The sequence below is a fragment of the Kitasatospora sp. NPDC051984 genome (assembly GCF_044593455.1).
Lineage (GTDB): Bacteria > Actinomycetota > Actinomycetes > Streptomycetales > Streptomycetaceae > Kitasatospora.
In genome coordinates this window covers 55,383-109,899 of sequence record NZ_JBIUCB010000020.1, presented here as the reverse complement: position 1 = coordinate 109,899, position 54,517 = coordinate 55,383, and the positions used below count along the sequence as shown (strand labels likewise).

At 72.2% G+C, this 54,517-nt stretch carries 59 protein-coding genes (1 of these 59 running past the window's edge); 24 read left to right on the top strand and 35 right to left on the bottom strand.

Going from position 1 to position 54,517, the window contains the following annotated elements; all coding sequences use genetic code 11:
* Positions 1-117 precede the first annotated feature (117 nt).
* Complete coding sequence (locus tag ACIHEI_RS29530; RefSeq protein ID WP_396608814.1) at positions 118-477, bottom strand: hypothetical protein; 360 nt, start codon at positions 475-477, stop codon at positions 118-120.
* 82 nt (positions 478-559) lie between these two features.
* Between ACIHEI_RS29530 and ACIHEI_RS29525 the strand changes: the two genes are divergently transcribed.
* Positions 560-1,681 carry a Scr1 family TA system antitoxin-like transcriptional regulator gene (locus tag ACIHEI_RS29525; protein ID WP_396608824.1) on the top strand — a complete coding sequence of 374 codons (1,122 nt, stop codon included), beginning with the start codon at positions 560-562 and terminating at the stop codon, positions 1,679-1,681.
* Positions 1,682-2,113: 432 nt separating this feature from the next.
* On the opposite strand, the gene ACIHEI_RS29520 is transcribed toward ACIHEI_RS29525, so the two are convergent.
* Positions 2,114-3,550, bottom strand: a complete 1,437-nt coding sequence (locus tag ACIHEI_RS29520; protein WP_396608813.1) for an MFS transporter — start codon at positions 3,548-3,550, stop codon at positions 2,114-2,116.
* A gap of 125 nt (positions 3,551-3,675) precedes the next feature.
* On the opposite strand from ACIHEI_RS29520, the gene ACIHEI_RS29515 reads away from it, so the two are divergent.
* From ACIHEI_RS29515 to ACIHEI_RS29505, 3 genes are all read left to right on the top strand, one after another.
* Complete coding sequence (locus tag ACIHEI_RS29515) at positions 3,676-4,137, top strand: MarR family winged helix-turn-helix transcriptional regulator (RefSeq protein WP_396608812.1); 462 nt, start codon at positions 3,676-3,678, stop codon at positions 4,135-4,137.
* A gap of 239 nt (positions 4,138-4,376) precedes the next feature.
* Positions 4,377-5,153 (top strand): LamB/YcsF family protein, encoded by a 777-nt coding sequence (locus ACIHEI_RS29510; protein ID WP_396608811.1) that lies wholly within the window; start codon positions 4,377-4,379, stop codon positions 5,151-5,153.
* Between the two features lie 244 nt (positions 5,154-5,397).
* On the top strand, positions 5,398-6,414 hold the full coding sequence (locus ACIHEI_RS29505; protein ID WP_396608810.1) for a DNA gyrase subunit B: 1,017 nt from the start codon (positions 5,398-5,400) through the stop codon (positions 6,412-6,414).
* A gap of 17 nt (positions 6,415-6,431) precedes the next feature.
* Here the strand turns inward: ACIHEI_RS29505 and ACIHEI_RS29500 are convergent, their stop codons facing one another.
* The 3 genes from ACIHEI_RS29500 to ACIHEI_RS29490 are packed head-to-tail and all read right to left on the bottom strand — an operon-like array spanning position 6,432 to position 8,258.
* Positions 6,432-7,133 carry a B3/4 domain-containing protein gene (locus ACIHEI_RS29500; protein WP_396608809.1) on the bottom strand — a complete coding sequence of 234 codons (702 nt, stop codon included), beginning with the start codon at positions 7,131-7,133 and terminating at the stop codon, positions 6,432-6,434.
* Between the two features lie 34 nt (positions 7,134-7,167).
* A complete protein-coding gene (locus ACIHEI_RS29495; RefSeq protein ID WP_396608808.1) occupies positions 7,168-7,596 on the bottom strand; it encodes a carboxymuconolactone decarboxylase family protein in 429 nt (142 codons plus the stop codon).
* On the bottom strand, positions 7,593-8,258 hold the full coding sequence (locus tag ACIHEI_RS29490; RefSeq protein ID WP_396608807.1) for a class II aldolase/adducin family protein: 666 nt from the start codon (positions 8,256-8,258) through the stop codon (positions 7,593-7,595). The genes ACIHEI_RS29495 and ACIHEI_RS29490 overlap by 4 nt, the downstream gene beginning before the upstream one ends.
* Positions 8,259-8,397: 139 nt before the next feature.
* Between ACIHEI_RS29490 and ACIHEI_RS29485 the strand changes: the two genes are divergently transcribed.
* From ACIHEI_RS29485 to ACIHEI_RS29455, 7 genes are all read left to right on the top strand, one after another.
* Positions 8,398-8,781, top strand: a complete 384-nt coding sequence (locus tag ACIHEI_RS29485; protein ID WP_396608806.1) for a MerR family transcriptional regulator — start codon at positions 8,398-8,400, stop codon at positions 8,779-8,781.
* 495 nt (positions 8,782-9,276) lie between these two features.
* The gene (locus ACIHEI_RS29480) at positions 9,277-9,738 is read left to right on the top strand and encodes an SRPBCC family protein (protein ID WP_396608805.1); all 462 of its coding nucleotides are present in this window, start codon (positions 9,277-9,279) and stop codon (positions 9,736-9,738) included.
* Positions 9,739-9,960: 222 nt separating this feature from the next.
* Positions 9,961-10,683 (top strand): gamma-glutamyl-gamma-aminobutyrate hydrolase family protein, encoded by a 723-nt coding sequence (locus ACIHEI_RS29475; protein ID WP_396608804.1) that lies wholly within the window; start codon positions 9,961-9,963, stop codon positions 10,681-10,683.
* Positions 10,676-11,359 (top strand): GNAT family N-acetyltransferase, encoded by a 684-nt coding sequence (locus ACIHEI_RS29470; protein ID WP_387648415.1) that lies wholly within the window; start codon positions 10,676-10,678, stop codon positions 11,357-11,359. The genes ACIHEI_RS29475 and ACIHEI_RS29470 overlap by 8 nt, the downstream gene beginning before the upstream one ends.
* Positions 11,356-13,113, top strand: coding sequence for an NAD(P)/FAD-dependent oxidoreductase (locus ACIHEI_RS29465; protein ID WP_396608803.1), 1,758 nt, complete (start codon positions 11,356-11,358; stop codon positions 13,111-13,113). The genes ACIHEI_RS29470 and ACIHEI_RS29465 overlap by 4 nt, the downstream gene beginning before the upstream one ends.
* Entirely contained in the window at positions 13,113-14,582 is a 1,470-nt protein-coding gene (locus ACIHEI_RS29460; protein WP_396608802.1) for a pyridoxal phosphate-dependent decarboxylase family protein, read from the top strand. Before ACIHEI_RS29465 ends, ACIHEI_RS29460 begins: the two co-directional genes overlap by 1 nt.
* Positions 14,569-15,549 carry a DMT family transporter gene (locus ACIHEI_RS29455; protein ID WP_396608801.1) on the top strand — a complete coding sequence of 327 codons (981 nt, stop codon included), beginning with the start codon at positions 14,569-14,571 and terminating at the stop codon, positions 15,547-15,549. The genes ACIHEI_RS29460 and ACIHEI_RS29455 overlap by 14 nt, the downstream gene beginning before the upstream one ends.
* Before the next feature lie 21 nt (positions 15,550-15,570).
* On the opposite strand, the gene ACIHEI_RS29450 is transcribed toward ACIHEI_RS29455, so the two are convergent.
* The 3 genes from ACIHEI_RS29450 to ACIHEI_RS29440 all read right to left on the bottom strand — a co-directional run bounded on the left by ACIHEI_RS29450 (position 15,571) and on the right by ACIHEI_RS29440 (position 18,776).
* Positions 15,571-16,707: an FUSC family protein gene (locus ACIHEI_RS29450; protein ID WP_396608800.1), complete on the bottom strand. Its 1,137-nt coding sequence runs from the start codon at positions 16,705-16,707 to the stop codon at positions 15,571-15,573.
* Between the two features lie 174 nt (positions 16,708-16,881).
* Positions 16,882-17,685, bottom strand: coding sequence for a hypothetical protein (locus tag ACIHEI_RS29445; protein WP_396608799.1), 804 nt, complete (start codon positions 17,683-17,685; stop codon positions 16,882-16,884).
* Between the two features lie 686 nt (positions 17,686-18,371).
* Complete coding sequence (locus ACIHEI_RS29440) at positions 18,372-18,776, bottom strand: RidA family protein (RefSeq protein ID WP_387648434.1); 405 nt, start codon at positions 18,774-18,776, stop codon at positions 18,372-18,374.
* A 243-nt stretch (positions 18,777-19,019) separates the two neighbouring features.
* Here ACIHEI_RS29440 and ACIHEI_RS29435 point away from each other — a divergent pair, with 243 nt between their 5' ends.
* Together ACIHEI_RS29435 and ACIHEI_RS29430 are read left to right on the top strand one after the other, a co-directional pair.
* Positions 19,020-19,601 carry a GNAT family N-acetyltransferase gene (locus ACIHEI_RS29435; protein WP_396608798.1) on the top strand — a complete coding sequence of 194 codons (582 nt, stop codon included), beginning with the start codon at positions 19,020-19,022 and terminating at the stop codon, positions 19,599-19,601.
* A 277-nt stretch (positions 19,602-19,878) separates the two neighbouring features.
* Positions 19,879-20,721 (top strand): undecaprenyl-diphosphate phosphatase, encoded by an 843-nt coding sequence (locus ACIHEI_RS29430; protein WP_392955116.1) that lies wholly within the window; start codon positions 19,879-19,881, stop codon positions 20,719-20,721.
* 66 nt (positions 20,722-20,787) lie between these two features.
* Here the strand turns inward: ACIHEI_RS29430 and ACIHEI_RS29425 are convergent, their stop codons facing one another.
* Entirely contained in the window at positions 20,788-21,285 is a 498-nt protein-coding gene (locus ACIHEI_RS29425) for an RICIN domain-containing protein (protein WP_392954982.1), read from the bottom strand.
* 224 nt (positions 21,286-21,509) lie between these two features.
* On the opposite strand from ACIHEI_RS29425, the gene ACIHEI_RS29420 reads away from it, so the two are divergent.
* Together ACIHEI_RS29420 and ACIHEI_RS29415 are read left to right on the top strand one after the other, a co-directional pair.
* Positions 21,510-21,962, top strand: a complete 453-nt coding sequence (locus ACIHEI_RS29420; RefSeq protein ID WP_387648447.1) for a VOC family protein — start codon at positions 21,510-21,512, stop codon at positions 21,960-21,962.
* Positions 21,963-22,234: 272 nt separating this feature from the next.
* The gene (locus ACIHEI_RS29415; protein WP_396608797.1) at positions 22,235-22,387 is read left to right on the top strand and encodes a hypothetical protein; all 153 of its coding nucleotides are present in this window, start codon (positions 22,235-22,237) and stop codon (positions 22,385-22,387) included.
* Between the two features lie 7 nt (positions 22,388-22,394).
* Here the strand turns inward: ACIHEI_RS29415 and ACIHEI_RS29410 are convergent, their stop codons facing one another.
* Positions 22,395-23,381, bottom strand: a complete 987-nt coding sequence (locus ACIHEI_RS29410) for an ArsR/SmtB family transcription factor (protein WP_396608796.1) — start codon at positions 23,379-23,381, stop codon at positions 22,395-22,397.
* Positions 23,382-23,463: 82 nt separating this feature from the next.
* Here ACIHEI_RS29410 and ACIHEI_RS29405 point away from each other — a divergent pair, with 82 nt between their 5' ends.
* Positions 23,464-24,654 carry an MFS transporter gene (locus ACIHEI_RS29405; RefSeq protein WP_396608795.1) on the top strand — a complete coding sequence of 397 codons (1,191 nt, stop codon included), beginning with the start codon at positions 23,464-23,466 and terminating at the stop codon, positions 24,652-24,654.
* On the opposite strand, the gene ACIHEI_RS29400 is transcribed toward ACIHEI_RS29405, so the two are convergent.
* The 4 genes from ACIHEI_RS29400 to ACIHEI_RS29385 form a co-directional block, all read right to left on the bottom strand.
* A complete protein-coding gene (locus ACIHEI_RS29400; RefSeq protein ID WP_396608794.1) occupies positions 24,641-25,399 on the bottom strand; it encodes a hypothetical protein in 759 nt (252 codons plus the stop codon). The genes ACIHEI_RS29405 and ACIHEI_RS29400 overlap by 14 nt on opposite strands.
* A 21-nt stretch (positions 25,400-25,420) precedes the next feature.
* Positions 25,421-26,155, bottom strand: a complete 735-nt coding sequence (locus ACIHEI_RS29395) for a DUF1775 domain-containing protein (RefSeq protein WP_396608793.1) — start codon at positions 26,153-26,155, stop codon at positions 25,421-25,423.
* A gap of 10 nt (positions 26,156-26,165) precedes the next feature.
* Positions 26,166-27,593 (bottom strand): HEAT repeat domain-containing protein, encoded by a 1,428-nt coding sequence (locus ACIHEI_RS29390; protein ID WP_392954991.1) that lies wholly within the window; start codon positions 27,591-27,593, stop codon positions 26,166-26,168.
* 262 nt (positions 27,594-27,855) lie between these two features.
* Positions 27,856-29,322 carry a hypothetical protein gene (locus ACIHEI_RS29385; RefSeq protein WP_387648671.1) on the bottom strand — a complete coding sequence of 489 codons (1,467 nt, stop codon included), beginning with the start codon at positions 29,320-29,322 and terminating at the stop codon, positions 27,856-27,858.
* A 420-nt stretch (positions 29,323-29,742) separates the two neighbouring features.
* On the opposite strand from ACIHEI_RS29385, the gene ACIHEI_RS29380 reads away from it, so the two are divergent.
* Positions 29,743-30,903, top strand: coding sequence for an aminoglycoside phosphotransferase family protein (locus ACIHEI_RS29380; protein WP_387648465.1), 1,161 nt, complete (start codon positions 29,743-29,745; stop codon positions 30,901-30,903).
* Here ACIHEI_RS29380 and ACIHEI_RS29375 read toward each other — a convergent pair.
* The 4 genes from ACIHEI_RS29375 to ACIHEI_RS29360 form a co-directional block, all read right to left on the bottom strand.
* Complete coding sequence (locus tag ACIHEI_RS29375; RefSeq protein ID WP_396608792.1) at positions 30,900-32,063, bottom strand: acyl-CoA dehydrogenase family protein; 1,164 nt, start codon at positions 32,061-32,063, stop codon at positions 30,900-30,902. The genes ACIHEI_RS29380 and ACIHEI_RS29375 overlap by 4 nt on opposite strands.
* Before the next feature lie 56 nt (positions 32,064-32,119).
* The gene (locus tag ACIHEI_RS29370; RefSeq protein WP_359783877.1) at positions 32,120-32,200 is read right to left on the bottom strand and encodes a putative leader peptide; all 81 of its coding nucleotides are present in this window, start codon (positions 32,198-32,200) and stop codon (positions 32,120-32,122) included.
* A 7-nt stretch (positions 32,201-32,207) separates the two neighbouring features.
* Complete coding sequence (locus ACIHEI_RS29365) at positions 32,208-32,702, bottom strand: hypothetical protein (protein ID WP_387648470.1); 495 nt, start codon at positions 32,700-32,702, stop codon at positions 32,208-32,210.
* An 878-nt stretch (positions 32,703-33,580) separates the two neighbouring features.
* Positions 33,581-33,820, bottom strand: coding sequence for a DUF397 domain-containing protein (locus ACIHEI_RS29360; protein WP_392954999.1), 240 nt, complete (start codon positions 33,818-33,820; stop codon positions 33,581-33,583).
* 372 nt (positions 33,821-34,192) lie between these two features.
* On the opposite strand from ACIHEI_RS29360, the gene ACIHEI_RS29355 reads away from it, so the two are divergent.
* Both ACIHEI_RS29355 and ACIHEI_RS29350 read left to right on the top strand, forming a co-directional pair.
* Positions 34,193-34,627, top strand: a complete 435-nt coding sequence (locus ACIHEI_RS29355; protein ID WP_387648674.1) for a PTS-dependent dihydroxyacetone kinase phosphotransferase subunit DhaM — start codon at positions 34,193-34,195, stop codon at positions 34,625-34,627.
* Between the two features lie 177 nt (positions 34,628-34,804).
* Positions 34,805-35,734, top strand: coding sequence for an NAD-dependent epimerase/dehydratase family protein (locus tag ACIHEI_RS29350; RefSeq protein ID WP_396608791.1), 930 nt, complete (start codon positions 34,805-34,807; stop codon positions 35,732-35,734).
* Positions 35,735-35,805: 71 nt separating this feature from the next.
* Here ACIHEI_RS29350 and ACIHEI_RS29345 read toward each other — a convergent pair whose 3' ends face one another.
* From ACIHEI_RS29345 to ACIHEI_RS29320, 6 genes are all read right to left on the bottom strand, one after another.
* A complete protein-coding gene (locus ACIHEI_RS29345; RefSeq protein ID WP_387867455.1) occupies positions 35,806-36,285 on the bottom strand; it encodes an NUDIX domain-containing protein in 480 nt (159 codons plus the stop codon).
* Between the two features lie 24 nt (positions 36,286-36,309).
* Positions 36,310-36,906 (bottom strand): NeuD/PglB/VioB family sugar acetyltransferase, encoded by a 597-nt coding sequence (locus ACIHEI_RS29340; protein ID WP_396608790.1) that lies wholly within the window; start codon positions 36,904-36,906, stop codon positions 36,310-36,312.
* Between the two features lie 104 nt (positions 36,907-37,010).
* Positions 37,011-37,679, bottom strand: coding sequence for a sugar transferase (locus tag ACIHEI_RS29335; RefSeq protein ID WP_392955005.1), 669 nt, complete (start codon positions 37,677-37,679; stop codon positions 37,011-37,013).
* Between the two features lie 134 nt (positions 37,680-37,813).
* On the bottom strand, positions 37,814-38,995 hold the full coding sequence (locus ACIHEI_RS29330; protein ID WP_396608789.1) for a glycosyltransferase: 1,182 nt from the start codon (positions 38,993-38,995) through the stop codon (positions 37,814-37,816).
* Positions 38,988-39,815, bottom strand: coding sequence for a polysaccharide deacetylase family protein (locus tag ACIHEI_RS29325; RefSeq protein WP_396608788.1), 828 nt, complete (start codon positions 39,813-39,815; stop codon positions 38,988-38,990). The genes ACIHEI_RS29330 and ACIHEI_RS29325 overlap by 8 nt, the downstream gene beginning before the upstream one ends.
* Positions 39,816-40,099: 284 nt before the next feature.
* Complete coding sequence (locus tag ACIHEI_RS29320) at positions 40,100-40,360, bottom strand: hypothetical protein (protein ID WP_387648490.1); 261 nt, start codon at positions 40,358-40,360, stop codon at positions 40,100-40,102.
* A 354-nt stretch (positions 40,361-40,714) separates the two neighbouring features.
* Here ACIHEI_RS29320 and ACIHEI_RS29315 point away from each other — a divergent pair, with 354 nt between their 5' ends.
* Positions 40,715-41,755, top strand: a complete 1,041-nt coding sequence (locus ACIHEI_RS29315) for a polysaccharide deacetylase family protein (protein WP_396608787.1) — start codon at positions 40,715-40,717, stop codon at positions 41,753-41,755.
* A 126-nt stretch (positions 41,756-41,881) separates the two neighbouring features.
* Here the strand turns inward: ACIHEI_RS29315 and ACIHEI_RS29310 are convergent, their stop codons facing one another.
* Positions 41,882-42,364: an SRPBCC family protein gene (locus ACIHEI_RS29310; RefSeq protein ID WP_387648494.1), complete on the bottom strand. Its 483-nt coding sequence runs from the start codon at positions 42,362-42,364 to the stop codon at positions 41,882-41,884.
* 154 nt (positions 42,365-42,518) lie between these two features.
* Between ACIHEI_RS29310 and ACIHEI_RS29305 the strand changes: the two genes are divergently transcribed.
* The 3 genes from ACIHEI_RS29305 to ACIHEI_RS29295 all read left to right on the top strand — a co-directional run bounded on the left by ACIHEI_RS29305 (position 42,519) and on the right by ACIHEI_RS29295 (position 45,467).
* On the top strand, positions 42,519-43,277 hold the full coding sequence (locus ACIHEI_RS29305) for a glutamate racemase (RefSeq protein ID WP_392955015.1): 759 nt from the start codon (positions 42,519-42,521) through the stop codon (positions 43,275-43,277).
* 265 nt (positions 43,278-43,542) lie between these two features.
* Positions 43,543-44,718 carry a glycosyltransferase gene (locus ACIHEI_RS29300; RefSeq protein WP_396608786.1) on the top strand — a complete coding sequence of 392 codons (1,176 nt, stop codon included), beginning with the start codon at positions 43,543-43,545 and terminating at the stop codon, positions 44,716-44,718.
* Entirely contained in the window at positions 44,718-45,467 is a 750-nt protein-coding gene (locus tag ACIHEI_RS29295; RefSeq protein WP_396608785.1) for an SAM-dependent methyltransferase, read from the top strand. Before ACIHEI_RS29300 ends, ACIHEI_RS29295 begins: the two co-directional genes overlap by 1 nt.
* Here the strand turns inward: ACIHEI_RS29295 and ACIHEI_RS29290 are convergent.
* The 6 genes from ACIHEI_RS29290 to ACIHEI_RS29265 form a co-directional block, all read right to left on the bottom strand.
* Complete coding sequence (locus ACIHEI_RS29290; protein WP_396608784.1) at positions 45,457-46,656, bottom strand: glycosyltransferase family 4 protein; 1,200 nt, start codon at positions 46,654-46,656, stop codon at positions 45,457-45,459. The genes ACIHEI_RS29295 and ACIHEI_RS29290 overlap by 11 nt on opposite strands.
* 2 nt (positions 46,657-46,658) lie before the next feature.
* On the bottom strand, positions 46,659-47,855 hold the full coding sequence (locus ACIHEI_RS29285) for a polysaccharide ABC transporter ATP-binding protein (protein ID WP_396608783.1): 1,197 nt from the start codon (positions 47,853-47,855) through the stop codon (positions 46,659-46,661).
* On the bottom strand, positions 47,845-48,744 hold the full coding sequence (locus tag ACIHEI_RS29280; RefSeq protein WP_387648510.1) for an ABC transporter permease: 900 nt from the start codon (positions 48,742-48,744) through the stop codon (positions 47,845-47,847). The genes ACIHEI_RS29285 and ACIHEI_RS29280 overlap by 11 nt, the downstream gene beginning before the upstream one ends.
* 261 nt (positions 48,745-49,005) lie before the next feature.
* The gene (locus ACIHEI_RS29275; RefSeq protein WP_396608782.1) at positions 49,006-49,824 is read right to left on the bottom strand and encodes a thiol:disulfide interchange protein DsbA/DsbL; all 819 of its coding nucleotides are present in this window, start codon (positions 49,822-49,824) and stop codon (positions 49,006-49,008) included.
* Positions 49,825-50,061: 237 nt separating this feature from the next.
* Positions 50,062-50,760: a hypothetical protein gene (locus ACIHEI_RS29270; protein WP_387648515.1), complete on the bottom strand. Its 699-nt coding sequence runs from the start codon at positions 50,758-50,760 to the stop codon at positions 50,062-50,064.
* A 146-nt stretch (positions 50,761-50,906) separates the two neighbouring features.
* A complete protein-coding gene (locus ACIHEI_RS29265) occupies positions 50,907-51,428 on the bottom strand; it encodes an SPFH domain-containing protein (RefSeq protein WP_396608781.1) in 522 nt (173 codons plus the stop codon).
* 89 nt (positions 51,429-51,517) lie between these two features.
* Between ACIHEI_RS29265 and ACIHEI_RS29260 the strand changes: the two genes are divergently transcribed.
* A complete protein-coding gene (locus tag ACIHEI_RS29260; RefSeq protein ID WP_396608780.1) occupies positions 51,518-51,859 on the top strand; it encodes a hypothetical protein in 342 nt (113 codons plus the stop codon).
* A 217-nt stretch (positions 51,860-52,076) separates the two neighbouring features.
* Here ACIHEI_RS29260 and ACIHEI_RS29255 read toward each other — a convergent pair whose 3' ends face one another.
* From ACIHEI_RS29255 to ACIHEI_RS29240, 4 genes are all read right to left on the bottom strand, one after another.
* Positions 52,077-52,970: a DUF1963 domain-containing protein gene (locus ACIHEI_RS29255; RefSeq protein WP_396608779.1), complete on the bottom strand. Its 894-nt coding sequence runs from the start codon at positions 52,968-52,970 to the stop codon at positions 52,077-52,079.
* A gap of 67 nt (positions 52,971-53,037) precedes the next feature.
* Entirely contained in the window at positions 53,038-54,111 is a 1,074-nt protein-coding gene (locus ACIHEI_RS29250) for a glycosyltransferase (RefSeq protein ID WP_396608778.1), read from the bottom strand.
* 10 nt (positions 54,112-54,121) lie between these two features.
* Positions 54,122-54,307, bottom strand: coding sequence for a hypothetical protein (locus ACIHEI_RS29245; RefSeq protein WP_396608777.1), 186 nt, complete (start codon positions 54,305-54,307; stop codon positions 54,122-54,124).
* A gap of 143 nt (positions 54,308-54,450) precedes the next feature.
* Positions 54,451-54,517, bottom strand: partial view of a DIP1984 family protein gene (locus ACIHEI_RS29240; RefSeq protein ID WP_396608776.1) — the final stretch only. It continues 407 nt past the right edge of the window; the window shows 67 of its 474 coding nt (coding positions 408-474); its start codon lies off the right edge, out of view; its stop codon occupies positions 54,451-54,453.

Sequence of the window (54,517 nt, the reverse complement as noted above, 5' to 3'; positions counted from 1 at the left end):
ACCGTTCCACAGCCGCCCACCCGGGAGCGAGCCGGGTGAGCGGCCCCATCGCTGCGCACCCGGGAGTGGTCGGCGACGGGCACCCGGGCGACTCATCGGGTGGGCTGGTCGCCCGCCTCAGCTCCGTGGCGCGGGCGCTGGGGCGGGCTGTACAGGGGGCCGGGTCACAGGAGGCTCCGGCTCCGGCTTCATCGGCGGACGGCGGCGAGCCGCCCCGCGCGGGACGAACCCGAGGTCCGCCAGCGACCTGTCCGGCCACATGTGCCGGAACACCCGCCGGTAGACGTAGTAGGGACAGCGGATCTCACCGGCCTCCACCCGCCCGACGTAGCGCGCGTCGCACGACACCTGCTCGCCGATCTCCCGACCGGCCCTGCGAATCTTCGTGGCGAACTCCCTCGGCGAGAGGTCGCCTCGCAGCTCCCGCATCGCCAGGTTGGGGACAGGCGCGAGCCTGTAGGTATGCATGATGGTCACCGCCTGTCTCCGTCCTGTCGTCGGTGTGTAACCAGCATCGACAGGAACAGGTACGGTGAACAGGGTGGGACCCGTGACAGTGATGCACTGTCAGGAGCAGAGGAAGAGAAGCGAGTTGGCCAGACGGGCATTCGAGCGCAGCACCAGCACGCCCCAGCCCAACATGACCCAAGCCGGCTTCGGATGGCTCCTGGAGCACTTCCGCGCCAAGGCCGGCCTGAGCATCGCGGAGTTGTCGCGGAAGGTGAACTGTGACGCGTCACTCGTATCCCGCTTCGAGAAGGGCGAGCGCGTACCGAGCATCGACATGGTTGAGCGACTCAGCCAGCTGCTCGGCGCCGACGGCCTGTTGATCGACGCGTACCACCGGGTGAGCTGGTACCAGGAGGGAGAGATCCATCCCAAGTGGTTCCGGGTGTACGCCGGACGGGAGCGCCTGGCGGTGGAAGTGCTGGACTACTCGATCGCCCTGGTCCCAGGTCCGGGCCAGCACCGCGACTACGCGGAGGCCCTGTTCCGGCGCGGGGAAGTCGATCCCGACCCCACCGTCATAGCGGAGAAGGTGGCGGCGCGACTGACCCGTCAAGAACGGTTCCTCGCCGATGACGGGCCACGCCTGGTGATGATCCTGGACGAGGCCGCGATCCGCAGGACAGTCGGCGGGCCACAGGTGATGCACCGGCAGCTCGCACATCTGCTGGACCTGATGCGCCGCCCGAACATTGTCGTTCAGATTGCTCCGCTCGAACTCGGAGAACGCACTCCGGCCGCTTCGTCGTTCACGCTCCTCACCATGTCGGACGGCGAGCGACACCTCTACTCGGAGAGCCTGAACAGCGGGCACTTCACCACCGATCCCAGGGAAATCAACCGCTTCTCACGGGCCTATGATCGGCTTCGCGGCAGCGCGCTCTCCGTTCCCGACTCGGCCGCCCTGATCCGTAGCGTCATGGAAGGACTGGTCAATCCCATGCAGCGAACTGGCACCCCATCGCTTCGACACCTCGCCTACTTCAAGAGCGCGTCATACAGCGACAGCAACGGCGGGAACTGCGTCCAACCCGCCATCAACCTGGCAGAGTCGCACGGTGTGGTTCTCGTCCGGGACAGCAAGGACCCGAACGGGCCCGTCCTCACTGTCTCCCCCACTGCCTGGGCTGCTTTCGCTGAAGCGGCGGGAAGCGGGAAGTTCGGAATCGCCTGACACCAACTTGTCGAACCCACACCGCAGTTGAGCCCCCGGCAAGCTCGCCGGGGGCTTCGCTTTCCCGATGCGGCGATTGCGAGCAACTCCCGGGGCGCGCCCGGCCGTTGGCATCGGGGGACTGGCGCCGGCAACCCGACTGCGCAGTCGATCAGCACGCCGGAAGATCCCAGAAACAGCAAAGGGCCCCGCCCTGGTCTTCCCGGCCGACACCTGGTCGTCCTTCATCGACGCCGTCAGGACCGGCTACTTCGGCAACGTGTGACCGCCCGCGCGCCACGAAGCCCCGCAGCTCAGGATTCCGGGCGGCGGGGTTTGGGGTTTCCAGAGGCGTCGAGAAGCTCCGCCCAATCGCAAGGCCGCGACGCAGGGCAGTGACCTGCACCCGATCACGGCCTTGCGGACGGAGCGTACGCCTGTCGCGCTTCGCGCCTACTTCGTGGCACCCTCCGCGACGGCCGGCTCCGCAGGTACGGCCCTCAGCGTCGCCGCCTTGCGTATGCCCGGGATGGCGAGGGTGACCAGCGCGGCCAGCACGGCCGCCCCGGCGCCGATCAGGAACGCGGTCCGGAAGCCACCCTCCGACGGCAGCGTGCGCCCGTGGAAGTTGGTCGTCATGTGCGCCAGCACCACACCGATGACGGCGGACGACGTGGACGTACCGATCGACCGCATCAGCGCGTTGAGGCCGTTCGCGGCGGCGGTCTCCGAGGCCGGCACGGCCCCCATGATCAGCGCGGGCATGGCCGCGTACGCGAACGCGATGCCGCCGCTGATCAGGCAGGAGAACACCAGGACGCCCCAGGCGTGGCCCATCAGTCCGAGCGCGGCGAGGTAACCCGCGGTGATGATCACGGCGCCGACCAGCAGCGAGACCTTGGGCCCCTTGGCCCGCGAGAGCTTCGCGGAGATCGGCGACAGCAGCATCATCACCAGGCCGGCGGGCGCCATCCACAGGCCGGCGGCGACCATCGACTGGCCGAGGCCGTAGCCGGTGCTGGTGGGCAGCTGGAGCAGCTGCGGGGAGACCAGGCTCATCGCGTACATCGCGAAGCCGATCACCACGGAGGCGAGGTTGGTCATCAGCACCTGGCGGCGGGCGCTGGTGCGCAGGTCGACCAGCGGCTGTTCGGTGCGCAGTTCCCACCAGCCCCAGACGGGGAGCACGACGGCCGCGACGGCGAACATGCCGAGGGTGGTGCCGGACGCCCAGCCCCAGTCGCTGCCCTTGGAGACGGCGAGCAGCAGGGCGACCAGGCCGATGGCGAGGCCGATCGCGCCGACCACGTCGAAGCGTCCGCCGGAGCGCACCGGGGATTCGGGGACGAGCGCCACGACGGCGCCGGCGATCAGCACGCCGAGCGCGGCGGAGATCCAGAACAGGGCGTGCCAGCTGGCGTGCTGGGCGATGACGGCGGACAGCGGCAGGCCGAACGCGCCGCCGATGCCGAGCGAGGAGCTCATCAGCGCCATGGACGAGCCGAGCTTCTGCGGCGGCAGTTCGTCGCGCATGATGCTGATGCCGAGCGGGATGACGCCGGCGCCGATGCCCTGCAGGGCGCGGCCGATCACCATCGGCGCGAGCGCGTTGCTGAAGCCGCAGATCAGCGAGCCGATGACGAGCAGGGTGAGGCTGATCAGCAGCACCTTGCGCTTGCCGTACATGTCGCCGAGTCGGCCGAGCACCGGGGTGGCGACGGCACCGGCCAGCAGGGTGGCGGTGATCGCCCAGGACGCGTTGGCGGCGGAGGTGTGGAGCAGGTCCGGCAGTTGGGGGATCAGCGGGACGACCAGGGTCTGCATCAGCGAGACCACGATGCCCGCGCCGGCGAGCACTCCGACGACGGGGCCGGTGCGTGCCTGACTCATGGGGTTCTTCTCATCTCTTCGGTTTCTCCGAATAGCTTCATATGCATGATGCACATCATGTGTACCATACACATAAGACCCTCGCGGGATATGCTGCCGAAAAGCGACGCACCGAACGGAGGAGCATGCCGCACACCAAGGAACTCGCCCTGATCGAGCGGGAAATGATGCTGCTCGCCCGCCACCAGGTGCTCGCCACCGCCCGCACCTCCGGCAGCCCCGAAAGCCTCGACCGCAGCGCGTACACCCTGCTCAGCCGGATCGAGACCGAGGGCCCGCTCACCATCGGCCAGCTCGCCGAGGCGTTCGGCCTGGACACCTCCACCGTCAACCGGCAGACCGCCGCCATGCTGCGGGCCGGCCTGGTCGACCGGATCCCCGACCCCGACGGCGGGATGGCCCGCAAGCTGCGCATCACCGAGGAGGGGCTGCGCCGCCTCCACCGCGACCGCGACTGGACCATCCGAGGGCTGGCCAAGGTGGTCGACGAGTGGACGACCGAGGACCTCGCCGAGTTCGCCGAGGTACTGGAGCGCTTCAACCGCGACATCGAGAAGATCCAGGGCCGCCCCTGGCCGCGCGACTGACGCTCCGGCCCTGTTCGTTCTGCCGGCCCGGCGTCAATTCGCGCCGCCGAACGCTCCCCCGACCGCGTTGCACCCGAGTGGGTGGCGAGCGCGGCACGGCCCGGGAACTGCCGGGTAAAACCTGTCACCCGACGCCCGGCAGCCACCACCGCCGAAACGGTCAGGCCCTACGATCACCCCCAGGAGCGGACACCCGGGGCCCCGGGTCGGACCGTGCGGGAAAGGGCGGACGAGGCGAAGTGGCCGAAACGGCGATCGATCTCAATGCGGACCTCGGCGAGGGCTTCGGCCGCTGGAGCCTCACCGACGACGAGGCCCTGCTGTCCGTGGTCACCAGCGCCAACGTCGCCTGCGGCTTCCACGCCGGTGACCCGTCCACCATGCGCCGGGTCTGCGCCCTGGCCGCCGAACGCGGGGTGCGGATCGGCGCCCAGGTCTCCTACCGCGACCTCGCCGGGTTCGGCCGCCGCGCGATGGACGTCCCGCCGGAGGAACTCGCCGACGAGATCGCGTACCAGATCGGCGCCCTCCAGGTGTTCGCCCGCGCCGCCGGCTCCCGGGTGTCGTACGTCAAGCCGCACGGCGCCCTCTACAACCGGGTCGTCCACGACAACGAACAGGCGGAGGCGGTGGTTTCGGGCGTCCTGCGGTCCGGCGCGATCTGCGACGGCCCGCTGCCGCTGCTCGGCCTGCCCGGCTCCCGCCTGCTGGCCGTCGCCGAGGGCGTGGGCCTCCCCGTCGTCACCGAGGCGTTCGCCGACCGCGCCTACACCTGGGCCGGCACCCTCGTCCCGCGCCGCGACCCCGACGCCGTCATCCACGACCCCGAGGCCGTCATCTCCCGCGCCGTCGGCATCGCCCGCGACGGCACCGTCACCGCCGTCGGCGGCGAGCCCATCGCCGTCCAGGCCCGCTCGCTCTGCGTCCACGGCGACACCCCCGGCGCCGCACAACTCGCCTGGCGGGTAAGGGGCGCGCTCGCCACGGCGGGCGTCCGGGTGGAGGCCTTCACCTGACGGCCCGGCGCCGCCGAAAAATTCCTCGAATTCGCCGCGCCGCGCCCGCCCGAAAACACCCCTCCCCCGCCCTCCGCGACACCCGCACGCCCCTCCCGCCCCCACCCGCGACCGTGGCGGCGGGGCCCCGCCGAACCCCCCTTCAGCGCTGCTTGCGAGCCTTCGCCACACCGCCCCTGGCCTGGTGTTTTCCCGGATTTCCCCTAGGGTTGGGGCACTGCCTGAGCACATCGGAGGGGACACCGTGACGCATGCGTACGACGCCAGTCAGATCGTGGTGCTGGAGGGCGTGGAGGCCGTCCGGAAACGGCCCGGAATGTACATCGGCTCGACCGGCGAACGGGGCCTGCACAACCTGGTGCACGAAGTGGTGGGGTTGGCCATCGACGAGGTACTGCGAGGGAACGCACACCGGGTGGAGGTCGTCCTGCTGGCCGACGGAAGCGTGCGGGTCACCCACGACGGCGGCTACGCGTCAAGCCTGGAACGGCAGTTGACGACGATGGCAACTGCTCCCCGGAACTGGACCGGTTGCCTCGCCGGCACGTTCGGAGTCAGCCTGTTCGTGGTCAACGCGCTCAGCGACCGGCTGATGGCGGAGGAACAGCGCGACGGGGTGACGATCCACCAGGAGTACGCCTGCGGCGAGCAGACCACCCCGCCCCACCCGACCGGCCCGACCGAGGGCGCCTCCACCACCATCACCCTCCGGCCCGACCCGACGATCTTCGAGACGGTGGTGTTCGACCGCTCCGTCCTGGCCGCGCGATTCCGCGAACTCGCCGCAGTGAACCGCACCTTGGACCTGGTCCTGACCGACGAACGCGGCGACGCACCGCACACCGAACGCTTCCACGCCCCGGACGGCGCCCGGGAGTTCCTCGCCCACCTCGGCGCCGACCCGGCCGAGGCAATCGTCGTCGAACGCGAGGACGACCGCATGGGCGGATCGATGGAGATCGCCCTCGCCCCGGCCGGCGACGGCGAACCACGGATCGCGCAGTTCGCCAACTCCCGTCGCACCCACGACGGCACCCACCTGGAGGGCTTCCGCGACGCCGTGACGGCCGTACTCGGCGCCGACGCCCGGCTGACGGCGATCATCTCGGTGAAGCTGGACACACCCGAGTTCGAAGGCGCCTGCCGCGACGTCCTCGGCAACACCCCGGTCCGAACCTGCGTCGCCGAAGCCGTCCAGCACGCCCTGGAGACCTGGCGGGACCAACACCCGGAGCGGGCAACCGCCTTGACCGCCCGCTGACGCCACCTGCCGGCGCCTCAGACCTCGACCCGGGCCACCCCCGGGTCGAGGTACCGCACCGTCACCGCCGCACTGTGCGCCGCCAGCAGCTCCTCCAACTCCTCTGCCGCCAGCACCAACTGCTCCCCGTCCGGCTGCAGCGTCTCCAGCATGAACACCGCGTCGACCGCGTGCTCCGTGACCCGGGTCCGGTGCGCGTCGCGGTGGTTCCAGTGGCGCGTGAGCACGCCCGCCGCATCCCGGTAGATCACCTCACCGGCCTTCGGCCGCTCCACCGTCTCCGGCTCCCCGAGCGGCGTGAACTCCTCGCTCCCGTCGGCGAATCCGATCACCACCTCGCCCTCCACCGCCGCCAGGTCGAACGCCCCCGCCGGCAGCCCGTGCCGGACGGACACCACGTTGTACGAGTCCACGGCGGGGTTGATCCGAGGCAGCACCCCCTGCTTGGCCATCCGCCGCCCCAGCGCATCCACACTCGGCCGAATCCGCCGCGGATTGGTCCCGAACGCCCGGTACGCGGCATGCCAGACGTCGATCCGCGCATCCCCCTCACCGGCCGGCTGCCAGTCGCCACCGGCGAGTTGACCCTCCAACCTCTCCAGCGCAGCGACGGTGCCGGGCCACGGCTCCGTCCCACGAATGCCGCGCGCGGTGATGAGCGCGATCCGAGCGCCGGGAAAGGCCTCGGCGACGGCGGGGTGCAGGTGCACAAGTGTCATGTGGTGGTGCTCCGTTCAGAGAGGTACCAGCAAATCAGACGAGGCCCGGCACGACCTGGCCGCCCTCGCCCTCGCCCTCCGCCTGCAAGAGTTCGACGACGATCTCGATACCGAGCGCGTAGGCCGGCGTGCCCGAGGTGATGAGCGCGGTCTCGGCGACTCCGACGAGGTCGGCGATTCCGGCGCCCGCGTGGAGTGCTCCCCGGGCGTGGATCCGGGCCGGTTCGGGTCGGCCGAGAGCCAGCAACTGCCCGAAGTGGACCAGTTGTTGCACACGACCGCCGAGTGGGCTCTCGGCCAGGACGATGTGGCGCAGGGTCGTGAACGCCTCCTCCGTCGTCAGCCGGCCGAAGGCCTGGGCCACCCGCAGACGGTCCTCCACTGCGCGCGGGACGGCTCCGAGCGTAGTGCGGTAACGAGCCCGCAGGGCTTCGGAACGCTCGGCGAAGGTGTGGTCGGTCATGACGAGACCCGTGCGATCGAGGCCCGGACAGCCTCCAGGGCGCCCTCGGGGAAGTCCACGGCCCCGCCGATCGCCGCCGCGGCGATCTCGGCCTGTGCGCTCTCCTCGATCGCCACCACAAGGTGGCCGGCCGCCACCGCGTCCGGGCCGAACACCAGCAGCCCGTGGTTGGCCAGCAGGACTGCGGCTGTCGTCGGCCGCCGTTCCAGGACCTCGGCAATACCCCGGACCGACACGTCCGACCCGCGCGGCCCCCAGGGCACCACCGGTACGTCCTCGGGCTGTCCGAAGCGCAGCATCGGTTCGGTGCGGCACGGCAGCGGCCGGTGGGCCACCGCGAAGGCCGTCGCGGCGGGCGAGTGGGTGTGGATGATCGCGCCCACCTGCGGACGAGCGCGGTAGACGACGCTGTGCATGGTGATGATCTCGGCGCTGACGGACCGCAGTTCTCCCTCCAGGACCTGCCCGTCGAGACCGACGGTCGCCAACTGGTGGGGCTCCAGGTCGCGGACGAAGCCGGGGGTCAGCAGAAAGCGGTCGGCGTCGAGCCTGACGCTCAGGTTGGCGTGCCCGGAGTACGACATCACCCCCGCCACAAAGAGCTGTCGAGCAGCCTCAATGAGCTGGTGGGCCCGGTCCTTCGCCTCTGCCGTGTCTGCCATCTCTCTCCCCATCTCCCAATTCCCTTTCGGCGGTGGCCGGTTCGCCACCGCTGCACGTGCCGCCCACTCTGCGACTTGAACTAAGGTTCAAGTCAAGCGCCGGACCGGCGCGACGGCGGAGAGAGAGGATCGGCGGAGCATGCGCATGACGATCGGTCAACTTGCCGAGATCACCGATGTCCCCGCGTCGGCCATCCGGTTCTGGGAACGCCACGGCCTGCTGCCCGCACCCGAACGCCAGAGCGGGCAGCGACGCTATCCGCCACAGGCCGCAGAGCGAATCATGCTGCTGCGCAAGTTCCAGCAAGCCGGCCTGAGCCTGGCCGAGGTCAGAGAGTTCCAGCAGGACCAGCCGCGGCGGCAGGCGATGATCCGCGCCAAGGTCGCCGAGATCGAGCAGCGCATGATCGATCTCGAGCACGCCCACCAACTCCTGACCCATGCCCTCCAGTGCGGCCAGTCGGACATCGTCAGCTGCCCGACCTTCCGGGACCAGATGGCGACCTGGAGCCACTCCGACTGACGCCCGATCGACGGCACCCCGCTCGGCGACGCCGGAACGAGTCAGACTCCGGGCGGCGGCGTCAGGCCGAAGCGCGAGATGACGTCGGGCAGCCAGTCGGGCCGCCCGAACCGGAGCCCGTACTTGGCGGCGAGCGCCGGAATCGCGTCCTCCGTCCGCGGCGGCCCGTCGGAGAACCCAAGGACTCACCGACCACGCGGCGGTCGAGGTCATGGTCACCCTGGCGGGAGCGGTCGGCACCAAGCCCTGACATCAGGGCTCACCAATGAACGCGCGCCCGCCGTCGGCCCGTTGGCTTGTCCCGGGGCGGTGCCTCCGGACCGCAACTGGCGTGTCGCGCACACGGTCGAGGATGATCGTGGGGCGGGTGCTCCCTGCGGAGACCGCCGCGACGCCTGTAGCAACCTGCAGGGCGTCGCACACTGCCGAGCCCGATCGTTCCCGGTCCACGAGCCGGACTCGGAAACATCGGACCCGGACCGGACGGGGGTGGACGTGCCCAGCACCGAACTGAGCCACAGCTACGACATCGCGGCGCCGCCCGCCGCCGTGCTTGCCCATCTGGCGGATCCCAAGAACTACATCGGGCTCTCCCCGCTGCTCGTGGACGTGCGGGACGTGCAGCACGAGGACGGGGTCACGCACTACGTGGCCGTTGAACGCTTCCGGTTCCTCGGACTGATCCAGCACGACAACGTCATCCGTGTCACTCTGCGCACCGACGACGCCGGGCTGCCGGACGAGGCGACGGTCAGCGGCGAGGTGGTCAGCCCGGGTGGTGTGCGGATGGACTACCGCTTCGCCGTCACCGCCCGAGGCGCCGACGGCTCCCTGGTGCTCGATCGACTGCGGCTGCACGCCCCGTTCGGCCTGCTCCGCTACGCGGCCGGGAAGGCCGGAGCAGTGCAGGCCGAACGCGGCCGGGTGCTGGCCCGGCGACTGGGCGGCGGCAGCTGACCCGGGCGGAGCCGCAGACGTCACCGAGCGCACTGCGCTGCTTCGTCGCGTCGGGCCGGACGGCGGGTTGAGCACCCTCCCGCCGGACGTCCCGGACGTCCCGGGCGGGATGCGCGGCCGGCACCGGGAGCCGTCCGGTTGATCTGGTGCGGCCGAGTCGGCGTCAGCTAGCATCCCCCGTGACCGTGTTCAGTCATTTATGCGAGCTCATGGGGGCGGGTCGTGCGACCCAGAATCGGCATCACCGCGCGCTTACGCAGGTCGGTACAGAGCCACGCTGTCCACCAGGCATACGTCGAACAGGTCGCGCGCGCAGGCGGTGTACCGATCATCATCCCGTTCGGCGACGAGAAGCTGTGCGAGCCGATCCTGTCCGCGCTGGACGGTCTGCTGCTCACCGGCGGCGAGGACATCGATCCCGCCCACGCTGCCGGAACGCCCCGGCAGGAGGGGTACGACTACCACCCCGAGCGCGACGCGTTCGAGCTCCGGCTGGTCGAGTTGGCCCTCGACGCCGGGATGCCGACGCTCGGGATCTGCCGCGGCTGCCAGGTCCTCCATGTCGCGGCCGGGAACCGGCTGATCCCGCACATCCCCGACGAGACCGACGGCAGCGTCTCCCACCGGCTCTCGGTCTCCGAATCCTCGCGGCACCGGGTCGAGCTCGTCGCCGGCGGCGAGGTGGCGCGGGCGTACGGGGAGCGCTCCCTGCTGGTCACCTCCTACCACCATCAAGGGCTGGCGATGCCCGAGCGGGCCGATCCCCGGTGGCGGGCGACCGCGCATTCCGACGACTCGCTCGTCGAGGCCATCGAGTTCACGGGCGACAGCTGGGTGGTGGGCGTGCTCTGGCATCCGGAGCTGCCCGCGGCACCGGACCCGGCCGGCGGTGCGGACCCGTTGATCTCCGCCTTCGTCTCCGCTGCGGGGCGCCGGAATGTTTGAGGTCCACCGGCTCGGCCCCGGGGATCTCGGGCTCATCCTCGATCTGCAGGAACGCATCCGCGCGGGCCTGGCCGACCAGACGATTTTCCAGCCCAGTACGGAGGAGTTCATCTCCTACTGCCTCGCGGACGGCGGCCATTGCTACGGCGTCTCCCACGACGGCGAAACGGTCGCGTACCGGATGGTCTACTTTCCGCGTGATCGCGAGTTCAACCTCGCCAAGGACACCGCGCTCCCGGCCACCGAGTACGACCGGGTCGCGCACTGGGACACCATCGCCGTCCTGCCCGACTGGCGCGGACACCGACTGGCCCGGCTGCTGAACACCCGGGCCCTGGCCGACCTGGTGGCCACCGACGTCCGCCATCTCTTCGCCACCAGCTCACCGCGCAACCCGCACGGGATCCGTTCGCTGATCGAGACGGGCTTCCGGCCGATCCGGCTGGTGGAGAAGTTCGGCGGAAAACTCAGGTTCCTGTTCTACCGGTCCACTCCGGCCGGCTGGCCCGAGGCTGCCGGTCCGGCGCAGGCCGTCGCGCTCGCGTCCACCACGGAGTTGGAACTCGCCTTCCAGGACGGGTGGATCGGCACCGGCATCACGATCGACGACTCCGGGCCCCGACTTGTCATGCAGAAGTGGTCTCTTCCCTCCAACGACGAAAGGTTCTTCTCGTGACCAAGGTCCTGATGGCCACAGTCACTTCAGGGCTCGAGGGTTCGGACTTCCTGAAGTCCGGAAACATCGTCCACGCACCGGAGTTGTCGCTCGCGTCGGACGAACGGGTGGTCGACTGCGCCATCCAGCACGGTGCCGATGCCCTGATCACACCTCGACGGCCCGATGACTCGGCGCTGCGCCTGTGGTCGGAGTCCGTTCCCGGCCCCAAGTTCCTCTCCTATGTGATCGGCGTACCGGGAGCGACCCGGCTGCCCGGCATCACCGAATTCCAGCAGAACGACACCGACTTGGACGCCCTGGCCACGGCTCTGCGACGCTGCGAGCAGCAGTTCGCCCTCGGCCGGCCTTCCGTCGGCGGCGATCCGCAGAACCGTGAGGTCGTCCTGATCGGCGCCGGGATCGTCAACCTGGTCACCGCGCTGGAGCTGACCGACAACGGCTACCACGTCACCGTGCTCGACAAGTCCCCGTCACCCGGAAGCAAGGACTGGCGGCAGTACGGCTGCACCCACGCGGGCGACGATGCCCGGATGTTCACCTTCACCGAGATGGACAGCTACAACAACCAGGACTTCCACGGCAGCGCCCCGTCCTGGTTCCGGGTACCGGTCACCGAGAACGGCTGGCTGGCCAAGAGCGGCTCCGCCCTGCCGAGTTCGGAACGGGCCTGGATCGAGGAGTTCCAGCGCGTTCCCGCCTGGCTCGCGCGGGCCTACAACGAGGACATCTTCGCCTTCACCGCGGAGGCCTTCCACGGCTGGACCCGGTTACGCGGCGACCACCCAGGCCTCTTCGAGGACGCGGTGTTCGCCGAGGACATCCTGCGGCTCTACTCCGACCCGCGCGGCCTCGAGGCCGCGCTGGCCCGCCACCGCCGGATCGGCGCCGTGCTCCGCGAGTTGACGCCTGCCGAGGTCGCCCGTGACTTCCCCGGTCTGGCCCGGCCCGTCCAGGACGGGGAGCTGGCCGGTGGCCTGCTGGTACCCGGCTTCACGGTGAACGTCCACAAGTTCGCCGGGAAGATCATCGCGCAGCTCGAAGCCCGGGGCGCCGTCTTCCACTGGGACACCCCGGTCCGCGGCGTACGGCGGGACGACGCCGGGAGGCTCACCGGATTCGCCTGCGACCGGCCCGTTCCCGAGACCGCACACGTCGTGGCCTCGCCGGGATTCGAGGGACGGGAACTGCTCGCCGGATCTCCGTGCGAGGGGCGGATCCACGGTGTGCTGGGCGGTTGGATCCGGATCAGCAACAAGGGCATCGACCTGACGCACTCGCTCAAGGTCGCCCGCAAGGGACACGTGACCGAGGACGCCAACGTCACGGTCGCCGTGGACAGCGACGGCCAGGAGATCCTGATCGTCGGCTCCGGCTACGGGTACGTCGGCACCACGACGGACGGCATCGACGAACGGCAGCTCGCGGCGATGCGGGAGGGCATCCGCGACACCATCGAGCGGCTGTTCCCCGACCGGGCCGAACTGCCGGAATCCTCCGACCCGGCCGAGAACTACGCTTTCAAGTTCTGCGTCCGCCCCTGGACCGCGACCTCGCTCGGCCTCTACCACGCCGAAACCACGGTGAACGAGCGCCTGTTCATCATCAACGGCGGCCACAACACCGGCGGTTTCGCCCAGGCGCCCGCGATCGGCCGCGCCGTCCTCGCCTCGCTCCGCGGCGAGCCGCACCCGATGCACGCGCTCTACCACCCGGAACGCTTCACTGCCTTCATCGAGGGAGGAAACCACTGATGGGCAACCTCGATCCCGCCGACTGGCAGGAGTTCCGGGACCTCGGCAAGCGGATGATCGACGACATGGCCGACTACCTCGAGGGCGTCCGTGACCGCCCGGTCTGGCAGCCCGTGCCCGACAAGGTCCGCACGGCCCTCGACACCGAACTGCCGCGCAGCGGTACGCCGATGGCCACCGTGTACGAGGAGTTCTGCGAGTCGATCCTGCCGTATCCGCGCGGCAACATCCATCCGCGCTTCTGGGGTTGGGCCAACGGCTCCGGCGTGCCCATCGCCGCCTACGCCGATCTGCTCGCCTCCGTCATCAACTGCACGCTCGGTTCGGGCGAGAACGCGGCGATGCTGGTCGAGCGGCAGGTGATCGAATGGCTCAAGCAGGCCTTCGACTGGCCCGCCGAAGCCTCCGGGGTGCTGACCAGCGGCTGTTCGATGGGTCAGATCATCGCCCTCGCCGCCGCGCGCCAGGCCGGCGGGAGTTGGGACATCCGTCGCCACGGCAACCTCGGCGGTCCGCAGCTCACCGTCTACGGCTCCGTCGAGACGCACCACTCGTTCGAGAAGGCGGCCGAACTCCTGGGAATCGGGCGGGAGTTCTTCCGCCAGATTCCGGTCGACCGGGACTTCAGGATCGACCCGGCCGCACTGCGCGACGCGATCCGGCGCGACCGCGAGGCGGGGTTCCATCCGCTGTGCGTGGTCGGAAACGTCGGCACCGTCAACACCGGTGCCATCGACCCCCTGGAAGAGTTGGTGGCCGTCACCCGCGAGGAGGGGCTCTGGCTCCATCTCGACGGTGCCTTCGGCGCGTTCGCCTATCTGCTGCCGACCCACCGACGGCTGCTGGCATGCCTGAACCAGGCGGACTCGCTCGTCTTCGATCTCCACAAGTGGCTCTATCTGCCGTTCGACGCCAGCTGCGTCCTGGTCAACCGGCCGGACGGCCTCGAAGCGGCCTTCAGCTCGAACGCGGACTACATCAGCCGGACCGACCGCGGCCCCGCGGCGTACGAAGTCGCGTTCTCCGACCGGAGCATCGAGCAGTCCAGGCGTTTCCGGGCGCTGAAGGTCTGGTTCGCGCTCAGGACACACGGCCTCGACGCCTTTGCCGACGCGATCTCGGGCAACATCGCGCAGATCTCCCACCTGACGCAACTGGCCGACGCCTCAAGCAGTTTGGAGGTCGTCTCCCGCAGCCTGCTGAACATCGCCTGCCTGCGCTACGTCTGGCCGGACGCCCAGGCGGACCAACTCGACCGGGTCAACCGGGAGATACTGTCACGGCTCCAGGTCGGTGGCTTGGCAATGCCGTCGCACACCGTCATCGACGGGAAGTTCGTCATCCGAGTCGCCAACAACAACCACAGGACGACAGTGGCCGACATCGAATTCCTGGTCGACCGGATCCAGGCGATCGGCGACCAGCTCACCGACCGTCCGCCGAAGGCCCCCGCAGGTGATTCCCGTTAAGGCACCCAACTACTCGATCGGCCTCCCGGCGGCACTGGCCGCGACCGCCCTGTGGGGATTCACCTTCCTCGGGCCCGCCGCCATCGCCCCGGTCAACATCTACTACCTGGTGGTGGGCAGGTACGCGGTCTTCGGCCTGATGTCGATGGCCGTCCTGGCGCTCAACCCCGGCAAGGCACGGAGGATGGGGGCGCGGAGCTTCCTGAAGGCCATGCACCTGGGCGTGGTCGGATACATCGGCTTCTACCTGCTGCTGTCCCTGTCCGCCACGATCGGCGGCGGAGTCCTCGCGTCCACCCTGACGGGCCTGATCCCCGCGATGGTCGCCCTGGCCTCCAACGTCTTCGAGAAGGCACTGAGTTGGCGACGGCTCCTGCTGCCGACCCTCATCGTCTCCGGCGGTCTGCTCCTGGTCGACCGCGGCTCCGCGGCCGACCGGGCCGGCGGCTCCGCGAACCACATCCTGATCGGGATCGCCCTCGGCTTCGCGGCCTGCCTGGCCTGGGCCTACTTCGTCATCGTCAACGGAATCATCCTCAAGCGCGCCAAGGTGCCCGTCGACAACGTGGTGTGGACCGCCAGCATCGGCCTCGGCGCGTTCTGCGGATCCACCCTCCTGATCCCGCTGGCCCGATCCGGCAGCGGCCCCTCGCCATTCGCCGACCCCGGCACCTTCTGGCCGTACCTGGGCTGGTGCGCCGCACTGGCACTGCTCGGCTCCTGGTGCGCCACCTGGTTCTGGAGTGCGGCAACGAAACGCCTGCCCACGACGATCATGGGCCCGATCATCGGAATGGAGGCCGTCTTCGGCGTGGTGTTCAACCTCCTGTGGCAGCACCGCCTGCCCGGCTTCTACGAACTCACCGGCGCCCTGCTGGTCGTGACCGGCGTCTTCCTCTGCGCCTACCTGTTCAACCGCGCGGCGGCCCCACCACCACCTGTGCTCAGGGCGGCCGAGTCGCCTTGATCCTTCACGCCCGGCCGCCCGTCAACCGGCCGACTGGGACGGAGCTCTGCGGGTGCGTTTGGCCAGCAGGCCCGCGAGCAGCATGACGAGCAGGCCGATTCCGACGCCGCAGAACGTCCACAGCACCCGATAGCCCTCGGCGGCGTAGTCGGAGGGCCGCGGGAGGTCCACCAGAACGAGGACGCCCGCGGCGATGGCCGCGCAGTAGAGCGCGTAGTTCCAGAACCGAATCGCCGCGCCGTGCACCAGCAGTACGAGTGCGACCACTTCGAGTCCGCGTAAGACGGCGAAGAATCGCAGGCCGTGCTCGCTGGTGGGGATCAACAGCAGCAGCGCAGCCGCGACCGCGCCGATCAACGCGCCGGTCAGCCGCTGCGCAGAGACCAGCGTGGCCTGCTCCAGATTCGGCTTCATCGCGACCATGGCGGCGATCGGCATCCAGTAGCCGTACGACAGGTCCGGCCCGAAGGCGAGCGCGACAGTGCCGGCGATGGCCAGGGCGCGGATCACCGCGAACATGATCAGCGGCCGGGTCAGTTTCCGGCGCGAGGTGTCGCCCGGGAGTTCCGTCACCGGCTGGGGCCTGTCCACGCGTCCCTGAATCAACCATCCGGCGAACGTGACGATGATCCACAACGCCGCGCCACCTGCCCAGGCAACCGTCTGGGCCCAGGTGTAGCTCGTGATGCGCGCGTGCTGATGGAAGCTGGAGGCGGCGCCGAGGGTGACGATGAACCAGAGGTTGAGGAGCATGGCGGTGACGAACCTTCGCGTCCCGTACGCGACCGCCAGGCCGGCCACGAGGGTGACCACGAAGGCCGCGAGCACCAGCCAGCCCCAGGCGTCCCCGCCGATGCCGAACCCGAGCGCGGTCACCCCCGCACCGATCAGGGCGAAGACGGCGATGTGCGACGCCCGGCCCCGGTAGCTGCCGCCCGGGTCGTCCAGCGCTGCGAACAACAGGCCGAAAACCGCGCTGAGCAAGTACTGCTCGTACCCGATCGCCCAGAAGACGACCAGCGGCACCAGCGCGACATCGAGGAACATCACCGCCCGCGGCCAGTTCAGGCCCGCCGGGTTGAGTGCGAACACTTTCGAGAGCCCACTCGTGATCCTCCGGCGGGCCGGCTGTCCGGCTCGACTGCTGGTACCGGTCATGGACACCCTCTCTCTCGCGGCATTTCACCGTTCACGTCACTTCAGGCGCATTGTTCGATCCTCTCGGCGTTGCCGTGCGGCGGCCCGCCGGGCCGTCCGTGACGAGGGCCTGTTCACCCGGCGCTGTTCCTCGTGCGCCCCCAGATGGTTCAACCCTGAGACGGGTACGGACACTCAGGCGGCTTCCTCGGTGCGCTCGGGCAACAGCAGCACCGCGCCGACCAAGAAGCACACCGCGCCGATCAGTGTCTGCGTGTTCGCCCGGTCGAGGTTGTGAACCTGGCCGGTCACCGGGCTGACCCAGCCGGCCACGGCGGAGACTCCGAACGCGATGGAACCGATCAGATTGACCAGCGTGATCCACCAGGCCCAGGTTCGGGGGCGCCAGGCCAGCCACCCGTGGCTGGCCTCGTACCAGGCGAGCGCGCTGGCCACCAGGAAGCAGACCGAGCCGATCGCGTCGGGCCGCCACACATGCCGGTGTGCCGCCTGCGCGGAGAGGTTGTCGGCCATGGCGAGTGCGGTGCTGACGTTGAAGTAGACGGTCCCGAGAAGTTGGACCGCGGTGGCCCACCAGTCGATCCGGCCGGGCTGGACGACGAAGAAGCGTCGGCGGCGAGGATTCTGCGCCGGTAACGAGGCATCGACTGCCTCCCGGTAACAGAGGAACGAAGCCGTGGTGAAGAACAGCGAACCGACGAAGTAGGTGATCGCGTCGCCGCGCGACGACCCGAACGCATTGGCGTACCCCGGGATCGAGCCGACCGCGAACAGCAACGACCCGACGGCGAACAGGACGGCGATCCACCATCCGCGCGCCGCGGGCGCCCACCACGTCGATCCGGCGGCCGGCTCCTGGTGCTTGCGGTGGCGCCGCGATCCCCGGCGGACGAGCACCCCGTTCGGGCCCACGTGCTCCACGAACGTCAGCGCGGCACCGCGGCCCCGACCCCGACCGGCCTTCTGTCCCCCGGTCATCACGACGACCTGCCCGTTCGCCTCATCGCTCTTCTCCCTCACCCTGCCCCGGAACCGTGCGCCGCCGACGCTGCCCTCGTCTCCCTGGAGGAGCTGGCGACCCTGCTCCGTGCTCACCACGCGTGATCCCAATGGGTCACATCACGCCGTTCACCGCACATGCCCAGCGGGACACGCTCAGGATTCCCCGGCCGGACGCCCTGCGCATCCGCCACCGCCTCACCGAACTCCAGAAGGCGCTGGACGAATCCGACGACGGTCGGCGGCGAACGGCCCGTCGCAGGCTGAGTCATTCAGGCACTCCTGCTCAGCTGGTGGCTCGCAGTGCGTTGCGGTCCGGCTGCGGGAGCCACCAGTCGGCGGCAGCAGCCTTCACCATCCCCGCGGCCAAGCGGGCACGAAGGCTACAGGCCGTGGGCGAACCCGAGCACGCCAACGCGGGCCGAGCCCGGAACACGAAGAAGGCCCGACCACTGAGTCGGGGCCTTTCGTTTGCCCTGGCGGGCGAAGGCGGAGGATACGAGATTCGAACTCATGAGGGGTTCCACACCCCGGTCGCCATGCAGCGAGTTGCGAAATCGCCTTCGAGCCGGGGCGCCACGCTCACCGCTCCCCGACATCACTCATTCGTGTTCAGCAGTCAGCATGACAAGAGCCCACTGAATGAATCGAGCCGGACTCCTCACCTACGGCTTCACATCGAGACGCACGAGCGCGCCGATCTCGACGAGTTGGTCCGGCAGCGCCAAGTCGGAAACGCCCATGACCGTGCTGGTGGGGCGGTGCTCCCCGAAGTACTCGGCGTGGAGGCGTGCTGTCGTGTCGAAGTTCTCGCGCAGGTTCCGCACCAGAACCGTGGTCTCTACTATCTGGCTGCGCTCGGCCCCGAACTGCTTCAGTACCAGGTCCAGGTTCTCCAGCGTGGTGCGGACCTGCAGTTCGAAGTCGTCGGCACCCACGAAAGTGCCGTGACGGTCATGGGACAGCTGCCCCGACACATAAACCGTGTCACCGACCTGAGTGGCCTGGCTGTATCCGTACAACGATTCCCACGGCATGCCGAATCCGAATGCCTTCACCTGAGTACTCATGACTCACTCCCTTGATACAACTTGTGGGCCGCCGGCTGCGGATAGGTCCTTACGCGAAGAATTTACGGGTTCGTGTAGACGATGATTGTCCGGAAGTGCCTTCGAAGTGTTCTTCGTGCGCACAAAATTGGCTGCGTTGGGCCCCTTCGGTCGCTGGTGTGATGAGCGGAACCATCCGGACTGTTCCCGCCCGCACCCGGAAAAGCGCTTGCCACGCCCGCGCCCGAGTGATCAGCTCGCCCGATGGACATCCGCCTGCGCACCGACCGACTGACCCTCCGTCGCCTCTCCCCCGCCGACCTCCCCGCCGTCACCGCGCTGTGCGGCGACCCGGAGGTGATGCGGCACCTGGAGGACGGCCGTCCGATGCCCGCAGCGCAGGTCGCCGAGGAGGTACTCCCGGCGGTGCTCGACGAGTACGACCGACTGCCGGCCGGCCTCGGCTGCTGGGCGCTGGCCACCGGTACGGAGAGCTTCCTCGGCTGGGCGGCCCTGCGCCCGGCCCACTCGGTGGGGCTGGAGACCGGCCCGTCCGGCGGACTGGAGATCGGCTACCGCCTGCTGCCCGCCGCCTGGGGCCGGGGGTACGCGACGGAGGCAGCCGTCGCCCTGGTGCGCGCAGCGTTCACCGAGCTGAAGGCGGAACGGGTGGTGGGCACCACCATGGCGGTGAACTCCGCCTCCCGCCGGGTACTTGAGCGGGCCGGCCTGCGCCACGTCCGCACCTTCTTCGAGGACTGGCCGGACCCGATCCCGGGCAGCGAGCACGGCGACGTGGTCTACGAGCTGACCCGCACCGACTGGGCGGCGCAGCACGCCAACTGACCGTCTGCCGGCATCCCGTCACGCCAGGACCGAGGAAGGCCGTCGAACTCCGCGCCCGCACAAGACGGTTGGGCCCTACCGCAATCCCCCGGATCCCCTCACCCGCTGAGCGTCGAACCCCTCCAGACACCCGGAGGAAAGGTCCGCGACACCTGGAGCCCCTATTGTCCGGGCCACACCGGTCCGAGCCCCCGAGCCGCCGCCGGGCCATCTCACGAGCGAACAGGACTGACGCCATGCTGAACCACCGATCGATATCCGCGGGGTTTGTCCGGTGATCGACTGGTTCCACGGGGCCGTGCTCGGTCTCGTACAGGGTCTGACCGAGTTCCTGCCGGTCTCCTCCAGTGCGCACCTGCGGGTGTTCTCGGCCCTCGCGGGCTGGGACGACCCGGGCGCGGCGTTCACGGCGGTGACGCAGTTGGGTACCGAGTCCGCGGTGCTGATCTACTTCCGCCGCGACATCGGCGCGATCATCAAGGCGTGGACGCTGTCGCTGTTCCGGGCCGAGTGGCGGCGGGACCAGAACGCGAAGCTCGGCTGGTACGTGATCGTCGGCACGCTGCCGATCGGCATCATCGGCAAGCTGTTCCAGGACACCATCGAGACCACGCTGCGCGACCTGCGGCTGATCGGCACCACGCTGATCGTGTTCGGTCTGATCCTCGCCGTCGCCGACCGCTCGCGCGCGGTGCGCAACGCCCGCCCGATCAGCTCGCTGACCTTTCCGCACGCGCTGATGTACGGCGCCGCGCAGTCGCTGGCGCTGATCCCGGGCGTGTCCCGCTCGGGCGGCACGATCAGCGCCGGCCTGTTCCTCGGCTACAGCCGCGAGGCGGCCGCCCGGTACTCGTTCCTGCTGGCCATCCCGGCGGTGCTGGCCTCCGGCACGCTCGAACTCTTCAAGATCGGCGAGGGCCCGGCACCTGCCTGGGGGCCGACCATTCTGGCCACCGTGATCGCCTTCGCGGTCGGCTACGCGGCGATCTCCTGGTTCCTGAAGTACATCTCGCACAACAGCTTCATGCCGTTCGTGATCTACCGCGTCCTGCTCGGCATCACCATCATCGGCCTGGTCACCGCGGGCGTCCTCGCCCCGGACGCGGGTGCGATGCACTGACCTGCCACCACCCCGGAAGGGGCGGGCCCCGGAACGACCGGGCGGCCCGCCCGTTTTCCGTGCGCGCTACTTGTCGTAGAGCATCCACCACTGGTGCAGTCGGCCGTCGGCCGGCTCGATGGTCACGGACTGGTCCTCCCCGTTGGCCTGAAGGACCATCTCCGGGTCCTCGTTGCTGGCGATGGTGCTGCGCTCCCGGTCGGTGTCAACCACCCACTTCTGGTACTCGTCGTCCGGGTCGCAGACCAGTTGGGTCACGGAGTGCCCGTCGCCGGCGTCCGCGATGCACTTCCCGTAGTGGCCGCCCTTGATGGTGTAGACGCCCAGGCCGTCGGACGTCTCGGCGACCTTGGTGAACGTCCAGTCCTGGTAGCCGAGTTCGGAGTCCCGGGTCAAGAAGGCGGCTCCGAGGTACTCGTCCAGGTTGGTACCGTCGCTCGCGGCCTGGACGGACTTGCTGAACGACTCGCCCTCGGCCCTCGCCGGACCGCCTCCGAGGACGACGACGCCGGCGAGTGAGACCGCCGCCGCGAGGGTGGCGGCGGCCTTCCTGGTGATGTGCACTGCCTCTCCTTGTCCGAGCTGTTCGCGGACACCTGGGGCCCGGACCGGGCCCGTCCGCCCAGTCGCGAAGCTAGAGCGCGCAGCACCGGTTCGCGCCCGCCGCGATCCGCGTCGCCCTGATCGGCCACGGCAATTCACCTGAGCAGCGCACACTGCCCGCCCGACACGCCGCAGCCACCTGCATTGCTTGTGATTCGATCAGGTGTGCGATTTGATGCGGTGCCATGACACTCGCCTGGAAACTGGTCGTTGACAGCGCCGATGCCTCCGCCATCGCCGAGTTCTGGGCCGCCGCCCTCGAGTACGAGGTCGAGGACCCCACCGCGCTGATCGACTCCCTGCTCGCTGCCGGTCGCCTCCCCGCCGCCGCCGTGCTCGAACTCCCGGACGGCCGCAAGCAGTTCCGCGGCTTCTCCGCCGTCCGCCACCCCGACGACCCGCACGACCCCGTCAGCGGCATCGGCAAGGGCCGGCGCATCCTCTTCCAGGACGTCCCCGAAGCCAAGTCCACCAAGAACCGCCTCCACCTCGACATCCACTCCGACGGCCGACTCGAACCCACGGTCGAGCGCCTGGAGTCCCTCGGCGCCAAGCGCGTCAAGGAACACGACCAGGGCCCGGTCGGCCACTGGTGGATCATGCTCGACCCCGAGGGCAACGAGTTCTGCGTCGCCTGACGTCCCGTCACCCCGCCCCCGGTGCGGCCCGCCGGCACGGGAGGGCATCCTCGCGCTGTGCGATGATGCCCGCCATGACGACGACTTGAAGAGCGCCCGGCCGCCGCCCGTACTGGCTGAAGGTCCACCCCTGGGAGCCCCGCCGCGACGGGGACCGCTACCTGTGCGGTGACTGCGACGCCCCCGTCCGCTCGTACCTGTACCGGCTCCACCCGCCCGAGTCGTCCGGCTACGAGCGCTGCGTCCGGCTCGGCTGGTGTGCCGGTTGCCGGGTGTACTCCACCGCGCTGGTCCTCGTCCCGCGCGGGCGCGTGCTGACCAATGCGCTCGCCGGCCTTCCCGCCGAGGAGCGCGAACGGCTGCTCCGCAAGGAACACCTGCTGGTGGCCCACCTGGCCAGGCTGAATCGAACACAGACGCCCTGACGGCCCGTCACAACCCCGGCTGCCCGTCCGCGAGGTGGTCGCCGAGCGGGGTGCGGTGGTAGAGGACGCGGCGGCCGAGGCGGGTGCGGTCGACCAGGGCGGTGTCGCGCAGGACGGCGAGGTGGCCGCCGACGGTGCCGACGGACTGGCCCATCAGGGTGGCGAGTTCGCTGGTGGTGGCGGGGATGTCGAGGTGGCGGAGGATCGCCGCGCGGCCGGCGCCGACCAGCCGGGCGAGGGCCTGGTCACCGGCGGCGGCGGGGCCGGGTACGCCCGTTCCGCGGGCGGGGTAGACCAGGGCGTGCGGGCGGCCGGGTGCGTGGCACAGCCAGGAGCTGCTGCGGGAGCTGACCGGGACGAACAGCATCCCGTCCGGCCCGACCACCTGGTCCGGGCCGGGCCGGTCGCTGAACCGGATGGCGTCGGCGCCGACCCACGCGGTGCGTCGGCTCATCAGGTGCAGGGCGCGCGGCCAGCCGTGCGCGGCGAGCAGTCCGGCCCGGTGGGTGACGTCGCGTTGCAGGACGGCCCGGCGGGCCGGCCACTCGGCGGCGAGGTGGGTGTCCCAGACCGCGCGGAACAACTCGGCGGCCCGCGCGCCGTGTTGGCGTCCGGTGAGCCAGTCCAGGTGCCGGTCGCTCTCCCAGCTGTGCGCCAGCGACAGCCGCAGGCTCTCCCGCACCGCCTCGTCCGGCACCCGCGCCGCCTCGGCGAGTTCGGACTCCAGGGTGGTCTCCATCCCGCCGCCGGGCGGCACCACCAGATGCTCGGGAAGCCACTTCGTGGCCGAGATCAGCCCGACCAGCCCCCGCGCGTACGGGTCCGCGCGCAGCCGGGCGTGGAACTCGACGCGATGCCGGGCGTGCCACTCCGGATGCCACGAATCCGCTGCGGGGCGGGCGAGTTGGACGATCGCGGCGAGCGTCTCGGCGAACGGCGACAGCGCGAACCGGGAACGGGACAGCGCCAGCGAGTCCAGTCGCAGCATCACCATGGCGAACGTCCGCCCCTTCCTCAGCTTTCGTCGGTCGCCGAAACGATAGAGGCCCGGCGGTGCGGCCTCGCACACTCTGCGGGTGCTTCCACCACTCTTTCACCACCCCGGTTTCCGCTGGTTCTTCGCCGGCCGCGCGATCTCCCTGCTCGGCAGCGCGATGGCGCCGGTGGCACTGGCGTTCGCGGTGCTCGACGGCTCCGGCCGAGCCACCGACCTGGGCGTCGTCCTCGCGCTGCGGACGCTCCCCCTGCTGGCGTTCCTGCTGCTGGGCGGCGCGATCGCCGACCGCCTCCCGCGCCGCACCGTCCTGCTCGCCACCCACCTCGGGGCCGGCCTCACCCAGGGCCTGGTTGCGGCACTGCTGCTGACCGGCCACTACGCGCTCGGCCCGATCGCCGCCCTCGAGTTCCTCAACGGCCTGCTCACCGCGTTCACCTCGCCCGCGCTGGTCGGCGTGCTGCCCGAACTCGTCCCGCGTGAGCAACTGCGGCCCGCGAACGCCCTGTTGGGCATCGCCGCCAACGGCAGCAAGGTACTCGGCCCGGCACTGGCCGGACTCCTCGTGGCGGGCGTGGGCGCCGGCTGGGCGGTGGCGGGCGACGCCCTCAGCTACCTGCCCGCCGCGCTCTGCCTCGCCCGCCTCCCGGCCGGCCGGATCCGCGCCCAACGGGCATCCCTGCTACCGGAGTTGCGCGAAGGCTGGACGGCCTTCCGGCGCACCCGCTGGATCTGGTGGACGACCTGGTCCTACTGCGCGACCAACCTGCTGCTCACCGGCCCGTGGCAGATCCTCGGCCCACAACTCTCCGGCCCCGCCCTCTGGGGCACCCTGCTCGCCGCCCGTGGCACCGGCCTCCTGCTGGCGGGCGCCGCCCTCTACCGGCTCGCCCTCCCCCGCCTGCTCGCCGCCGGCCAGCTCGCCGGCCTGACCCTCCCGTTGCCCCTCCTCGCCCTCGGCCTGCACGCCCCCACCCCCTGGCTCCTCGCCGCCGCCCTCACCGCCGGCCTCGGCAGCGCCCTCGCCACCACCGCCTGGGACACCTCACTCCAGGAACACCTCCCACCCGACCTCCTGTCCCGCGTCTCCTCCCACGCCGACGTCTTCTCCTACCTCGCCATCCCCCTCGGCCAGCTGGCCTGCGGCCCCCTCGCCACCCACTACAGCCCCCACCTGCTGGCCACCACAGCCGCCCTCACCCAGGCCACCCTGACCCTCCTCCCCCTCCTCTCCCCCCACGTCCGCACCCTCCCCCACCTCAAACCGGCCTGACCACAACCCCGAAGCCCCGCGCAGCCGCCACCTGCACCGCCACCACGAACTCCGTCCTACAGTCCGGACAGGCCGAGCTCCCGAACAACCGCAGCACCGCCCGCGCCACCTCCCTCCGGCCGTCCGCGACCGCCCGCGCATACAACTGGGCGGCCGGGACGCCGAGTTGGTCCGGCCCGGCCGGCCGCAGCGGCACCCGCTCGGGCTCTCCGGGCAGCGAGTACTCGGCGTCGGCGCAGTACGGGAGGTCGGTCCCGAGCTCCACCTCCAGCAGCAGGCCGCACCAGGGGCAGCAGGCCTCGTACTCACCGGTGTGCAGGCCGTCCAGGCATCGGTCCCAGACCTCCACGCCCTCGAAGGAGAGCAGGCAGGAGAGCAGCAGCACGTACTGCTCCTGGTCGGCGGCCCGGCTCAGCGCTCCGGTGGCGAGCCGGTGCAACTCGCCCAGCGGGGTGGCGAATTCGTCCAGCGGGCCGCCGACCGTCCCGGGCCCGGGCGCGCAGGAGGCGATCGCCCCGGCCGCCGACAGCACCGGCACCGCATGCGTCGTCCCGTCGTGGGCAGCCGCGATCTGCGCCAGGCGGGGCAACGCCGCCCAGCTCGCCGGGTACGCGGTGTCCAGCTGCGGGCACAGGTGGTCCATCAACTCCGGCCAGCGGGCGGCCGGGTCGGCGGCGAAGCGTTCGAGTAGCGCCGGTAGGTGGTCCGCCGGTCCGCAGGCGTCGGTGAGCAGTGACCAGTCCATCAGTGCGGCCGTGCGCGACGGCTACTTGTCGCGGCGGGAGGACCTGCGGCGCACCGCGAAGGCGATCAGCGTGCCGAGCACCACGACCGCGGCGAGGCCGCCGAGGACGATCGTGGTGATGCTCTCGGTGTCCTTCTCGGACGCGACGGGCGTGCCCGAGGCGGTGGCGGACACCGACGGCGCGGCAGAGGACGGCGCGGTGGCGGACGGTGCGGCGGAGTCGCCGGCAGCGGCCGAAGGCGTCGCGGCAGCCGGAAGCGGGGTGGCTCCGGCGGCGGCCGGGCGGAGGGCGAGGACGGGGGCCGGGTGTTCCGGCTTGCTGTCGCCCTGCGGGAGTTCGATCCACCGGTCGGTGTGACCGTCGGAGTAGTCGACCAGGGTCTTGAACACCACCGAAGTGGCGGCGGGGAGTTGACGCACCTTCACGGAGAACTCCGCGGTCGCGCCGGGCGCGAGGGCCGGCCCGGCGACCGTCCAGCCGTCGGCGGTGGGGGTGAATGCCCAGCCGTCGGGGGTCTTGACGGAGGTGATGTCGGCGGGGGCGAGCCCGGCGGGCAGCGTGACCTTGAGGTCGGTGATGCCCGCCGTGGAGGACTCGCCCTCGGCGGAGAAGGTGACGGTGGCATCGACGCTGAGCGCCTGCGCGGTCGAGGTGTTGACCTCGACGTGGGCGGCGGCGCCGCCGGCCGCCCCGAGGAGCATCCCTGCGGTGAGGAGGGCTGTCAGGGCGTGGCGCGGAGCTCGCGATCGCTGCATGGGCGTGACTCTACCGGTCGCGGGCCGTCAGACGGCCGCGAACGGCGGCATGGACCTCGGCTTCCTCGGCGGGGTCGGCGGCGAGTCGGCGCAGACGTTCGAGGACGCGGGCGTCACCGGTGGTGGTGACGTGGGTGGCGGCGAGTTCCCGGGTGGATTCCTCGCAGTCCCACAGGCATTCGACGGCCGGGCCCTCCCCGAAGTACGGGTCGGTGACGGCGAGTGCCTGGGCGGCCCGGCCGCGCAGTTCGGAGGAGGCCGCTTCGCCGTAGACGTGCCGCAGGGCTGGCACGGCCGCGGCGGCGCGCAGTCGGCCGATGCCGTCGACGAGGCTGCCGAGGGCGGTGCCGGTGACACCGTTCAGCGAGATCCATTGGTGGAGCGCGGCGACCACCAGCGGTGCGTCGCACGCTTCGCCGGCGTCGGCGAGGAGGCGGACGGCGGCCTGGCCGAGGGCGCTGTCGGCACTGCCGGTCGCCGGGTCGGCCCAGCGGCGGGCGTGCTTGAGCGCCTCGGGACCTCGCATCCGGCCGAGCAGTTCCAGCGAGGTGGCGACGATCCGGTGGTCCAGGTCGGCGGCGGCGGTCTCGATGTATTCGGCGGCGGCCGGGTCGCGTTGTTCGACCAGGTGCCGGAGGGCGGCGCAGCGGGCGCCGGCGGGGCCACCGGCGGCGGCCTCGTGCAGCAGTGCCGCGTCCTCGGGTCGGACGACGGCGGTGAGGCAGCGGGCGGCCGCGGCGGCGCGCCGGGCGAGGGCGCCGGGTTCGCGGCTTTCGCCCTGGTCGGCCCAGGCGAGGACGTCGGCGGTGGACCAACCGGGCGTGACGCCGGGGCGGTTGAGTTGCCGCTGCCACAGGTCGAAGGGGGACTGCTCGCTCGCGGTGGCGATCCGCGGGTGGTGGACGGCCCACAGCCGCCAGACCCGTGGCTCGTACGCGGCGCGGATGGCTTCGCGCAGTTCGGCGTCGCCCTCCGGACCGGCCGGAAAGCGGCGCAGGACGGCGGGAGCCAGGGCGAGCAGCGCCTCGTCGGTGTCGCGCAGGGCGAGTTCGTCGAGGGCCCAGGCCCAGTTGGTCCCGGTGGTGGTGTAGGCGCGCAGCAGGTCGAGGGCGTCGCGGCGGCCGTAACCGGCGAGGTGGCCGAGTACGGCCAGGGCGAGGCCGGTGCGGGCCTCGTCGGTGTCGGTGGCGTCCTCGGGGGAGGTGAGGTGGAGTTCGAGGCCGGTGAGGGGGGCCTCCAACTCCATGTAGAGCCGCGCGTAGTACAAGGAGCGGTTCTCGACCTGCCAGTCGGCGCGGGGGTCGTTGGTCACGCAGCTCTCGACGGCGGTGATCGCCTCGTCGCGGTCTGCGGCCAACGCATGCAGCTGCCCGTCCCCGCGGCCTCTCTGGAGGAGGCCGAGGAGGCTGGCGCTGGGCGCTATCACTGGCTCGAACATGAGGTCAGCATCCGTTGCGGCGGTCGTCAAGGCAACGGGATTTCCGTCGCCGGGGTCGGTTGGCACAGCTCAGGCGCCCGGGCGCCGGAATCACCGAAGGTTACCGGCTCGGGGGCCGATCCGCACACAGGGCAACGGATTTCCGCAGGTACGGCCAGTCCGAGCCGGTTCCGTCCGTACCGGATCGACCGGTTCCGGACGTGGGGTCCGCGCGCCGGGCGCGTGCCACACACTTGTCACGCGCCCGTCACGCACCGGCGGCTCAGATCGGCCGGGGGTCCCGGGGCGCGGGCAGTGCGTCGCGGATCCGTTCGCGCAGTTCGGCGACGGCCGGCAGGCCCTGGTGGCGTTCGGCGAGCCGGTCCATCTCGCGGAGCCGGTCCCAGGTGCGCTTGGAGGAGGTCTGGTCGATCCCGTCGAGGACACTGTTCGCCTGCGTCACGGCCGCCTCGGGTTCGCCGGCGATCCAGTGCGCGGAGGCCAGCGTGATCCGGTCGAGCAGCGCGGAGCGTTCCCGGCCGGTCTTCTGCCGCAGCCGGACGGCCTCTTGCGCGTGGTGGACGGCCAACGGGACGGCGCCGGCGTCGTGTTCGGCGAGGGTGCGGTGAACGAGCGCCTGCATGCCGTGCATTTCGGCCTCGTCGAACAGCTGCATCCAGCCGGGGGCGGGCCGGTCGGCCTCCTGGACGAAGAGGTGTTCGGCCTCGCCGAGGGTCCGGCGGGTGGCGTCGGAGCGGCCGAGCGAGGCGTGCGCCCAGGCTTCGACGGTGCACAGCATGGCGCGGGTGCGGGGCAGTGCGCCGTCGGCGGGGCGGGTGCCGGCCCGGGCGAGCTGCATGAGTTCGAGTGCCTCGTCGGCGCGGCCGAGGTGGAGCATCTGGCGGGCGGCGCGGGAGACGGCCTCGGCGGCCCGGGGGCGGTCTTCGGCCTCCCGGGCGGCCTGGGCGGCGATCACGAAGTAGCGCTGGGCGGTGGGTTCGAGTCCGACGTCGTGGGACATCCAGCCGGCCAGTACGGCGAGGTTGGCGGCGACCGTCCAGAGCCGGCGTTCCAGGGCGGCGGGGTGGCCGTGGGTGAGCAGGCCGCCGACTTCGTTGAGCTGGCCGACCACGGCCTTGCGCTGGAGTCCGCCGCCGCGGGAGGCGTCCCAGGCGCGGAACACCTCGACCGAGCGTTCGAGGGCGGTGACTTCCTCCTCGCCGACCGGGCCGGCTTCGTAGACGTCGGCCACGGGGCCGGGGCTCCGGGTGCGGGGGCCGCTGGCGGCTTCGGCGGCCGCGCCGCCGGTGAGCCAGTCGTGCAGGTTGTCGGCGATGACCGCGCCCGCCGCGAGGGCCGCGGAGGCGCCGACCAGTCCGCGTCTGTTCAGCATGAGGTCCATTCCCGTGAACTCGGTGAGGACCGCGGCCGTCCGATCCGGTGCCCCGGGTTCCGTCGGCGGTGGCGCCGTGCTGCCGGACCTGGCGGATCGGTGCCGTTCGAGACCTAAGTCCTCAGTGGTGACGACACGGCCGAGCCGCTCGGTGAACACCGCCGCCAGCACCCTCGGCACCGGGTCGCGCGGGATTTCGCCCTGCTCGATCCAGCGCCGGACCCGGGAGGTGTCGGTGGACAGCTGCTGCTCGCCCAGTGCGGCACCCCGCCGGTTGACCAACCGTGCCAGTTCGCCCTTCGACCAGCCGGTCAGTGCGAAGTGGTCGGCCAGTCTGCTGTTCGGCCCCCTGCTCAAATGAGCCCCCAGGTTCATCGGCTGGCTCACGACCCTAGTGGCTCTGTCACATGCCAAGCGACCATTCGCCAGGGTTCGCCAGGGTCCGCTATGTGGCGTGCCAGTGCCGATCGGGTGTCAGGTAGGTATGCGCCACCCCGACTTCGCGTCGGAACGGCCCCCGACCGGCCCGGATGTCGACCCGACGGCCAGTCAGGAGCCGGTCCCAGTCGCGTGGTTCAGGGGGTGGCGCAACCGGGTGGCGCGGGGGCACCGGGCATGGCACGGACGGTCGGAGCGGACGCATTTCCCCAGGGTGCGGCCGGTTCGCCGGGTCCGGCTCCGTGCCCGGCGCCCGCTCCCCACCCGGCGGCCCGACCCCAGTCGTGTCCGGGCCCCGTGAAGCTTTGCCGCCGGTCAAGGAAGGACCCTCACCCGCCCATGTACTCCACAGCCAGCACCGGTACTCGACCGACCGCCCCGATCGGGGTGGACGGCGCGGCCGCGCGCCCGCCACGCTCCGGTCTGCGCCCCCCGACCGCCGGTGCGGGCCGTCCCGTGCCGCGCACCGTGGAGCTGCGCGACCCGCGCGGGCGCACCACCCTGGTGACCCGTCCGATGCCGGAGCAGACGGGCCGGCTCGGCCGTCCGATGCCCGGGCGGGGCGTCGAGGCGTTCGTGGACCGGGTGGATCCGGCCGCGCTGCAGACCCCGGCGGTGCGTGCGGTGCTCGCCAACGTCGCGCGGATATGTCCCGCGTTCCTGCCCCGGCAGGTGCTGCGGGAGGGCAGCCGGCACATCCTGGTCGCGGGCACCATCGGCCGGGCCCCGGTGGTGGCCAAGTGCCTGGCGCCGGGGGCGCTGCGCGGTCCGCAGGCGGCACAGCTGATGGACCGGTTCCACCACGAGGTGGCGGTGTACCGGGCGTTCGTGCGACACCGCCCGCCGGTCCGGCTGCCGCGCCTGGTGGCGGCCGACCACGACCGCTGCGTACTGGTGCTGGAGCGGGTCCCGGGCCGTCCGGCGGCCCGCGAGCGGCACCCGGCGAACGCGCCGACGCCGGGCGAGGTGCGCGCGGTGCTCGGCGCGGTACGCACGCTGAACCTGTGGCGGCCGCCGACGGACGTGTTCGACCAGCCGCTGGACTACCAGACGGAGATCGCCCGCTTCCACTCGCTCGGCCTGCTGACCGACCGCGACGCGGGCGACCTGCGCGGCCTGCTGCACGGGCTGTCCTCCGTCCCGCGCCAGCTCTGCCACGGCGACGCGCTGCTGGGCAACGTGCTGCTGGCCCCGTCCGGCCCGGTCCTGCTCGACTGGGAACAGGCCGGCTGGTACCTGCCGGGCTACGACCTGGCGGTGCTGTGGAGCGTCCTGTCGGGCGACACCGCGGCCCGCCGCCAGATCAGCCAACTCGCCCAGTCCGGCGGCACGTTGGCCCGGGACGCGTTCCTGGTCAACCTGACGCTGGTACTGATGCGGGAGCTCCGGATGCACGACCTCCCGGGCGCGGGCGAGGAGCAGCGGATCATGATCCGCCGGCTGTACGACGACGCGTCGCTGGCCCGCCGCGCCGTGCGCGCGGCGGTCGGTACCCGCTAGCCCAACAGCGCTTCGCCGAGGGCGTCCAGGACGGCGTCCTCGGCGGGCAGTTGGGTGCGCAGGCCGAGGGTGTCGCGCAGGTGGCGCTCCAGCGGGTGGCGGCGGTCGAGGCCGGCGCTGCCGGTGAGGGCGAGTGACTGCTGGACGGTGTCGGCGGCGGTGCGGGCCGCCAGCAGCTGGACGGCGGGGGCGCGCCCGGCGGCGGCCGGGTCGGCGTCGATGCGGCTGGCGAGGCCGTGCACGAGTTCCTCGGCGCCGGTGAGCCGGGCGTCGAGTTCGCCGATCGGGCGGCGGTGGGCGGCGCTGCCGCGCAGGTGTCCGGCGGACCAGTCGAGGGCGGCCCAGGCGGTGCCCAGCAGGACGGCGGCGAGGGCCAGTTGACGCCGGGCGGCGGCGAGCGGGTGGCCGGCCGGGGCGGGGGTGCGGGGCAGCAGGACGGCGTCGGTGCCGACCCGGGCGCCGTCCAGCAGGACGTCGTGGCCGGCGGCGGCGCGCAGGCCGAGTTGGTCGGCGGCGGGGTCTATCTCGAGTCCCGGGCTGTCGGCGCGGATCAGGAACAGGCCGGTGCGGGGCCGCTGTTCCTCAGTGCGGGCTTCGACGGCGAGCCAGGCGAGCGCTTCGGCGCCGGGACACTGCGCGGCGCGGCCGCTGAGTCGCCAGGCGTCGCCGTGCCAGTGGGCGGTGACGGCGGGCGGCCGGCCGGGGGCGGCGCGCAGGGTGCCGACCAGGGCGGGGCCGCGGCGGGATTCGGTGAGCAGCCGCCGGTAGAGCGCGGCGGGCCAGGGCGCGCCGGCGGCCTGTTCGGCGTGGTGCAGCAGGGTGTGCGCGGTGAGCAGCGCGACGGACGCGTCGCCTCGGCCGAGCCGGGCCAACACCCGTACGGTGTCGGCGAGTCCGGCGCCGGGTCCGCCGTAGCGGTGGCCGACGGTCAGGGTGAGCAGCCCGGCTTCGTGGACGGCTTCGATGCCCTGGTACGGGAAGGTGCCGTCGCGGTCGTGTTCGGCGGCGCGGGCGGCGAGCAGGTCGACCACCCGGGGCAGCCGGCCGAGGACCCGTTCGAGGGCGGTCTCGTCCCGGCTGTTCGCAGAATCGGTTCCGCGTGCGGCGTCGGTCGGGCTTCCGGCGGCGACGGCGGGGGTGTGCGCGGGGGTGCGGGGCATGGCGGCGGTCCTCCGGGCGGGCGTGGTCGGTCGGGCGGTCCTGGACTCGGGAAGGGTCAGGACGCCGGACAGGCCGCGCCGGCGGTGCGCCGGAGGTCCACGTGCAGGCGGCGGGTGAGCAGCGGTGGCCGGGGCATCGCGCGCCTAGTCCTGCTGGAACATCTCCGCCGGAAGCGGCTTCAGGAGCTGGTAGAGGTCGTCCGAAATCGGCCGGTCCCAGGAGGCGATGGTGACCTGGACGTCGTCGCTGCGCCCGAACTGGGAGCAGTACAGGCGCCCTTCGCTGACCTTGACCTTCCGGACGATCAGCAGGTCGTCGCCGAGCATGACCGGGAAGTCCTCGGCGGAGACGAAGTCCACCGGCTCGTCGTTCTCCAGGGCGGCGAGCAGCTGCCGGACCTCGAAGGGCACGCCGTCCTCGCTCTCGCGGGCGGGTGACCCCTGCGGGACGTTGCCGATCAGCATCGCGGGGCCGCGGCCACCGAGCAGGTCGTAGCGCAGGAAAATGCCTTGGCAGGATCCGTCCGGACCGGCCATGATCATGGCCCCGAACAGGCCGGGCCAGTCGCCCGGGTCCATCGCCAGGACGTCGAAGTCCGGGCCGGCGGGCTGTCCGGAGCGACGGCGGAGAAATGACATGGGCCCATCGTACGTGCCCGGTGGGCCGGGGCAGGTGAGTGGGTCCGCGATCAGGCCGGGATCTACGCTCAGGGACCAATGTTGACTCTGAGCAACCGTCCGGGCTACGTTCGGTTCAGCACGACGGCCGCCCCGGGCGAGATCCACAGGGTGCGGCTTGTCGCAGCGTGCCTTGCGCGCATTCCCTCACTGCGCACGCGGTCGTGTGAACGTCAGTCGTGTGAACTCACAAGCACCATTTGCTGATTCAATCGGTCTTCCAACTCTTCGCCGCTGCGGAGAGCCTGCGCGACGCGGAAAGCGTCGGAGCGGTGGACGGACCGGAGGAAGCGGCACACAAAAGCCATAGGAAAAACCGAGCCAGGTCCGCGGGGGCCCTCCCGCCGTCGCGTTCGCGGACCTTGCCCGGATCACCGCCGCGTGGGGGCGTGCGGAATCCGGGTTTTGGCCCTGCCGGGGAGTAGCTCTTCCCGGTCGGGCTCGCTCCCGTCGCGACGGCTGCCGCACTCTGTGCGGTTCTGGGTGGGAGGGCCCGTCATCGGCGCCGGTGACGGGCAGCACAAGCGGGCGCCGTGCCAGACCGCGTGGGGGCGGTCGGCACGGCGTCTGCCTGCTCTTACTCTCTGGCAGGCTTGTCGGACAGTCAACAAGTTTCGGCCCATCAGAACTCTTTTGTAACCTCGGAGTATGCCCGCTCGTCACCTTCGCGAGCGGTTTCGACGGGTGCGGATCAGGGCAGTCCGGGCGTACCGGTCACCTTCGAAACGGCCGAAATCCGCCCGCGTGCGGCCGAATTCGACACCGGGGGGGCCGAATTCGGCCCGGTGGGTGCCGAGTTCGGCCACCGTACGGGGTGCCGGCGCCCTCGTCGGCCGTGGTCAGCCCTGGGTCTGCCGGTTGGGGTCGAATTCGCCGTCCCGCGCGCCGAGGACGAAGGCCCGCCATTCGGCGGGGGTGAAGATCAGCGCCGGGCCGTCCGGCTCCGCGCCGTTGCGCATCGCGATGTAGCCGTCGACGAAGGCGATCTGCACACCGTTCGGGTCGTCGTTCGCGGACTGCCACTCGGCTCCGCTCACATCCAGCTCGATCTTGCGCCGGTCCGCCGCCTGTGCCGCCATGGTGGTGCTCCCTCCGCTGCCGTACCGGCCCTTGCCGATCTGTGCCGACAGCCGACCTGTGTCGGTCTCTGTCGGTGTTCGAGCGGCCAGCCTAGCCATCGCGGGCGGCGGGTTCGGCGGATCGCGCCGGGTCTGCCCCGCGGGTGGTCGAGATGGTCCGATCCGGCCGTGTCCGGCCGACACCTGTGCTAAAGGCAGGCCACGGGGGCCCGTTCGAGGTAGGGATGGGTGGCGATCAGTCAGCCACACACCGGGGAGCAGCCGATGGACCAGCGGGACGGCAGCCGCGCCGACGTCATCCCGATCACCACCGCGCCGTCCGCCCCGGCGGCGGGCACCGCGACCGGCACGCTGCCCGCCCCGACGCCCACGGTGCCGCGGCCGTCGCGGCCGGCCGGGCACGGGCGGGTCGGCGTGGTGCTGGTCTCGCACAGCCACGAGGTGGCGGACGCGGTGCGGGCGCTGGCCCTGGCGGTGGCGGAGTCGGGCGATCCGGCGCCGGTGGTGGCGACCGGCGGCTCGATCGCGGACGGTCTGGGCACCAGCGCGGTGCTGGTGGCGACGGCGGCCCGGCGGGTCGACCAGGGCCACGGCGTGGTGGTGCTGTGCGACCTGGAGAGCGCGGTCGACACGGTGCTGGCGCTGCTGAGCGAGGCCGACGAGCACCTCCTGCCGTTCCCGGTGCGGTTCGCGGACGCGCCGTTCGTGGAGGGCGCGGTGGCGGCGGTGGCGACCGCGACGGCCGGCGGCGATCTGGCGGCGGTGCTGAACGCGGCGGAGGAGGCCGGGCGGCGCCCGAAGCGCTGAAACCCGCCGTGCGGCTGCCCGTTCTCGGCCGGTCGTCGTACGGGATTGTGGCCGATGGGACGGTTTGGGTGCGACTGACCGGGTTTTCGGCCCGGTGGGCCCGGACGCGCGGCTAGAGTCGGCGCATCGGCCCGGTGGGGGGATCCCCGGGGCCCGGCGGAGGGGTGGTGTGCGGCGATGCGAGTGGTGATCACCGGCGGGGCCGGGTTCATCGGGGCCAATCTGGCCCGGGAGTTGACGGCCCGTCCGGAGGTGTCGGAGGTCCGGGTGGTGGACGACCTGTCCACCGGCAGCAAGGCCAACCTGGCGGGGGTGGACGTCACGCTGTTCGAGGGCACCATCCTCGACCCGGCGCTGCTGGACGCGGCGTTCACGGGGGCGGACGCGGTGGTGCACCTGGCGGCGCTGCCCTCGGTGCCGCGCTCGGTGGCGGCGCCGCTGGCCAGCCACCACGCCAATGCCACCGGCACGCTGGAGGTGCTGGAGGCGGCCCGCCGGGCCGGCGGGCTGTACGTGGCGGCGGCGTCCTCGTCCTCGGTGTACGGCGCCAACCGCGAGTTGCCCAAGCGCGAGTCGATGCGCACCGCGCCGATGAGCCCCTACGCGGTCTCCAAGCTCGCCACCGAGGCGTATCTCGGGGCCTACCACCACTGCTACGGCCTGGGCGTGCTCCCGCTGCGTTTCTTCAACGTCTTCGGCCCGCTCCAGCCCGCCGGCCACGCGTACGCCGCCGTCGTCCCGGCCTTCCTCGACGCGGCGCTGCGCGGCCGGCCGGTGACGGTCCACGGGGACGGTCTGCAGAGCCGCGACTTCACCTATGTCGGCACGGTCGCGCAGGTGCTCGCCGAGGCGGTGCTGCGCCGGGTGGTCAGCGCCGATCCGGTCAACCTGGCGTTCGGCACCCGCACCACCCTGCTGGAGCTGATCGCCCTGCTCGGTGAGGCGCTGGGCGAGCCGGTCGCCGCCGAGCACGTCGATCCCCGGCCGGGGGACGTCCGGGATTCCCAGGCCGACAACTCCCGCCTGCGCGAGCTGTTCCCCGACATACGGCCCGTCCCGCTGTCGGAGGGCCTGCACCGCACCGCGGCCTGGTTCCGGACGCCCTGAGCCGCCGCCCGGCGCGAACTGCCGCCCCGGGGTGCGCCGTTGCGCGCTCCGGGGGCACGGCGGTCAGCCGGTCAGGATTCGCCCAGTTCGAAGTACGCCGTGCTGTTTCCGGCCAGCGCCAGCTCGATCCGTTTGCGTGCGGACGCGTCCAGCTCGGGCAGCGCGTCCGGGTGGAACCAGCCGACCTCGAGCGATTCGTCGTCGTTCACCCGCGCCTCCCCCGCCAACGGGCGGCAGCGGAAGGTCAGTTCCAGGTACTGGGCGTGGTCCCCGTTCGGGTACTCGATCACCGGCGAGACGGTCACCGAGGTCAGCGCCTCCGGCAGCACCGTCACGCCCGTCTCCTCCAGGCACTCCCGCACCGCCGCGTCCGCGGGCTGCTCCCCCGGATCGACGATCCCCCCGACCAGCGACCACTCCCCGTTGTCGGCCCGCCGCCCGAGCAGCACCCGCCCGTCCTCGTCCACCGGCACCACACCGACCCCGGACAGCCACAGCGGCCGGTGGCCCACCAGTTCGCGCAGCTCGGCCAGAAACACAGGAATTCCCATGCCCAGGAGCCTAACCGGCGCCGATCAGGGCATCGGCCGGGCCGGGGCGCCGATCACGGTGGTGCGCGCCGGCACGTCGCGGGTGACGACGGCCCCCGCGCCGACGAACGCGGCGGGGCCGACGGCGCGGCCCTGGAGGACGACGGCGCCCGAGCCGACGGTGGCGTCGTCGTGCAGCAGGACGGCGCCGGAGACGTTCGCGCCCGGGTAGACGGTGACGCGGGCGCCGAGGCGGGCGTCGTGGCCGACGGTGGCGTTGTAGTGGACCTGGCTGTGCGCGCCGAGGACGACGCTGCTGGAGACGTGCGCGCCGCCCATCACCAGGCAGCCGGCGGCGAGTTCGGTCTCCGGCGCGACGATCGCCCGCGGGTGCACCAGGGTGGCCGGGCTGCCGCCCGCCGCGTCCAGCAGCAGGGCCAGCCGGGCCCGCACCGCCGGATCGGCGATCCCGATCAAGTACGGTGCCCTGGAGGGGAGTTCACCGGGCTTGCGAACGGGCAGCCCGCGCACCCGCTCACCCGCCAGCCGGTCGTCCAGGAACCCGGCGACGGGCACACCCGCCGCGATCGCGACGTCCAGCGCCTCCCGGCCGACCCCACCCGCACCCGCGATCCACAGCATCCCGCCCCGCCTCCACTCGCACCGACTGCCCCGGACCATACGGCAGACCGGACGGCCGCGGGGTGAGCCGCTGCCGCCCGGCCGCACACGCCGAATCGTTTTTGTCAGCCGCGCAGCTCCTCCCGGGCCAGCCGGGGCGCGGCCGCGGTGGCCTGTCGCGGCAGCACCACCCGCGGCGCGGCCGGGGCAGGCGCCTCGGCGGGAACCGGGAAGCCCGGGTTGACGCCGCCGGCCGCGGTGATGCCGGTGGGGCGCAGCAGCATCCTGGCGGTGCCGACCAGGATGCGCAGGTCGAGCAGCAGGGTGCGGTGTTCGATGTACCAGAGGTCGAGTTCGATCCGTTCGGGCCAGCTGATCGAGTTGCGGCCGCGGATCTGCGCCCAGCCGGTGAGGCCGGGGCGCAGCGCGAGGCGGCCGCGTTGCCGGGGTGAGTAGTGGACGACCTGTTCGGGCAGGGTGGGGCGGGGTCCGATGACGCCCATGTCGCCGCGGACGACGTTCCACAGTTGTGGGAGTTCGTCGAGGCTGGTCTTCCGCAGCAGCGCGCCGAGGCGGGTGATGCGCGGGGCATCGGGCTCGTCCGGGTGGCGTTTGTCGCGCATGGTGCGGAACTTGAGGATGCGGAACTCCTGGCCGTGGCGGCCGGAGCGGGTCTGCCGGAAGATCACCGGTCCGCCCATGGTGGCGCGGATCAGGAGGGCGATCACCAGGCCGAGCGGGACGGCGATGATCCCGGCCAGTGCGGTGACCGCGAGGTCCCCCCCTCGCTTCATTTCTCCCCCAGTGGGTTGCTGCGTGGTGGTGTGGTGGGCCCCTGCCGGGGCTGGTGGTGGGCGCGCCGGGCTGCTGGCGCGCGTGACGGTGGCGCTCGGGGCAAGGCGGTGAACGTGGTGCGGGTGGCGCCGGGTCAGTCGGTGGTCCAGGGCAGGCCGCGCCGGTGGGCGACGGCGGCGTAGGTCTCCAGGGAGATCCGGGCGACGGTGCGCTGGTCGAACTGTTCGAGGGCGCGGCGGCGGGCCGCCGTGCCCAGGCGGGTCCGCAGGTGCGGCTCGGTGAGGAGCCGGTCGAGCGCGTCGGTGAGGGCGGCGGCGTCGGCGGCGGGGGCGAGCAGCAGGTGCTGGTCGTGGGTGCCGATCTCGCGGCAGCCGCGGATGTCGCTGAGCACCATGGGCAGGCCGCTGGCGGCGGCTTCCATGCCGGAGCGGGAGAACCCTTCCCGGTAGGAGGGGAGGACGAAGACGTCGAGCGCGGCGTACACGGCGGGCATGTCGTCGCGGCTGCCGAGGAATTCGAGTCCGGCTTCGGCGGCGCGCAGCGCGTCGGGCTTGTCGGGGTCGTCCGGTCCGATCCACACGAAGCGGGCCTTGCCGGCCAGTGCCCGGGCGGCTTCGGCGTATTCGCGGATGCCCTTCTCGGCGACCCGCCGGCCGACTCCGCCGACCAGCAGTTCGTCGTCCCGTACGCCCAGCTGCTCCCTTACTGCTGCGCGCAGCGCGTCCCGTTCCGGCCCGGGCGCGGGGAAGCGGTCGAGGTCGACGCCGTTGCCGACCACCCGGGCGCGCCGGGCGGGGACGCCCCAGCGGGCGAGGGTGCGGTGGTCCTCGGCGTTCTGGTACAGCTCGGCGTGCGAGAACCGGGCGGCGAACGCTTCGGCGCCGAGCACCAGCAACCGCTTGGCGAGCGGGTCGTGGGCCTGCGCCCAGAGTCCGTGGCAGGTGTTGACGACGACCGGCACCCGGGCGAGCCGCCCGAGGACGCGGCCGAGGACGCCGGTCTTCGGGTTGTGGGTGTGCAGCACGTCGGGCCGGATCTCGCGCAGCGCGGCGAGCAGTTCGCGGGCGGCGGCGAGGTCGGCGGCGGGCTGCCAGGCGCGGGTGAGCGAGGGCAGCGGCCGGTACTGGACGCCGAGTTGCTCGACCCGCTGCCGGTAGGGGCCGGGGGCGCTGAGGCCGTACGTCGCCAGGCCGTGTTCGACGTCGACGGCCAGTTCGGTGGCCAGCAGCAGGTGCAGCGACATGTCGACGGTGGTGAGGTGGGCGACCCGCAGCGGCCGCCCGCCCTCGCCCCGTAGCCACAAGGGCTCAGGCACGGGCGCCCACCGCCTTCGCGGTGGCGACGATCCGGGCGTAGGCGCGTTCGGGGACCAGCCGGCCGTGGAGCTTGGCCCGGAAGAAGTCGATCGGGTCGGTGCGGCGGACCGGGACGCGGTGGAAGCGGACCGGATCGCCCCCCGGCAGGTTGCGCCCGACCCGGCCGGTGGCGCTGGTGCGGAACCGGGCCCGCAGCGCGGCCTCCATGTGCGGGACGGGTGTGCCCCAGGTGTAGGCGAAGTGGCGCGGGCGGGTGCCGAGGTGTTCCTCGACGTCGTCGCCGCAGGCGTCGAGTTCGCCGGTGGTGAGCAGCGCGGGGCGGGCGTGGCTGCGGGTGTGGTTGGCGACGGTGCACAGCCCGGACGCGGCCATCTCGCGCAGTTGCTCCCAGCTCAGCCCGGTGGCGGGGGCGCCTTTGGCGGTGGAGCCCTCCCAGCGCATCGGGCCTCCGACCATGCCGCTGGCCAGGTAGACGGTGAACGGCAGGCCGCGTTCGCGAAGGATCGGCCAGGCGGTGTCGTAGGTGTCGGCGAAGCCGTCGTCGAAGGTGAGGACGGTGCTGGGGGTGCGCAGGCCGGCGTCGAGCCGGTCGGCGGCGGTGTCCAGCGGGACCACGCGGCCGGGCGGGAGCTCGGCGAGCAGGTCGGCCTGGGCGGTGAAGTCGGCGGTGGCGAGGTCGAGCTCGTCGGCGGTGCCGCCGCCGATCCGGTGGTAGATGAGGACGGTGGCGCCCTCGCCGGGAGCGCGGCCGGCCGCGCGGGCCAGCTGCTGTTTGACCTTCGTCCTGATGCCTGTGGCGTCGCCGGCGGTGCTCGCCATGACGTCCCCCCTCGCGGTGCCCCCGCACCGGCCCCTGGTGAAACTCCCCCGGCCCGCGGCTTGCGCGGGCGATGGGTTTCACAGTAGGGGGAAGTGTGGTGTCACTGCTGGGGAAACGTGAAAGAAGTGCGTAGGTAAGCCGAAAATCGGTCGATCTGACCGGCACTGTCCGTTTGGCCGACACCTTCCGGTCGCCCGGCCGGTTCGCCCCTTCCGGGAGCCGGTCGCCGGGGGCGTCAGGCGCGGGGTGTCAGCCCCGGGGTGTCAGCACGCGGCGCGGGGCGTCAGGACGCGGCGTCGCGGCCGGGCCGCAGCAGCGCCAGGCCGACCCGGGCGAGCAGCAGCACCCCGGTGGCCAGGCAGCCGGCCACCGCCATCACCCAGCCCGGGCCGTCGCTCTCCGGGACCAGCACGGCGACCAGGATGCCGAGCACCACACAGCCCGCGCCGACCAGGGACAGCAGCAACTGGTGGCGGCGCAGGGCGCAGCCGCCGAACACGGTGGACCAGCGCGTAGCGGCGCGATCACTTGGGGTGTCTGCCATGCCCTCCACGGTAACCCGGCCCCGCGCACCGGGCCACGGCCTTTGGGCCCTGGTCAGGAGGCACGGCCCGGTCCCGCAAGGGTCGAGCGGCCGACTCCCCCGTCCGCCGTCCGGACGGTTCCGCGCGGTCGTTCGGACGGTTCCGGTCGGCCGTTCCGGGGCGCCCGCGAAATCTCGCCGTCCGCCGTACAACCATCCCGCCACTTCGGTGGTCTCCACTACATTGAGCGATCCAGGAGCCGTCCGACGAGCGGGATTGGGAGTACCCGCCGCGGGCTAGATCACTCGGGAGCGGAGCCGCCGTTCCCGGGGTCGGAGGCCGGGCTCCGCCTGCCGACGGTACCGCCACGCCGCATGCCGGCGACCGAGGGGGGAACCGTGCCGTACGCCACCGCCACCGCCACCACCGCCGCCGCCGTCTGCGCCCCGCCCCAGCCTGCCGCCGTACCCGCTGTCGCCGCGCCCGCCGTCGCGCCGGACCAGCCCCGGGACCGGAGCAGCTGGCTGCGGTTCAGCCCGGCCCAGCCGTTGTTCCGGGCCAGGGCCGCGCAGCGGCTGGCCGTGCTCGCCTATCACGGCATCACCGATCCACGGTCGTTCGGCGCCCAGCTCGACCGGCTCCGACGGCTGGCCACCCCGGTGTCGGTGCAGGATGTGGAGCGTTCGCTGGCCGAGTGCCGGCCGCTGCCGCCGCGCTCGGTGCTGGTGACCTTCGACGACCCGGACCGCACCGTGCTGCGGCACGCCCTGCCGGAGCTGGTGGCGCGCCGGATCCCGGCGGCCGCGTTCGTGATCGCCGAGATGGTCGGCACCGAGCAGCCGTTCTGGTGGCACGAGGCGGCGTTCCTGGCCCGGCACGGCGGCCGGGCCCGGCTGCTGCCCCGCGGCGGGGACCCGGCGCGGGTGCTGGCGCTGCTCAAGGCGCTGCCCGACCCGGACCGCCGCCGCAGCCTGGCCGAGCTGCGGGTCTCCGCGTCCCGCCGCCCGCCGGCCCAGGAGCAGCTGCACCCGGAGGACCTGCGGGCGCTGCGCGAGGCGGACGTCACGGTGGGCAACCACACCCTCGGGCACCCGTCGCTGCGGCGCTGCGACGAGGCGACGGTGCACGCGGAGATCGCGGGCGCGCACCGGGCGCTGACCCACTGGCTGGGCGAGGCCCCGTCCGCGTTCGCTTACCCGGACGGCGGGTTCGACGAGCGGGCGGACGCGGTGCTGCGCCAGCTCGGCTACCGGCTGGGCTTCCTGTCCGACCACCGCCTGGGCCCCCGGCTGCCGGCCCACCCGCTGCGGATCAGCCGTCTCCAGGTGGACTCCACCACCTCGACCCGCCGTTTCGACACCATCCTGTCGGGCCTGGAGCCGGCGGTTCAGCGCCTGCTGGGCGCCCAGGCGTAACGGTTCGCCTCGGTATCGACCGGGCCGTCACGCGCGGTCGGTACCGAGGCGAACCACGGTGTATCCGGCGAGAACCCGACCCGGCCGCGCCGTCCCGCACGTCAGCCGGACGGAGCAGATCCGGGTTCAGCTCCCGCCCGGGGCCATCTCCCACGGCTCCTGCGGCAGGGGCTCTCCCGTCTCCAGCAGCGACTTCAGGTTCGCCAGGACGGCCGGCCAACCGTGCGAGATCGCCCGCAGCGCGGTGCGGTCGCGCAGCTTCTCGTGGGTGACGGTCAGCCGGACGATGTCCCGGCCCGGCTCGATCAGGAAGGTGACGGTGGCGGCCTGGTCGATGAACAGGTCCGGCCGGTCCTCGAAGGTGAGCACCAGCCGGGTCGGCGGCTCGGCCACCAGCACATGGCCCGTGACGTCGGCCGTACCGGAGCCGTCGGTGCGGCGGTGCTCCCAGGTGGATCCGGCCTGCCAGTCGGAGACGTTGGCGTGGCCCCAGAAGCGGGCCGTCAGCTCGGGGTCGGTAAGCGCTTTCCACACCTGCTCCGGGGTGGCCCGGATGTAGGTGGCGTACACGTAGGCCGGGATGGCACCGGTCTCGGATTCGCTGCTCATGGCGCACTCCTCCTCTGCCGGGCCATCGTGCAGACGGGTTCCGGCCTGCCGCAAACGCGGGCGGCGGGCGGGCCTCGGCCCCTGTGCGCGGTGCAGGTGGCCCCCCACTGGCCGGGCCGGGGTCCGTGCCGGTCAGGGAGTAGAGTCGTTGCTCGTGAAGATCGCCCTCGTGGACTCCGGAATCGGACTGCTCGCTGCCACCGCCGCGCTGCGCCGCCTGCGGCCCGACGCGGACCTGGTCATCTCCTGCGACCCCGACGGCATGCCGTGGGGCCCCCGCACCCCCGAGGACATCACCGAGCACGCCCTCGCCTGCGCCCGCGCCGCCGTCGCCCACCGGCCCGACGCGCTGGTGGTCGCCTGCAACACCGCGACCGTGCACGCGCTCGCCCGGCTGCGCGCCGAGTTCGAGCCCGAACTGCCGGTGATCGGCACCGTCCCCGCGATCAAGCCGGCCACCGCGGCGGGCGGCGTGGTCGCCATCTGGGCCACCCCCGCCACCACCGGCAGCGCCTACCAGCGCGGCCTGATCGCCGAATTCGGCGGCGACGCCACCGAGGTCCACGAGGTGGCCTGCCCCGGCCTGGCCGAGGCCGTCGAGCACGCCGACGAGGACGCCATTGCCGCCGCGATCGCCTACGCCGCGGCCCGCACCCCCGCCTCGACCACCGACGTCGTCCTCGGCTGCACCCACTACGAGCTCGTCGACGACCGCATCGCCTCCGCGCTGGCCGTCCCCGCCCGCTTCCACGGCTCCGCCGACGCCGTCGCCGCCCAGGCGCTGCGCCGCGTCTCCCCCGGTGCCCCGGGCGCCGGCACCCTCACCGTCCTGCACTCCGGCCGCCCGGCCGCGCTGCAGACCGCTGCCCTCAACTACCCGCAGGGCGAGATCCTGATCGGCGCCCGCGTCTGACCCTCCGGGCGTCGCGCACCACCGACCGATCGCGCTGCCGGCCCTGCCCCCGACCACGACGGCGCCCGCGCTGATCGCCGCCCGGTCGGACCCTCGACCGCACCGCCCCCCCTGTCGCCGACCGGCTGCCACCCGCCGATCCCCGCAACACCCCGCCGGGACACCCACCCGCCCGCGCCCCGCGGCCTCGCGGCAGCCCGTCGCAGCCCGTCGCAGCCCGTCGCGCCTCGGGGTCGCCCCGCCGCCGGTGGGGCAGACTGCCGGGGTGACCGTCCTGTGGTGGGTGTCGGTGGTGGCGCTGGCGGCGTGGGTGTGGCTGGCGGTGTGTCACGGCGGGTTCTGGCGGACCGATCAGCGGTTGCCGCCCGGGGGGCCGGAGCCGTCGCGGTGGCCTGACGTGGTGGCCGTGGTGCCGGCCCGCGACGAGGCCGGCGTGCTGCCGCTCTCCCTTCCGACGCTGCTGGCACAGCAGTACCCAGGCCGGGCCCGGGTGGTCCTGGTGGATGACCACAGCACCGACGGCACGGCCGAGTTGGCGCTCGCGCTGGCGGCGGCCGGTCCGGGGCTCGCGCTGGAGGTGACCACTCCCCCAGCTCTCCCCGAGGGCTGGACGGGCAAGTTGTGGGCGTTGCGGCACGGCGTCGGGCACGCGGGCCACGCCGAGTGGCTACTGCTGACGGACGCCGACATCGCGCACCGGCCCGGCTCCCTGCGAGCGCTGGTCGCGGCGGGCGAGGGGCACGGCCTGGACCTGGTGTCGCAGATGGCCCGCCTGCGGGTGGCGTCCGGCTGGGAGCGGCTGATCGTCCCGGCGTTCGTGTACTTCTTCGCGCAGCTGTACCCGTTCCGCCGCTCCAACCGCCCCGCCTCCCGCACCGCCGCCGCGGCCGGCGGCTGTTCGCTGGTACGCCGCCGGGCCCTCGAACGGGCGGGCGGGGTGGCGGCGATCCGGGGCGCGGTGATCGACGACGTGTCACTCGCCCGCGCGGTCAAGCGCACCGGCGGCCGCACCTGGCTGGGGCTCGCCGACCGGGTCGACTCCGTCCGCCCCTACCCCGGGCTGTCGCCGCTGTGGCGGATGGTCTCCCGCAGCGCGTACGCCCAACTCCGTTACTCCCCACTGCTGTTGCTCGGCACGGTGCTCGGCCTGACGCTGATCTACCTGGTACCGCCGGTCGCCGCCGTGACCGGTCTGCTCGGGGGCTTCCGGTGGACGGCCGGCGCCGGGTTCGCCGGGTGGGCGGTGATGGCGGGCACGTACGCGCCGATGCTGCGCTACTACGGCCGTCCGGTGACGGAGGCCCCACTGCTCCCCTTCACCGCGCTGCTGTACCTGCTGATGACGGTCGACTCCGCCGTCCAGCACTGGCGCGGACGCGGCGCGGCCTGGAAGGGCCGGACGTACCCGCACCCGCAGCGCGCCGAGGGCAGGATGGACTGATGGAACGTCAGGAGATCGGACGCATCGCCCACCGCGGCCACCCCGTGGCCGCCCCGCTGTCGGACGCGTCGGTGCACCGCCTGCTGGAACGCCAGCTGCGGCGCTGCCCGAACAGCTCGGCCCTCGACCTCGGCTGTGGCGAAGCCGCTTGGCTGGTACGGGCGTTGACCATGCACCCCAACCTTCAGGCCATCGGCGTGGACATCGACCCGGCCGCCCTCGACGACGGCCGGCGGGCCGCCGAACGCGCGGGCGTCGAGGGCCGTCTCGCCCTGCACCACGCCGACGTACGGGAGTTCGAGGCCGCCGATTCCTTCGGCGCCGTCCTCTCGGTCGGCGCGACGTACGCCTTCGGCGGCCTGCTGCCGACCCTCGAAGCCGTCCGCCCGCTGCTCGCCCCGGGCGGCACCCTGCTGCTCGGCGAGAGCTACTGGGAGGACGGCCGGCCTACCGACCACGCACGCGAGTTCTTCGGCGACGACCTCACCGACCTGTCCGGCGTCCTCGCCACCCTCCGCACCGCCGGCTGGTGGCCGATCGCCGGACACACCTCCACCCGCGAAGAGCTCGACACCTACGAATGGTCCTGGACCGGCTCCCTCACCGACTGGGCCCTCGACCAGCCCCCGGGCCCCGACCGCGACCAGGCCCTCGCCGCCGCCACCCGCCACCGCCACCAGTGGCTGACCGAGTACCGCGACGGCTTCGGCTTCGTCACCCTCCTGCTGCGGCCGGCCGTTACCGCGTGAGCAACCGCCGGGCCGTCGGCTTCACGTACTCGTAGCGGGTCATCTGCTCGAGGTCGCGGAGCCAGGCGGTGCGGCCGGGGGGTTGGCGGAGGAGTTCGCGGTAGATCTCCTCGAAGGCGGTGGAGACGTGGTCGAGGGAGAACCGGCCGACCACCCAGTCGCGGCCCCAACTGCCGAGCTCGGCGCGGCGATCCGGGGAGTCGGCCAGGACGCGGATCTGGGCGGCGAGGGCCTTGGAGTCGGCGGGGCCGTCGCCCTGGCCGTACATGCAGCGGGAGGCGTGGGGTTCGACCAGGGGGCCGGGTTCGTGGATGGCGGTGTAGCCGTTCGCGCCGTGGACGATGACGGGCTTGGCGAAGGCCAGGCCGCGCAGCGCGGAGCCGCCCATGCCGAGGACGAGGTCGGCGGCCTCGTAGGCGGGGCGGGGGTCGGAACGCTGGCCGGTGAAGACGATGGCCTCGCGGCCGAGTTCGGTGTTGAGGCGGGCGGCTTCGGCGCGCAGCGGCTCCTCGCTGGGGCCGCCGCCGACGACGACGAGGACGAGGGACGGGTCGTCGAGCAGGCGGACGGCGGCCATGGTGCGGCGGACGCCGGCGTCCTTCTCCAGCCCGGAGACCAGGCGGGTGACGATGCACAGCAGCAACTGGCCGTCCCCGGCTCCGACTTCGGCGCGGAAGGGGGAGCCGGGGACGGATCCGGGGGCGTCGAGGACGGTGTTGACGGGGGGTTCGATGAGTCGCAGGTCGCGGTGCCCGAAGGCCCGCGCGTCGCCCATCAGTGCACCGAGGCCGAGGACCAGGGGCTGGTGGCGGGGCATGCCGCGGAGCATCCGGATGCCGTAGAAGGTGGTGACGATCGGCAGGCGCCCCTGTCGGCCGGGGCCGAAGTAGGCGTTGCGGGCGGCCCGGACCTCCCAGGCGTGGACGAGTTGGGAGCCGTGTTCGTCGGCGAGGCGGCTCAGGCGGGCGCGGATGACCGCGTGCGGGGTGTCGGGGTCGCCGGCGACGACGAGGTCGAGGTCGTGTTCGGCCGCGAGTTCGACGAGTGGCGCGGGGCCGTCGACTCCCTGGGCGAACAGGACGGGTTGGTGGCCGCGGTCGCGCAGGGTGCGGGCGATGTCGACGGCGTTGAGCTGGGCTCCGCCGAGGGCCAGGTTGTTGAGGTGGACCAGGACACGGACCGAACGCACGGTCACTCCTCCCACTGGTGCGGTACGAAGACCGGCGCGGCGAGCACGACCGCGCGCGGCGGGGTGTCCAGCATCGGGCCGAACACGTCGAACTGGCCGGCGGAGTGCCAGCTCATCAGGGTGCCCCCGTCGGTCTTGCCGATCGAGTAGACGCCGGTCCACAGGGTGTAGCGGCCGCGCGGCAGCGGCAGCCGGGGGATCACGCAGGCCACCCGGTGGTCGCCGCCGGCCAGTCGGATCTCGTGGCTGATCTGGAAGATCGGGCTGGAGGTGCCTTCGCTGACGCCGAGGTGCAGGGTGGCGTCGCCGCGGTAGTCGCCGCCGAGGGTGAGTTCGACGGTGACGGGCTCGTCGGTGTGCAGAGTCTCCTCGCCGTCCTCGCCACGCACCTCGTACTTCAGCAGTTGCAGCGGCTCGCCGACCCGGGCGGTGGCCTCGGACTGGGCCTCGATGGAGTCGCGGTAGCCGGCCAGCGCGTCCTTGATGCCGGCGTCCACCCGGACGGTGCCCTGTTCCAGCCAGACGCCGCGCCGGCAGATCGACTGGACGGCGGGGAGGTCGTGCGAGACGAAGACGATGGTGGTGCCCTGTTCGGCGACTTCGCGCATCCGGTCCAGGCAGCGCTGCTGGAAGACGGCGTCGCCGACGGCGAGGACTTCGTCGACCAGCAGGACGTGCGGCTCCAGGTACGCGGCGACCGCGAAGCCGAGGCGCATCTGCATGCCCGACGAGTAGAACTTCACCTGCCGGTCGATGGCGCCGCCGAGCCGGGCGAACTCGACGATGTCGTCGAAGCGTCCGGCGACCTCGCGGCGCTTGAGGCCGAGCAGCGCGCCGAACAGGTAGATGTTCTCCCGGCCCGTCAGGTCGGGGTGGATGCCGGCCCGGATCTCGATCAGGGCGCCGATCCGGCCGCGCACGTCGATGACACCCGCGTACGGGTACATGACCCGGGTGAGCATCTTCAACAGGGTTGACTTTCCTGACCCGTTGGAGCCGATCAGGCCGACGGACTCGCCGGGTTCGATGTGCAGGTTGATGTCGCGCAGCGCCCAGCGCCAGTCCTCGCCGCGGTCGCCGCGCAGCCGGCGGGCGGCCTGTTCGACCCGGTCGCGCAGCAGCATCCGCTGCTGGTCGGCGCGGAAGCGCTTCCAGACCTGTTCGGTGCGGATGGTGCCCAGTGGGTAGTCACGCGACATCGGCGATCCCCGTTTCCAGCTTCTTGAAGAACAGGTACCCGCCGACCAGGAACACCAGCGAACTGACCGCCGCGATCAGCGTCATCCGGGCGTCCGGTGCCTCGCCGTACAGCAGTGCCTTCCGGTAGCCCTCGATGACCGCGCCGAGCGGGTTGACGCCGACGTAGATCTCCTGCAGCCGGTGCGGGATCTTGGCCAGCGGGTAGGCGACGGGGGTGGCGAACACTCCCATCTGGGTGATGATCGGCAGCAGGTGGCGGACGTCGCGCAGGTAGACCACGGCCACCGAGAGGATCAGCGCGATGCCGTAGGTGAACGCGAACTGGATCAGCAGCAGCGGCAGCGCCCACAGGAAGGTCGCGGCGGGGGCGGTCCAGAACACCAGGAACATCAGCGCGAGCACGCCGACACCGATCACCATGTCCACCGTGGCGACCAGCATGGTGGCGAGCGGGAACACCTCGCGCGGGCAGTACACCTTGTTCAGCAGGCTGAGGTTGTTGGCCAGGCTGAGCGCGCCCTGGTTCATCGTGTTGCTGAAGAACTGCCAGACGATCAGGCCGACATAGGCGAACAGCGTGTACGGGGCGGCGCCGGTCTCGATCTTGACGGCACGGTGGAACACCAGGGTGAAGATGGCGCACAGCGCGAGCGGGGTGAGCACCGCCCAGGCGAAGCCGAGCACCGCCTGCTTGTACCGGGCCCGCAGGTCGCGTTCGGCCAGCGCGCGCACCAACTCCCTTGCCGCCCACAGTTCGTGGGCGACCTGGACGGGGCGCAGCCGGCGTTTGAAGACCAGTTCGGGCGGTGGCCCGGCCGGGATCGCGACGCCGGGAGGTGCCGGTTCGCCCTCGCGGTCGTCGATGACCTGTGCGCGCTGTCCCCCCACGGACTCCCGCCCTCTCCGAGCACGGTGCGGCCGCGCCCGGTGTCTGTGTCGACTGTGTCGGAGCCGGGCGGACGAGACGGTCCGGGCGGCCCGGCGACCACCATGGCACACAGCGTGGGGGCGGCGGGCGGGTTCCGTGAAGATTGCGCCAGCTCAGGCCGGTTGTCGACGGGTTGTCGACGGGTTGTCGATGGTTTCGGGCCGAACTTCCCTGCTGGGCCGCGGAGTTCGCCTCGGTCAGTGGCCGGGGGTTCCGGTCGGTCAGTGGCCGGCGTTCCCGTCGGCGACCAGTTGGTCGAGCGCGGCGGGTACGTTCTCCACGCCGCCGGCCCGGGTGGGCGAGGTGCGGCCGTTGCCGTCGACCACCACAGTGGGCAGTTCGTTGACCCGGTAGTCGGAGAACAGCTTAGGCGCCTGCTCCACGGCCCGGTCTACCTCGGGGGAGTGATAGGCCGAACGGAACTTGGCGGCGTCCATGCCGTGCGCGGCCGCCCACTCAGTGGCGCGCTGCTCGGTGGTCAGATCAGCGTGCTCGTCGCGGACGGCGTGGAACACGGCGGCCTGCTGGCGGTCCACCTCGCCGAGCCGGTCCAGGGTGTAGAACAGCCGTGCGTGGGTGCGCTGTTCGGCCTCGTCCGGGCTGCCCACCCAGATCGCCGGGACGCGGCGCAGCTTCACGTCCGACTGGTGCCTGGCGGCCCAGTTGGTGAGCGGGGACTCCAACCGGGCGGAGTGCGAGCAGTTGTACCAGAAGAACTCGACGGCCTCATGGGTACGGGCGGCCTTCGGCCCGTTGGCCTGCGATCCGCCGGCTTGCGGTCCACCGGCTTGCGGCCCGCTGGCCGGGGCCTGCTGCTGCGCGGGCGCGTCCGGTCGGGCGGCCGGGGGTGCCCCGTGGTGGTTGGCCGGCCTTGGCTGCTGGGCGGCGGCGAGGTACTGACCGGGTGCCATCAGCTGCTTCCCGGTCAGGCCGTGCGGTGTGGCCGGATAGGCGGACACGGCGTGTGCGGCGGCGGCCGGGGCGGCGACCAGGCCCCCGGCAACGGCGATCAGGACGGTGGTTCTCAACAGCGGCTTCACCAGGGCAGCGTGGCAGCCCACCCGAGCACGGGCCAGGCGATCCGGCGCCGGTCGGCCGAATTCGCCGGAACGGAGCAGCGCAGCTCGAACTGGCGTCGGAGAGACGAACGTTGGGGAGACGGACGCTGGGCGACGGACGCTGGGGAGACAGGCGCCGGGGAGACCGGCCGGTTCCCGGCGGGCGGGCGGCGCCCCCGCACACCCGCCCACCGGAACCCGGCTACCGGCGGCCCCGGGTCACTTGCCGAGGGCGCGCAGCTGGGCCTTGGCGTCGGCCTCGGAGGTCTGCGGGACGCCGATCTGGACCTGGTCGGAGCCCTCCTCCTTCATCGGGCAGTACCGGGCGTCCTTGACCGGCATGGGGAGGCTGAGCACGCCCTCGTTGCGGACCAGCACCAACAGCGAGCCGGTGGTGCAGGACGCGTTCGGGGCGACGGGCGGCGAAGCGAGCCAGGTGACGGCCTGGTAGATCGGCACGTTGGGGTGCAGCACGGTGCCGTTGGCCTTGTCGGTGGCGAAGGTGCCGGAGCCGAGGACGCCGCTGGCGAGCTTCTGGAACTGCGCGGTGTGGTCGGTGCGCAGGTCGGGCTTGCCGTAGACGACGCACTCCGTGCCGGTGGTGTTGGTGAGCTTGATGACGCCGGTGATCCGCGGGTCGGCGCTCCGGTCGAGGGTCAGCTCCGCCTTGACGTCGCTCTCCTTCTCGGAGTTGCCGCAGATGCGGATGTCGGCGGCGGGCTTGGCGCCCGGGGCGGAGGACTTGCCGCCGGAGCCTTCGGTGGAGCCCGAGGCGGTGGCGGACGGCTGGCCGGCCGGGTTGCTCGCGGCGGAGCTGGTGGCGGGCGCCGGGTTGGCGGTGGTGTCCGGGTCACAGGCCGTCAGGGCGAGTACGGAGCAGGCCAACAGAGCGAGGGCGGCGGGCTTGTGAAGGTTCATCGGAGGCTCCTGTGGGGGCGTGGTGCGCGGTCCGCCGGTGGGCGGGCATGCGTCATCACGCGTCCGGTTGTCGGACGGTTCCTCCGGTTTCCGTCCGCTTACACCGCTGTTACACAGTGGCGCTTTCCGGCAGGGGTGAACTCCGCTCAGGGCAAGGTCGGTTCGGGTGCAGAAGGCTTCGCATGCGTGACACTTTTTACCTCGACGCGGTCCAGCTCCACGCCCCAGCCGGCCGCGGCGGGCCTGACCTCACGCAGCAGAGCGAGCCGCAGTTCCTCGCGCGCGGTGGACAGTTCGTCGAAGGTGCGCTGCTCGGCCTCGGTGCGCAGCACCACCAGCGCGAGGTGGCAGATCGCCACGCCGTGGTTCCGCACCTCGACGATCGCCGCCACCGGATCCGCCACCCGGAAGGTCAACGCCGCCTCGACGCGAGCCCGTTGGCCGTCCTTGGTCCGCCCCTGGAACGGCACCGCCACGCAGGTGTCGGACACATCGACGCGCTGCAACTGGTCGGCGAACGGCACCAGCAGAGTCAGCCCCGGCCGCAACGTCCGCTCACGCACCTTGCCGAGCCGGAACACCACCCCGCGCTCGTTCGCCCCCACCCGCTTCACACTCAGCCGCGCCAGCAGCATCACCACCAGCCCCGCGACGATCAGCCCCGCCATCGGATCCCTCCCCCGCCCTCGGCCTCTGCCCAGTATGGGCGGCGGGGCGGCGGTCGTCAGCGGTCGGTAGCGGTCGATAGTGTTCGGCCGTGAGCCTTGAGGAACTGCGCGGCCATGTCCACTGGTTGACGTCGATCGCCATTCGGACCGACCTGCGACCCAGCGAGGCTGTCATCGAACTGCGCTCCGAGAGCGCCCGTGCGACCTTGCGTCTGATGGGCATCGTGCACGCGAGAGCCGACCTGGGCGACCCGGACGGCGGCTTGGTGGACGAGGTCCTCGTCCGGGAACTGCCCCAGTACGGCCCATGGCCGCCCGAAGCCCGCCACCTCCTGCATCACCACAACAACCGCTGCGCGCTGCAGTGGCTGACCATCACCGGGCCGAGCGAGGAAGTGGAGATCCTCGCCGAGGAGTTCGGCGAACGCTAGGCCCTCCATCCTCGCCTGCTATCGACCCACGGCACCATCAGCACGAACCCCGGTGGCACGACGCGCTCCTGCAACCGGCCGCGCCGGAACATCAGGCCACGCTCGGCCGCGCGCACCCGCCGCACGCTCCCCCGCGCCACCGGCAGCACAGGAACGCCACCACGAGCCCCGGAAGCCACCGCAGCGGGGCCAACGCGTAGGCAGGTGCCGGGCGGGCCTACGCGCTGGCCCGGTGGGCGTACGGGCGGTCGGGGCAGTGCGGGCAGGCGAACAGGTGCAGGCTGCCCATGTCGCCGAGCATCAGATCGGCGGCGCTCTGGATCAACCGTCGTTCGTCGTAGGGCAGTTCCCAGACGGTTCCGGCGGCCGGGGTGTCCTCGACCGCGAGCCAGGTGCGCCAGCTCTCACCGTCGAACTCGGCGCTGCCGACGGACAGCAGGTGGTCCATCCGGCGCTCGCAGCTGGGGCAGTGCGGCCAGTCCGGGTCCTGGCTCCAAGTGGGGTAGCCGCCGGCCTTGGTCCCGTCAGGCACCGACAGGTGGTACTCGTACGACCAGCCTGTCTCCTCCTCGACCTGCTCGAACCGCTCCTCCAGTGCGTCGTGGAGGTGGTCCGGCAGGTCCCAGGAGGGGTACTCGGTGATGCGTTCGGGGTGCAGCACGCACGGGTCGGGCAGGTAGCTGTGGGGAGCGCCGTCGGGCCGGGGCGGGTCGGCGGGTTCGAGGTCGGCGCGTGAGCCGTCCCACCAGTACACCTGTGGCCGCGGCGCGTAGCCCTCCTCGTGGTCGAACGGGCACCACAGCACCTGGAGCACGTCGGTGCCGTCCGGGAACGGCAGTTCGGGCACGTCGGCGGCGAGCAGTTGCACCACCGGCACCAGCGGAACGGGCCCCGCACCGCGCGGCGGCGCGTACGCGGTACGCGGGTGCTGGTCCGTGCAGTGCGGCCACGGCTCGGCACGCGGCCACCGCACCGGGCCGCCCAGCGAACTCTCCCCCGGCCCGGGCTCCCCGCGCCTGGGATGCAGCCGCACGGCCTCTCGCCGCAGCGCCGCCACCTCGGGGAACAGCGCCTCGACGTCGAGCGGACGGGACGGGCTGGTGCGGACCATCGAACGTACTCCCTCCATCGGAATCCTGCCGGTCGGCAGCGTAGCCGCGGCCGGAGACACCCGATCGTCAGGCGCCGTCGGCGACTTGGCGCAGGAGGTGCTGCCAGCGGGTGGCGACGGCGGTGAGGTCGAAGTGGGTGAGGGCGTGTTCGCGGGCGGCCTGGCCGTACGGGGTGCGGTCGGTGGCGAGGAGGGTACGGAGGGCTTCGGCGGTGGCGGACGGGTCGTTCGGGGGTGTGAGCAGGCCGGTCCGGCCGTCGCGGACGATGTCGGAGACCCAGCCGACGTCGGTGGCGACGGCCGGGAGGGCGGCGAGGGCGGCTTCGATCAGGACGCCCGGGATGCCCTCGGAGTCGCTGGTGAGCAGCAGCAGGTCGGCGGCCCGGTAGAGCGGGGCGGGGTCGGCGAGCGGGCCGAGCAGGTGGGTACGGGGGCCGGCTTCGGCGGTGAGGCGTTCGCGGAGCGGGCCTTCGCCGGCGAGCGCGAGGTGGACGTCCTCGGGGAGTTGGGCGTGGGCGGCGAGGGCGAGGTCCGGACGCTTCTCCGGGCTGAGGGCGCCGACCCAGGCGATCAGCGGGCCGCCGGCGGGCAGCCCGAGGGCCTTGCGGGCGGCGGCCTTCTCGGCCGGGCCGGCCGGGGGCGAAAAGCGTTCGGCGGGACGGGCGTTGGGCAGTACGTGCAGTCGACGGGCGGGCAGCCGGAAGCGGGTGCGCAACAGCTCCACGGCGTGCGGGGAGATCGCGGCGACGGCGGAGGCCCGGTGCAGGAACGCGCCGACTCGCAGACGGCGGGCGGGAGTTGACGTCCAGTGCCGGGGGTCGCCGATGTTGACGTAGACGAACGGGGTGCGGGCGGCCAGCAGTCCGAGCGCACACGCCTGGAGCGTGGACGACCCGTGCGCCACCACCACGTCGGCCCGGCGGGCGGCCCGCCGCAGCGCACGCAAGGTGGCCGGGTGGTGGCGGGACGGCCCCAGCACGGCGACGGGGTCGGCGGGGCCGGCGTCCGGGTGCGGGTGCAGCGCGACCAACTCGGACGCCTGGCCGCGACGCACCAGTTCGGCATGCAGATCGCGGGCGAGACGCTGCGCGCCCCGGGCGCGCGGATCGGTGATCACGTGCAGAACGCGCGGCTCGGCCATGCGCCCGACCCTACCGAGACGCCTCGGGCCGGCGGGCCCGGTTCGGCCAACTGCGCGCCACCTGATGCGAGTTGGTCAGTGCGCGAGGGCCGTGCCACGGTGCGGCACGGCCCTCGTTCTGGGTGTGGGGCGCCCCGTTCCCGCCCTCGTCGTGGATCTGCACGGTGGTGGTGAGCTGTTCGGTGTGCTCTGTCACTTGTGCGCGTTGCTGAGCTGCGGTGTTGGTGAGGAATCGAACCCCTGCGCTGCTCTTCGCGCGCCAGGGCCGGATGAACCGCCGGCCGCGGTGTGTGCACGCCTCCACGACTACCTGCTTCCCACACCCGGTCTGTGGGGAGGTCAGTCCTCGATCAGGTCGATCTCCCAGTTGGTGCGCTGGATCAAGGTGTCCACCTCGCGGATCTCC

Coding starts and splice junctions, on each gene's coding strand:
- ACIHEI_RS29460 (WP_396608802.1), top strand. CDS start 13,113: ATGGGCAACCTCGATCCCGCCGACTGGCAGGAGTTCCGGGACCTCGGC.
- ACIHEI_RS29285 (WP_396608783.1), bottom strand. CDS start 47,855: ATGTCGCGTGACTACCCACTGGGCACCATCCGCACCGAACAGGTCTGG.
- ACIHEI_RS29340 (WP_396608790.1), bottom strand. CDS start 36,906: ATGCTGTGGATCGCGGGTGCGGGTGGGGTCGGCCGGGAGGCGCTGGAC.
- ACIHEI_RS29265 (WP_396608781.1), bottom strand. CDS start 51,428: ATGGCGGGGCTGATCGTCGCGGGGCTGGTGGTGATGCTGCTGGCGCGG.
- ACIHEI_RS29250 (WP_396608778.1), bottom strand. CDS start 54,111: ATGGCCGAGCCGCGCGTTCTGCACGTGATCACCGATCCGCGCGCCCGG.
- ACIHEI_RS29500 (WP_396608809.1), bottom strand. CDS start 7,133: ATGACACTTGTGCACCTGCACCCCGCCGTCGCCGAGGCCTTTCCCGGC.
- ACIHEI_RS29445 (WP_396608799.1), bottom strand. CDS start 17,685: ATGACCGGGGGACAGAAGGCCGGTCGGGGTCGGGGCCGCGGTGCCGCG.
- ACIHEI_RS29310 (WP_387648494.1), bottom strand. CDS start 42,364: ATGAGCAGCGAATCCGAGACCGGTGCCATCCCGGCCTACGTGTACGCC.
- ACIHEI_RS29255 (WP_396608779.1), bottom strand. CDS start 52,970: ATGGTCCGCACCAGCCCGTCCCGTCCGCTCGACGTCGAGGCGCTGTTC.
- ACIHEI_RS29440 (WP_387648434.1), bottom strand. CDS start 18,776: ATGAGTACTCAGGTGAAGGCATTCGGATTCGGCATGCCGTGGGAATCG.
- ACIHEI_RS29270 (WP_387648515.1), bottom strand. CDS start 50,760: ATGAACCTTCACAAGCCCGCCGCCCTCGCTCTGTTGGCCTGCTCCGTA.
- ACIHEI_RS29525 (WP_396608824.1), top strand. CDS start 560: ATGCACTGTCAGGAGCAGAGGAAGAGAAGCGAGTTGGCCAGACGGGCA.
- ACIHEI_RS29515 (WP_396608812.1), top strand. CDS start 3,676: ATGCCGCACACCAAGGAACTCGCCCTGATCGAGCGGGAAATGATGCTG.
- ACIHEI_RS29365 (WP_387648470.1), bottom strand. CDS start 32,702: ATGTCATTTCTCCGCCGTCGCTCCGGACAGCCCGCCGGCCCGGACTTC.
- ACIHEI_RS29490 (WP_396608807.1), bottom strand. CDS start 8,258: ATGGCAGACACGGCAGAGGCGAAGGACCGGGCCCACCAGCTCATTGAG.
- ACIHEI_RS29335 (WP_392955005.1), bottom strand. CDS start 37,679: ATGAAGCGAGGGGGGGACCTCGCGGTCACCGCACTGGCCGGGATCATC.
- ACIHEI_RS29390 (WP_392954991.1), bottom strand. CDS start 27,593: ATGTTCGAGCCAGTGATAGCGCCCAGCGCCAGCCTCCTCGGCCTCCTC.
- ACIHEI_RS29520 (WP_396608813.1), bottom strand. CDS start 3,550: ATGAGTCAGGCACGCACCGGCCCCGTCGTCGGAGTGCTCGCCGGCGCG.
- ACIHEI_RS29345 (WP_387867455.1), bottom strand. CDS start 36,285: ATGGGAATTCCTGTGTTTCTGGCCGAGCTGCGCGAACTGGTGGGCCAC.
- ACIHEI_RS29435 (WP_396608798.1), top strand. CDS start 19,020: ATGGACATCCGCCTGCGCACCGACCGACTGACCCTCCGTCGCCTCTCC.
- ACIHEI_RS29470 (WP_387648415.1), top strand. CDS start 10,676: ATGTTTGAGGTCCACCGGCTCGGCCCCGGGGATCTCGGGCTCATCCTC.
- ACIHEI_RS29325 (WP_396608788.1), bottom strand. CDS start 39,815: ATGGCGAGCACCGCCGGCGACGCCACAGGCATCAGGACGAAGGTCAAA.
- ACIHEI_RS29420 (WP_387648447.1), top strand. CDS start 21,510: ATGACACTCGCCTGGAAACTGGTCGTTGACAGCGCCGATGCCTCCGCC.
- ACIHEI_RS29315 (WP_396608787.1), top strand. CDS start 40,715: ATGCCGGCGACCGAGGGGGGAACCGTGCCGTACGCCACCGCCACCGCC.
- ACIHEI_RS29450 (WP_396608800.1), bottom strand. CDS start 16,707: ATGACCGGTACCAGCAGTCGAGCCGGACAGCCGGCCCGCCGGAGGATC.
- ACIHEI_RS29400 (WP_396608794.1), bottom strand. CDS start 25,399: ATGGACTGGTCACTGCTCACCGACGCCTGCGGACCGGCGGACCACCTA.
- ACIHEI_RS29380 (WP_387648465.1), top strand. CDS start 29,743: ATGTACTCCACAGCCAGCACCGGTACTCGACCGACCGCCCCGATCGGG.
- ACIHEI_RS29410 (WP_396608796.1), bottom strand. CDS start 23,381: ATGGTGATGCTGCGACTGGACTCGCTGGCGCTGTCCCGTTCCCGGTTC.
- ACIHEI_RS29295 (WP_396608785.1), top strand. CDS start 44,718: ATGGAACGTCAGGAGATCGGACGCATCGCCCACCGCGGCCACCCCGTG.
- ACIHEI_RS29495 (WP_396608808.1), bottom strand. CDS start 7,596: ATGACCGACCACACCTTCGCCGAGCGTTCCGAAGCCCTGCGGGCTCGT.
- ACIHEI_RS29395 (WP_396608793.1), bottom strand. CDS start 26,155: ATGCAGCGATCGCGAGCTCCGCGCCACGCCCTGACAGCCCTCCTCACC.
- ACIHEI_RS29320 (WP_387648490.1), bottom strand. CDS start 40,360: ATGGCAGACACCCCAAGTGATCGCGCCGCTACGCGCTGGTCCACCGTG.
- ACIHEI_RS29350 (WP_396608791.1), top strand. CDS start 34,805: ATGCGAGTGGTGATCACCGGCGGGGCCGGGTTCATCGGGGCCAATCTG.
- ACIHEI_RS29485 (WP_396608806.1), top strand. CDS start 8,398: ATGCGCATGACGATCGGTCAACTTGCCGAGATCACCGATGTCCCCGCG.
- ACIHEI_RS29360 (WP_392954999.1), bottom strand. CDS start 33,820: ATGGCGGCACAGGCGGCGGACCGGCGCAAGATCGAGCTGGATGTGAGC.
- ACIHEI_RS29375 (WP_396608792.1), bottom strand. CDS start 32,063: ATGCCCCGCACCCCCGCGCACACCCCCGCCGTCGCCGCCGGAAGCCCG.
- ACIHEI_RS29370 (WP_359783877.1), bottom strand. CDS start 32,200: ATGCCCCGGCCACCGCTGCTCACCCGCCGCCTGCACGTGGACCTCCGG.